General features: G+C 59.0%; 41 protein-coding genes, 1 tRNA gene and 1 pseudogene. 21 read left to right on the forward strand and 22 right to left on the reverse strand.

Annotated features, from left to right (window positions below):
* Positions 1–385 precede the first annotated feature (385 nt).
* From OHL21_RS05320 to OHL21_RS05330, 3 genes are read right to left on the reverse strand one after another with little or no spacing between them, the layout of a single operon-like run.
* On the reverse strand, positions 386–865 hold the full coding sequence (locus OHL21_RS05320) for a DUF488 domain-containing protein (protein ID WP_263416211.1): 480 nt from the start codon (positions 863–865) through the stop codon (positions 386–388).
* A 12-nt stretch (positions 866–877) separates the two neighbouring features.
* The gene (locus OHL21_RS05325) at positions 878–1,357 is read right to left on the reverse strand and encodes a group II truncated hemoglobin (protein ID WP_263416212.1); all 480 of its coding nucleotides are present in this window, start codon (positions 1,355–1,357) and stop codon (positions 878–880) included.
* A 19-nt stretch (positions 1,358–1,376) separates the two neighbouring features.
* Complete coding sequence (locus tag OHL21_RS05330; RefSeq protein WP_263416213.1) at positions 1,377–2,156, reverse strand: SDR family NAD(P)-dependent oxidoreductase; 780 nt, start codon at positions 2,154–2,156, stop codon at positions 1,377–1,379.
* Between the two features lie 132 nt (positions 2,157–2,288).
* Between OHL21_RS05330 and OHL21_RS05335 the strand changes: the two genes are divergently transcribed.
* Together OHL21_RS05335 and OHL21_RS05340 are read left to right on the forward strand one after the other, a co-directional pair.
* Positions 2,289–2,516, forward strand: coding sequence for an AbrB/MazE/SpoVT family DNA-binding domain-containing protein (locus tag OHL21_RS05335; protein ID WP_263416214.1), 228 nt, complete (start codon positions 2,289–2,291; stop codon positions 2,514–2,516).
* A complete protein-coding gene (locus tag OHL21_RS05340) occupies positions 2,516–2,911 on the forward strand; it encodes a type II toxin-antitoxin system death-on-curing family toxin (RefSeq protein WP_263416215.1) in 396 nt (131 codons plus the stop codon). The genes OHL21_RS05335 and OHL21_RS05340 overlap by 1 nt, the downstream gene beginning before the upstream one ends.
* A gap of 21 nt (positions 2,912–2,932) precedes the next feature.
* Here the strand turns inward: OHL21_RS05340 and OHL21_RS05345 are convergent, their stop codons facing one another.
* Complete coding sequence (locus OHL21_RS05345; RefSeq protein ID WP_263416216.1) at positions 2,933–3,439, reverse strand: GNAT family N-acetyltransferase; 507 nt, start codon at positions 3,437–3,439, stop codon at positions 2,933–2,935.
* Between the two features lie 47 nt (positions 3,440–3,486).
* Between OHL21_RS05345 and OHL21_RS05350 the strand changes: the two genes are divergently transcribed.
* Positions 3,487–4,197 (forward strand): methyltransferase domain-containing protein, encoded by a 711-nt coding sequence (locus OHL21_RS05350; protein ID WP_263416217.1) that lies wholly within the window; start codon positions 3,487–3,489, stop codon positions 4,195–4,197.
* A gap of 146 nt (positions 4,198–4,343) precedes the next feature.
* Complete coding sequence (locus tag OHL21_RS05355) at positions 4,344–5,117, forward strand: CHAD domain-containing protein (RefSeq protein ID WP_263416218.1); 774 nt, start codon at positions 4,344–4,346, stop codon at positions 5,115–5,117.
* Between the two features lie 159 nt (positions 5,118–5,276).
* Here the strand turns inward: OHL21_RS05355 and OHL21_RS05360 are convergent, their stop codons facing one another.
* Positions 5,277–6,170, reverse strand: a complete 894-nt coding sequence (locus OHL21_RS05360; protein ID WP_263416219.1) for a LysR family transcriptional regulator — start codon at positions 6,168–6,170, stop codon at positions 5,277–5,279.
* A gap of 138 nt (positions 6,171–6,308) precedes the next feature.
* On the opposite strand from OHL21_RS05360, the gene OHL21_RS05365 reads away from it, so the two are divergent.
* The 4 genes from OHL21_RS05365 to OHL21_RS05380 all read left to right on the forward strand — a co-directional run bounded on the left by OHL21_RS05365 (position 6,309) and on the right by OHL21_RS05380 (position 13,974).
* Complete coding sequence (locus tag OHL21_RS05365; protein ID WP_263416220.1) at positions 6,309–9,506, forward strand: efflux RND transporter permease subunit; 3,198 nt, start codon at positions 6,309–6,311, stop codon at positions 9,504–9,506.
* Between the two features lie 14 nt (positions 9,507–9,520).
* Entirely contained in the window at positions 9,521–10,723 is a 1,203-nt protein-coding gene (locus tag OHL21_RS05370) for an efflux RND transporter periplasmic adaptor subunit (RefSeq protein ID WP_263416221.1), read from the forward strand.
* Entirely contained in the window at positions 10,720–12,156 is a 1,437-nt protein-coding gene (locus OHL21_RS05375) for an efflux transporter outer membrane subunit (protein WP_263416222.1), read from the forward strand. The genes OHL21_RS05370 and OHL21_RS05375 overlap by 4 nt, the downstream gene beginning before the upstream one ends.
* Before the next feature lie 117 nt (positions 12,157–12,273).
* Entirely contained in the window at positions 12,274–13,974 is a 1,701-nt protein-coding gene (locus tag OHL21_RS05380) for an alpha,alpha-trehalase (RefSeq protein WP_263416223.1), read from the forward strand.
* 481 nt (positions 13,975–14,455) lie between these two features.
* Here OHL21_RS05380 and OHL21_RS05385 read toward each other — a convergent pair whose 3' ends face one another.
* From OHL21_RS05385 to OHL21_RS05410, 6 genes are all read right to left on the reverse strand, one after another.
* Complete coding sequence (locus OHL21_RS05385) at positions 14,456–15,244, reverse strand: NIPSNAP family protein (protein WP_263416224.1); 789 nt, start codon at positions 15,242–15,244, stop codon at positions 14,456–14,458.
* 17 nt (positions 15,245–15,261) lie between these two features.
* Positions 15,262–17,520 (reverse strand): xanthine dehydrogenase family protein molybdopterin-binding subunit, encoded by a 2,259-nt coding sequence (locus tag OHL21_RS05390; protein WP_263416225.1) that lies wholly within the window; start codon positions 17,518–17,520, stop codon positions 15,262–15,264.
* Positions 17,521–17,532: 12 nt separating this feature from the next.
* A complete protein-coding gene (locus OHL21_RS05395) occupies positions 17,533–18,537 on the reverse strand; it encodes an FAD binding domain-containing protein (RefSeq protein WP_263416226.1) in 1,005 nt (334 codons plus the stop codon).
* Positions 18,534–19,217: a 2Fe-2S iron-sulfur cluster-binding protein gene (locus OHL21_RS05400; protein WP_263416227.1), complete on the reverse strand. Its 684-nt coding sequence runs from the start codon at positions 19,215–19,217 to the stop codon at positions 18,534–18,536. Before OHL21_RS05400 ends, OHL21_RS05395 begins: the two co-directional genes overlap by 4 nt.
* Positions 19,218–19,416: 199 nt before the next feature.
* Entirely contained in the window at positions 19,417–20,931 is a 1,515-nt protein-coding gene (locus OHL21_RS05405; protein ID WP_263416228.1) for a PQQ-like beta-propeller repeat protein, read from the reverse strand.
* The gene (locus tag OHL21_RS05410) at positions 20,928–22,526 is read right to left on the reverse strand and encodes a PQQ-binding-like beta-propeller repeat protein (RefSeq protein WP_263416229.1); all 1,599 of its coding nucleotides are present in this window, start codon (positions 22,524–22,526) and stop codon (positions 20,928–20,930) included. Before OHL21_RS05410 ends, OHL21_RS05405 begins: the two co-directional genes overlap by 4 nt.
* A 342-nt stretch (positions 22,527–22,868) precedes the next feature.
* Between OHL21_RS05410 and OHL21_RS05415 the strand changes: the two genes are divergently transcribed.
* Positions 22,869–23,351: a helix-hairpin-helix domain-containing protein gene (locus tag OHL21_RS05415; RefSeq protein ID WP_263416230.1), complete on the forward strand. Its 483-nt coding sequence runs from the start codon at positions 22,869–22,871 to the stop codon at positions 23,349–23,351.
* A gap of 129 nt (positions 23,352–23,480) precedes the next feature.
* Here the strand turns inward: OHL21_RS05415 and OHL21_RS05420 are convergent, their stop codons facing one another.
* Entirely contained in the window at positions 23,481–24,167 is a 687-nt protein-coding gene (locus OHL21_RS05420) for a phosphoribosylanthranilate isomerase (protein WP_263416231.1), read from the reverse strand.
* 5 nt (positions 24,168–24,172) lie between these two features.
* Complete coding sequence (gene trpC / locus OHL21_RS05425; RefSeq protein ID WP_263416232.1) at positions 24,173–24,955, reverse strand: indole-3-glycerol phosphate synthase TrpC; 783 nt, start codon at positions 24,953–24,955, stop codon at positions 24,173–24,175.
* A 33-nt stretch (positions 24,956–24,988) separates the two neighbouring features.
* Here trpC and OHL21_RS05430 point away from each other — a divergent pair, with 33 nt between their 5' ends.
* Positions 24,989–25,612 carry a hypothetical protein gene (locus OHL21_RS05430; RefSeq protein ID WP_263416233.1) on the forward strand — a complete coding sequence of 208 codons (624 nt, stop codon included), beginning with the start codon at positions 24,989–24,991 and terminating at the stop codon, positions 25,610–25,612.
* A gap of 57 nt (positions 25,613–25,669) precedes the next feature.
* On the opposite strand, the gene OHL21_RS05435 is transcribed toward OHL21_RS05430, so the two are convergent.
* Positions 25,670–25,756: transfer RNA gene (locus OHL21_RS05435), tRNA-Leu, on the reverse strand.
* A gap of 174 nt (positions 25,757–25,930) precedes the next feature.
* On the opposite strand from OHL21_RS05435, the gene OHL21_RS05440 reads away from it, so the two are divergent.
* Complete coding sequence (locus OHL21_RS05440; protein WP_263416234.1) at positions 25,931–26,170, forward strand: hypothetical protein; 240 nt, start codon at positions 25,931–25,933, stop codon at positions 26,168–26,170.
* Positions 26,171–26,181: 11 nt separating this feature from the next.
* Here the strand turns inward: OHL21_RS05440 and OHL21_RS05445 are convergent, their stop codons facing one another.
* On the reverse strand, positions 26,182–27,774 hold the full coding sequence (locus OHL21_RS05445) for a M28 family peptidase (RefSeq protein ID WP_263416235.1): 1,593 nt from the start codon (positions 27,772–27,774) through the stop codon (positions 26,182–26,184).
* Between the two features lie 143 nt (positions 27,775–27,917).
* Here OHL21_RS05445 and OHL21_RS05450 point away from each other — a divergent pair, with 143 nt between their 5' ends.
* Complete coding sequence (locus tag OHL21_RS05450; RefSeq protein ID WP_263416236.1) at positions 27,918–29,057, forward strand: acyltransferase family protein; 1,140 nt, start codon at positions 27,918–27,920, stop codon at positions 29,055–29,057.
* 8 nt (positions 29,058–29,065) lie between these two features.
* Here the strand turns inward: OHL21_RS05450 and OHL21_RS05455 are convergent, their stop codons facing one another.
* Positions 29,066–29,995: a LysR family transcriptional regulator gene (locus OHL21_RS05455; RefSeq protein WP_263416237.1), complete on the reverse strand. Its 930-nt coding sequence runs from the start codon at positions 29,993–29,995 to the stop codon at positions 29,066–29,068.
* An 83-nt stretch (positions 29,996–30,078) separates the two neighbouring features.
* Between OHL21_RS05455 and OHL21_RS05460 the strand changes: the two genes are divergently transcribed.
* The 4 genes from OHL21_RS05460 to aac(3) all read left to right on the forward strand — a co-directional run bounded on the left by OHL21_RS05460 (position 30,079) and on the right by aac(3) (position 36,189).
* The gene (locus tag OHL21_RS05460) at positions 30,079–31,284 is read left to right on the forward strand and encodes an MFS transporter (protein ID WP_263416238.1); all 1,206 of its coding nucleotides are present in this window, start codon (positions 30,079–30,081) and stop codon (positions 31,282–31,284) included.
* 412 nt (positions 31,285–31,696) lie between these two features.
* A complete protein-coding gene (locus OHL21_RS05465; RefSeq protein ID WP_263416239.1) occupies positions 31,697–33,436 on the forward strand; it encodes an ABC transporter ATP-binding protein in 1,740 nt (579 codons plus the stop codon).
* 320 nt (positions 33,437–33,756) lie between these two features.
* Positions 33,757–35,328, forward strand: a complete 1,572-nt coding sequence (locus OHL21_RS05470) for a sulfatase-like hydrolase/transferase (RefSeq protein ID WP_263416240.1) — start codon at positions 33,757–33,759, stop codon at positions 35,326–35,328.
* Positions 35,329–35,367: 39 nt separating this feature from the next.
* Positions 35,368–36,189, forward strand: a complete 822-nt coding sequence (aac(3), locus tag OHL21_RS05475) for an aminoglycoside 3-N-acetyltransferase (protein WP_263416241.1) — start codon at positions 35,368–35,370, stop codon at positions 36,187–36,189.
* 18 nt (positions 36,190–36,207) lie between these two features.
* Here aac(3) and OHL21_RS05480 read toward each other — a convergent pair whose 3' ends face one another.
* From OHL21_RS05480 to OHL21_RS05495, 4 genes are all read right to left on the reverse strand, one after another.
* On the reverse strand, positions 36,208–38,436 hold the full coding sequence (locus tag OHL21_RS05480; RefSeq protein ID WP_263416242.1) for a beta-galactosidase trimerization domain-containing protein: 2,229 nt from the start codon (positions 38,434–38,436) through the stop codon (positions 36,208–36,210).
* Positions 38,433–38,666 carry a hypothetical protein gene (locus tag OHL21_RS05485; RefSeq protein WP_263416243.1) on the reverse strand — a complete coding sequence of 78 codons (234 nt, stop codon included), beginning with the start codon at positions 38,664–38,666 and terminating at the stop codon, positions 38,433–38,435. The genes OHL21_RS05480 and OHL21_RS05485 overlap by 4 nt, the downstream gene beginning before the upstream one ends.
* Positions 38,667–38,692: 26 nt before the next feature.
* Positions 38,693–42,118: a TonB-dependent receptor domain-containing protein gene (locus OHL21_RS05490; protein WP_263416244.1), complete on the reverse strand. Its 3,426-nt coding sequence runs from the start codon at positions 42,116–42,118 to the stop codon at positions 38,693–38,695.
* Between the two features lie 406 nt (positions 42,119–42,524).
* Positions 42,525–43,514: a substrate-binding domain-containing protein gene (locus tag OHL21_RS05495; RefSeq protein ID WP_263416245.1), complete on the reverse strand. Its 990-nt coding sequence runs from the start codon at positions 43,512–43,514 to the stop codon at positions 42,525–42,527.
* 1,008 nt (positions 43,515–44,522) lie between these two features.
* On the opposite strand from OHL21_RS05495, the gene OHL21_RS05500 reads away from it, so the two are divergent.
* Positions 44,523–47,477, forward strand: coding sequence for a transglycosylase domain-containing protein (locus tag OHL21_RS05500; protein ID WP_263416246.1), 2,955 nt, complete (start codon positions 44,523–44,525; stop codon positions 47,475–47,477).
* On the opposite strand, the gene OHL21_RS05505 is transcribed toward OHL21_RS05500, so the two are convergent.
* Complete coding sequence (locus OHL21_RS05505; protein ID WP_263416247.1) at positions 47,440–49,131, reverse strand: AMP-binding protein; 1,692 nt, start codon at positions 49,129–49,131, stop codon at positions 47,440–47,442. The two genes, OHL21_RS05500 and OHL21_RS05505, sit on opposite strands and share 38 nt — an antisense overlap.
* A gap of 215 nt (positions 49,132–49,346) precedes the next feature.
* On the opposite strand from OHL21_RS05505, the gene OHL21_RS05510 reads away from it, so the two are divergent.
* The 4 genes from OHL21_RS05510 to OHL21_RS05525 are packed head-to-tail and all read left to right on the forward strand — an operon-like array spanning position 49,347 to position 55,561.
* Positions 49,347–50,027, forward strand: coding sequence for a TetR/AcrR family transcriptional regulator (locus OHL21_RS05510; protein WP_263416248.1), 681 nt, complete (start codon positions 49,347–49,349; stop codon positions 50,025–50,027).
* 33 nt (positions 50,028–50,060) lie between these two features.
* Positions 50,061–52,532 carry a 3-hydroxyacyl-CoA dehydrogenase/enoyl-CoA hydratase family protein gene (locus tag OHL21_RS05515; protein ID WP_263416249.1) on the forward strand — a complete coding sequence of 824 codons (2,472 nt, stop codon included), beginning with the start codon at positions 50,061–50,063 and terminating at the stop codon, positions 52,530–52,532.
* 2 nt (positions 52,533–52,534) lie between these two features.
* Positions 52,535–53,719 carry an acetyl-CoA C-acyltransferase gene (locus OHL21_RS05520; protein ID WP_263416250.1) on the forward strand — a complete coding sequence of 395 codons (1,185 nt, stop codon included), beginning with the start codon at positions 52,535–52,537 and terminating at the stop codon, positions 53,717–53,719.
* Between the two features lie 24 nt (positions 53,720–53,743).
* On the forward strand, positions 53,744–55,561 hold the full coding sequence (locus tag OHL21_RS05525; protein WP_263416251.1) for an acyl-CoA dehydrogenase family protein: 1,818 nt from the start codon (positions 53,744–53,746) through the stop codon (positions 55,559–55,561).
* A 342-nt stretch (positions 55,562–55,903) separates the two neighbouring features.
* Here the strand turns inward: OHL21_RS05525 and OHL21_RS05530 are convergent.
* Positions 55,904–56,025 (reverse strand): annotated as a pseudogene (locus tag OHL21_RS05530) (IS630 family transposase); the annotation flags it as partial.

The following is a 56,025-nucleotide window of genomic DNA, read 5'->3' on the forward strand; positions in this document are numbered from 1 at the left end:
AGCCAAGCTTCCACAACGAACCAAACATCGATCTTACCCTCGCGAAATCTGGGGAAAAGGAAAATCCTTCCCCTCAAAACATCACTTCGGTCCTCTCCCAAAATCAAAAAGTAAGTGACATTAGGCTTTTAGCCCACGGTTTACAGAGCCACAAAAGATGGGCTTTAGCCTTGAGCCTCCTCTGTACGCGAGGAAAAAGCCCATTTCATATCGAGCCGATATACCGTGGGCTGAAAGCCCACGCCTTTACCCCAACCAGCAACGCTGGCCGGGGACCCCGATGCTCCCACCGAATCGAGCTTCGCTCGAACATTCCGCCCATCGCGTTGCGATGGATGGGAACCCAGTGTATGGGATAAGCAAATTCAACGACACACATGACTTTTTAGAAGAGCCGGTTCTGCACCGGCGCCATCGCTTCGACAGAACCATCGCCACGAATATGGAGAACCTCCATCTGGCGTTCATCCATTGCCGGACCGAGAAGAAGCCAGCGGTGGCAGTGCATGGGATCTTCCTCGGCGCACATGATGGCCGTGCTGCTTGCAGCGGCTGTCTTCTCCAGAAGCTCCATGCCGGTCTGGAAACGCGGTGTCGCGCGGACTGCCGCATAGTCAACGGCGCCGCCGGAGCCGTGCACTGCCGGATCGCGCGGTTTGCCGCCGAGCCGGTCTCCCATCCAGACGTAGCGGATGCCGGCTTCCGTCAGTGCAGCAGCCAGAGGTTGCCGCGAAAACCACGGCATGCGTCGCGAGGCGGGAATGGAACGGACATCCGCGAGCGTCCGGATGCCGTGCTGCCTTAGGAGATCAATAAAGATAGCTAGTGGATGACGCGAGTGGCCGATGGTGTAAATCCGTGTCAATTCGTTTGCTACTCAACCCTGATACGGTCCACCCACTGCACCCCAGCTCCATTGCGGCATCGGTGCAGTTGTATCTTCAGTCGCCGCGGGATCAAGTTTCGAGTTGATCACAGCCAACCGCGAACCCCACTCCAGATAGCCGACAAAGGCAGATCGGAATTCCGGATCGTCCGGCAGACCTACTTCATCCGCGGTCTCCAGCAACAAGCTCATCCAGCGGCGGCGCTGCTCGTCTGTAAGATTACGGCCCATGTGTTTGCGGATCATGTGCGCATGGCCGCCATGCTCTTCGCTATAGACCTTTGGGCCGCCAAGCACCTCGCCAACAAAGACTGCAACATGCTGAGCATGATGCGGATCCATCTGCGCGAAGACATCGCGCAGCAATGGCTCCGCTGGCACACGCTGGTAAAAGCGCACGAAGAGACGCTCAAGGGCCGGTGAACCTCCGGCCCACTCATAGAGCGTTGGAACTGTTTTCTGCTCGCTCATGCCAGCAGCATACTCTCCCTTAGTAAATAGAGCGCAGCAGGCCACCCTCGGCACGGACCGCGGCTCCCGTCGTTGCCGCGCTCAATGGGCTGGCGAGATAAACCACCAGGTTGGCCACCTCGGTATCGTCGATCAACCGCTGCAGCAAGGAGCTCTGGCGATGCTTTTCGAAGAACTCCTTCTCCGCCTCCTCGGGCGTGGCGTTGGGCGTCGCGGCCATCTTCTGCAGGAACTCCACAATGCCCTCGCTGCGTGTCGGCCCGGGCATTACCGTATTGACCGTCACATTGGTTCCACGTGTGGCCTCAGCCATGCCGCGGCTGATGGCGAGCTGCGCCGACTTGGTCATGCCGTAGTGCACCATCTCGCCCGGCGTCATGATGCCGCTCTCGCTGGAGATGAAAATGACGCGGCCCTCGTTCTTCTTCAACATCTGCGGGAAGTAGTGCCGCGCCAGGCGCACGCCGCTCATCACGTTCACCTCGAAGAGCCGGAGCCAGTCGGCGTCCGTAATGTCTTCAAACTTCTTCGGTTCGTAGATCCCGAGGTTATTCACCAGGATGTCGGTCGACGGGACCGCCTTGATGATGGCCTCGGCGCCTTCAGCCGTTCCGGCATCCGCAACCAGCGTCGTCACTGCCGACCCCAGCTCACCGAGCGCCGCCTTCAGCTTTTTCTCATCCCGGCCAGGAACCGTAACCCGTACCCCTTCGGCGACCAGCCCCTTTACGATGGCCAAGCCAATGCCGGCACTGCCTCCGGTGACGAGCGCGTGTTTGCCTTTGAGCTTGAGATCCATGAACTTCCTCCACAGCATCCGATGCAACGACCTTGAAGCTCGTCGCAACTTGGCCCAAAACCAGAAACTCCAAGCTCTCTCTCGCAGGGAGGAGGTTATAATCAAAGTTATAATTCCGAAGGAGGTCAAGTCATGGAAATCGAGCTCAAAGTAACGACAATTGGAAACTCCGCAGGCATCATTCTCCCCAAGGAACTGCTTGCCGAGCTCTCCCTCGAAAAAGGTGACACGCTTTATGCCACCTCCACACCGGATGGCATTCACCTCACGCCCTACAACGCAGAGTTTGCCGAGCAGATTCGGATCGCACAACAGATCATGCGGAAGAACCGCAACGCACTGCGCAAATTGGCGGAGTAATGGAGCCGGTCTGGATCAGCCGCCACATCGCACTGGTATTGCATGGCATGCAGTTGAAAGCCTTCGGCGGATCTGACGGAGTACGCGATATCACGCTGCTCGAATCGGCTCTGGCAAAACCGCAGAACCTGCTTGCCTATGGTGATCCCCCGCCGGATATCTTCGATCTGGCGGCCGCATACGCCTATGGAATAGCTCGCAACCACCCGTTTGTCGATGGCAATAAGCGCACGGCTCTCGTCGTTTCAGAGACATTCCTCGTACGCAACGGCCATGAACCGGCCATGACCGAAGAAGAAAACTACCTGACCTTCTACGCGCTCGCAGCCGGTGAAATTACAGAAAAAGAACTCGCAGCCTGGTTCCGCACCCACAGTCTTCCCCTCGAAGACTGACGGGACCGGGCGCAAGCCTTCTCACAACGCACGCTGCATCAGAAGGCTGTCCAGCGCGCGGTTGAACTTCCATCCCACGCCCTGCAATACGCCCACCCGCACAAAACCGAGCCGCTCATGGAGCCGCGCGGAGGCGGCATTTTCGTCGCCTCCGCCAATCACCGCGACCATCTGCCGTGCACCCCGCTCGGTGCATCGCTCCAGCAACTGCTCCATCAGAAGACGACCGATTCCCTGCCCTGCGGCCTCATGGTGGATATAAACCGAGTTCTCCAGGGTGAATCGATATGCCGCCCTGGGGCGATATGGTCCGGCGTAGGCATAGCCGAGCACGCGTCCAGCCTGCTCTGCCACCAGCCACGGCAAGCCCTTCTCCGCAACCGCCGCCATCCGCCCGCGAATCTCATCCACCGTGGGCGGCTCCAGCTCAAAGGTTGCCGTGCTGGACCGGACGTAATGCCCGTAGATCTCCGCGATCGTCTCTGCGTCCGCCGCCTCTACCGGACGCACTTGTATCTCTGTCGCCATTTCTTCATCTTGCACCGAAGCAGCCTTAGCCTGCACCCTTGATATACGTGGCACGTAAGCAGACAGCTCCGGTCGTTCATCCCTTCGACGCAAAGTACGGTACCGAGACCGGCGGTCTTATCCCCGGACCGAAGCTCAAGACCGGCCACATGCACGACCGCCATAACACCGCCTACCACGGCACCGCACCCTCGCTCTTCGCGCAACTGATGGAGCGCTGGCAGAACACCTGGACTCCCGTTCCCCCTAGCGACTACGCCTTCGTCGATATCGGCGCCGGCAAAGGCCGTTCCTCCCTGCTGGCGGCGCGTATGCACTTCCGCAGCGTGACCGGCGTTGAATTGAACCCGCTGCTCACCAGGATCGCGCAGGAGAACATCGCCCGCTTCGCGCCCTACGCCGTTTCTCCGGTCAGCATCGTGGAGGGAGACATCATGACCCTGCCGCTCCCTGCCGGTCCGCTGCTGCTCTACCTGTTCAATCCCTTCAGCGCCACTGTACTTCGCCGCCTGTTCAAACGGCTGGACGTGCGCCAGGCCACCACTCCTACGCCGCTGGACGTTCTCTACGTAAACGACGAGCAGCGGGCCGTCCTGGTAAAACATGGCAACCTGCGCGAGCTGTGGGCCGGCGACCTGCACCTCTCCGAAGAGGATGACGAGGCCGATCGCGCCACCATCCGCCGCGACGCGCACGGTCTCTATGCCGTGGAAGGCTACGAGCGCTGCAGTATCTGGAGATGGCAGATCGACGAGTAGAGCATTTTCCCTGTTGCTGGGTATCCCGGAAGAGGAGTGCCGCGGCGTTTTCATTGCGGAAAACGCCCATAAGTGCGGAAGCCCTACTCTACACTTACAGGGAAAATGCTGTAGCCGTCCTGGCCCTTCCCGACATCTAATCCGAGATGGCACGACCGATCCAGACACTTCGTGAGCAGGCCACCGCGCTGGAAGCCGCTTTAGCTGTGTGCGTGGCGCGCCCACGGAAGAAAGCCGTGCACAATCTCCGCACCTCTACCCGGCGCATTGAAGCGCAACTCGAACTGCTGATGCAGTTGAGAGATCTACCCGCGTACCGCACAGAGGCCGCGACATTCCGGCGTACCCTGAAATCTATCCGCAAAGAGGCTGGGCAGGTGCGTGATCTGGACGTGCTGCAACAAATACTGAAGGGGCTGCATCTGCCACAGCACAACCATCGCCCGAAGCTACTCAAGGCTCTTGATAAGAGCCGTCAGAAGAGGGCCGATGATCTGAAGAAGGATCTGGAGCAACACATTCCAAAGGTTGCAAAAGCAATCGAAAAGCTCTTCACTGCACTTAAGCCCGCCGAAGAGCTCTCCCTCCCGCTCAGGCAACTTCTTCCCCTGGCCGATACCTGGTACGAGCGGCACACACGCGGCATGAAAACCGTTCGTGAAGACGATCTGCATACCATTCGCAAGATGGCCAAGGTCGCACGCTACATCGCCGAAACCGGTCTGCCGGCCAAGCAGGCTACCGCCGTGGCCGCGCGCTACAACCGCCTGCAACAGAGCGGCGGAGACTGGCACGATGCGCTGCTGCTGGCGCAAGAGGCACAGAAGAAACTCGGCAAGAAGGACCCCCTCACAAAACTGACATGTGATCGCGTAAAGGCCCATCACAACAGCTTCGTTCGCCTGCTGCGCGCGGCGTGAGTGCAGCATCGCATCTCAGGAATTGTCTCTTCTTTGTTGAAGTTTTTGAGGCTCCCTTACCCACCAGGGAAAATGCTCTGGCGTTGCGAGGGTGGGGCGCCCAACTATGAGTTATCGAACCTGTTGATGCACTAGCAACCAGGAACTAGCAACCAGCAACTAGACTTTCCCATCCGCCTCACGGATGAGCTGTTGCAGATGATGCAGTACCGTAGATTCGCGATCCGGCGACCATGCCATGACCAGGTCGATCCACGCGTTCTTCTGTTTCAGCGGACAGAAGACAAGTCCGGTCTTCGGCAGCTCCTGCAGTGTATTTGCCGGAAGAATCGCAATGCCCTCGCCGGCCTGCACCAGAAGCACGATAGAGCTCCACACATTCGCCGTATTCACAATCTCAGGCGAGAAGCCCGCTTCGGAGCAGAGCTCGATCATCTTGTCGAACAGTGACGGGGAAGTCTCACGTGCACACATGACAAAACGCTCATGTGAGAGCGCGCGGATGTCGACGATATCTCGCGCCAGAGGATGATTCTTCGGCAGCACGGCATAGAGAGGGTCCTTACGCAGTACCTCGGACTTCAGGAAGTTGGAGTAGGGAACCTCCAGGCGCCGCGTAAAGGCGATATCGATCGTGCCTTCGGCTAATGCTTTCCATTGCAGCGCCGGAATCATCTCATGCAGCGCAATATGCACCCGCGGGTGCGACTGCCGGAAGCGCTGGATCAGCTTCGGGAAGTTCGGCCCTACCCCGCCGGTAAAGAAGCCGATGCGGATCTCACCCAGATCACCCGAGGCTGACAGCCGTGCCACCTTGATGGCTGCATCTGCACCGGAGAGCAGCTTGCGCGCCTCCTTCAGAAACAATTCTCCAGGGGCGGTGAGTACCGTCCGCAGCCGCGAACGGTCAAATAGTTGTACTCCCAGCTCCGACTCAAGATCGGCAATCTGTTCGCTGAGCGCCGACTGCGAAACATACAGACGGCGGGCGGCGCGGGAAAAACCGCCGTAATCCGCGACAGCTACGAAGTAGCGCAGATGACGCAGTTCCATAGCATCATCTTATCGGTTTTTCCGATCAAACCCTTCGGAACAAAACGTGCGACCCTTAAGGGTGAAGACCAATCATTATTAGTAAGCCGTTTCCTTGCCGCGTAATCGGCCTGAGACTCTCCTTGAAGGAAGACGCCGATGTGGATCGTCAAGCTTGCTCTGAATCGTCCTTATACCTTCATCGTGCTGGCGCTGCTGATTCTGCTGCTCAGCCCGGTAATGATCCTGCGCACGCCGACGGACATCTTCCCGAATATTAATATCCCGGTCGTCTCGGTGGGCTGGACGTACACCGGCCTGAATCCCGAAGAAGTAGAAGGCCGCCTCACCACGCCCTACGAAAAGGCGTTGACCACCCTGGTCGACAACATTCAGCACATCGAGTCCACGACCTACAACGGCGGCGCGGTCGTGAAGATCTTCCTGCAGCCAGGTGCGAGTCTCGATACCGCCAACGCGCAGGTTACAGCCGCTTCACAGTATCTGTTGCGTCAGCTCCCAGCCGGTATCCTGCCCCCGGAGATTATCAACTTCTCCGCCTCCAGCGTGCCGATTCTGCAGCTAGGCATCAGCGGTGAGGGCCTTAGCGAACAGGTTCTCAACGACAACTCCACCAACGTCATCCGTACTCAGCTCGTCACCACGCCCGGCGCCGTGATTCCCTTGCCGTTCGGCGGAAAGCAGCGCCAGATCAACATCGCCATGGACCAGGCAGCGATGCAATCCAAGGGTATTGCGCCGGGTGAGATGCTTGCGGCTCTGGCCCAGCAGAATGTCGTCACGCCGGCGGGCACCATCAAGATCGGCACCAAAGAATATGATGTCGTTCCCAATGGGGCTCCCCGCACGGTGGAAGAACTAGGTGCGCTGCCCATCAAGCAGATCAATGGAAGCACCGTCTACCTGCGCGACATCGCGACAGTCAGTGACGGCTTCCAGGTGCAGAGCAACGTCGTTCGTCAGGACGGACATCGCGGCGTTCTGATCAGCATTCTGAAGAGCGGTGACGCTTCCACGCTCGACGTCGTGAGCGGCACCAAGAAGCTGCTGCCGCGCGTGCAGACCCTGGTTCCACCGGAGCTGAAGATCACGCCGCTGAGCGATCAGTCGATCTTCGTACGTGGCGCCGTCCAGGGTGTGATTCGTGAGGCGGTGATCGCCGCGGCTCTCACCGGCCTGATGATCCTGCTCTTCCTTGGAAGCTGGCGTTCGACGCTGATCATCGCCGTCTCGATCCCCCTGTCGATTCTGACCAGCGTCATCATTCTTGGCCTGCTGGGCGAAACCATCAACACCATGACGTTGGGCGGCCTGGCGCTCGCTGTCGGCATCCTGGTCGACGACGCCACCGTCACTATCGAAAACATCGAACGCTTCCTCGAAGAGGGGCAAGGGCTGCACGAGTCGATCCTTGAGGGCGCAGCGCAGATCAGTGTTCCGGCGCTGGTCTCTACCCTTTGCATCTGCATTGTGTTTCTGCCGATGTTCTTCCTCAGCGGCGTCTCGCGCTTCCTCTTCGTTCCTCTCGCTGAGGCAGTGGTCTTCGCCATGCTGGCCTCCTACGTTCTGTCGAGAACGCTGGTGCCGACCCTGGCGATGTACCTGCTGAAAGCAAAGAGCCATCACGGACCGGCGGCGACACGCAATCCCCTGGTCCTGTTCCAGCGCGCCTTTGAACGTGGCTTTGAATGGGTACGGAACGCTTATCACGGCCTGCTGGAGACCTTTGTCGCTCACCGCAAGCTGTTTATCCCCAGCTTTCTGGGAGCATGCCTGTTGATGTTCCTGCTGATTCCTTTCCTCGGCCAGGACTTCTTCCCCTCGACCGACAGCGGACAGTTCATCCTGCACGTACGCGCCGCCACCGGAACCCGCATTGAAGACATGGCGCGGTTGACCGATCAGGTCGAGGACCATATCCGTCAGGAGATTCCCGCCAACGAGGTTGCCAACATTCTCGACAACATCGGCATGCCGTACAGCCAGATGAACACGCAGCATCAGACCAACGGCACCATCGGGCCCTATGATGGCGACGTGATGGTCTCGCTCAAGGAAGACCACCACTCGACGGACCGTTATATCGCGCATCTGCGCCGCGATCTTCCGAAGCTCTTCCCAGGCACCACTTTCTACTTCCTGCCCGCCGACATCACGACGCAGATCCTGAACTTTGGTCTGCCTGCACCCATCGATATCCAGTTCGAAGGCACCGACGTAAGGACGAGCCACGAGCTTGCTTCACAGCTAATGGATGAGCTCCGTAAAGATGTTCCCGGCCTGACGGACCTGCGTATCCAGCAGCCTTTCGACTATCCCACGCTGAAGGTGAACGTCGACCGCACCAAGGCGCTGCAGGGCGGCTATACCTCCACCGACGTCGCCACCAGTCTGCGTAATACGCTGAGCGGCAGCTTCCAGGTGAATCCGCTCTTCTTCCTGAACTGGAAGACCGGCAACCAGTATCCGCTGGTGGCGCAGACGCCGCAATACAACATGGACACCCTCGCGGCGATGCAGAACATCCCGCTCAACCGCGGCTCGCTTGGCAACGCAGCCGGACGTCAACAGGAGACTCTGAATAACGTCGCCTCCATCGAGCGCGGTACCGAGATGGGAACCATGAACCACTACAACATCAGGCGCGTGATCGATATCTACGGCTCGGTGCAGGGCCGCGATCTCGGCTCGGTAAGCCGCGATATCGAACGCATCCTGGACCGCCAGCGCAAGACGCTGCCGCGCGGTACCTATGTCACCCTGCGCGGACAGGTGGAGACGATGAAGAGCAGTTACATCGGCCTTCTGGGCGGTCTGGCCTTCTCCATCGTGCTGGTCTATCTGCTGATCGTGGTGAACTTCCAGAGCTGGGTCGATCCGTTCATCATCATTACGGCGCTGCCCGCGGCACTGGCCGGCATTGTTCTGTTCCTCTTCCTTACGGCGACACGCCTCAGCGTTCCAGCATTGATGGGCGCCATCATGTGCATGGGCGTGGCCACCGCGAACAGTATTCTTGTGGTCAGCTTTGCCAAGCTGCGCTATGAAGATCACGGCGACGCCATCCGCGCCGCGGTAGAAGCAGGCTTCACCCGCTTCCGTCCTGTCATGATGACCGCATTGGCCATGATTATAGGCATGGTGCCTATGGCGCTTGGGCTGGGAGACGGCGGTGAGCAGAATGCGCCGCTGGGCCGCGCCGTCATTGGCGGCCTGATGTGCGCCACGGTCGCCACCCTGGTCTTTGTTCCCACCGTCTTCGCGCTGATTCACGGACGCAAGCCGAGACCGACGAACGTTCCTATGACTGAGAGCGCTGAAGCGCTGCCGGCGTAACGGAGAAAGAGATTATGAGCGAGCCAACACAGCAGACCGAAACCACACAAACGACGACCAATCGCAAGCCCATGTACATTGCCGTGGGCGTGGCCGCTGTTGCGCTGGTGGCCGCGGTCGCATGGGGTATCCACGATCGCGTTCATGCCGAAAGCGAGCTGAAGGAGGAGACCCGTATCTCCTCCTTCCAGACCGTACATGTTGTGCATCCCAATGGAGCGGGCAGCAAAGACGGCCAGGAGCTGGTGCTGCCCGGCAACGCCCAGGCGTATACCGATACGCCTATCTATGCCCGTACCGGCGGTTATCTGCGCAAGTGGTACGCCGACATCGGCCAGCATGTAAAGCAGGGACAGTTGCTGGCGCAGATTGAGACGCCGGAGCTGGACCAGCAGCTCCAGGCCGCTGAAGCCGACCTGAAGCAGGCTCAGGCCAATCTTGATCTGGCTAAAACAACGAACGACCGCTGGCAGGCTCTGGTCTCCAAGCGCGCCGTCTCCAAGCAGGAGGCCGATCAGGCGCAGTCCACCCTGGAAGCGCGTCAGTCGTTGATGGCTGCTGCGGAAGCGAACGTTCGCCGCCTGCAACAGTTGCAGAGCTTTGAGCGTGTCGTTGCACCCTTCGACGGCACCATCACCGCACGCAATACCGATGTCGGAGCCCTGATCACCGCCGCCGGCGGCGGCTCCGGAGCCACCGGAAGTGCTCAGGAGCTCTTCCACCTTGCTGCTGTGGGGAAGCTGCGCGTCTATGTAGCTGTGCCTGAGATCTACTCCAATGAGATTCAGGACGGCATGAAGGTCGAGCTGACCCAGGATGCAACGCCCGACCAGAAGTTCACCGGCACGGTCGTCCGCAACTCCAACGCCATCGACCAGAGCTCCCGCACCTTGAACGTCGAGGTGGACGTTGATAACCCGAAGGGCAAGCTGCTGCCCGGAGCCTACGTCTTCGCTCACTTCCGTCTTGCAGGTAAAGCACAGGCAGTGACCCTGCCCTCGAATGCGCTGCTCTTCCGCTCGGAGGGTCTGCGCGTCGGCATCGTGCGGGACAACCACGTCCAGTTGGTCCCTATCCGCATTGGCCGCGACTTCGGATCTACCGTTGAGGTCATCAGCGGCCTTAGCGGTGATGATGCTGTGATCCTGGATCCTTCCGATTCTCTTGAGAACGGTATGGAGGTAAAGGTCGCCCAGGCGAAGGGAGCGCAGAAGTGAGGACGAAGAACCTTCTCGCTCTTACCACCATTGCCGTATCGCTTGCAGGCTGCCGTGTTGGTCCGAACTACGTCAAGCCTGATGTTCCGACGGCGCCGACCTTCAAGGAAGGTGACACCTGGAAGACCGCTACCCCCAATGACGCCATGGCCCATGGCAAGTGGTGGGAGATGTACGGCGATCCCCAGTTGAATGCTCTGGAAGAGCAGATCGACCCAGCCAACCAGACACTGAAGCAGGCTGAGGCCAACTTCCGCGCGTCACGTGCGGTCATCAAGCTAAACCGCGCCGACATGTCGCCGACGCTGAGCGTCGATCCCACGCTGGGCGCGACTCGCATCACTCCGAATGGCGCCTATCGCGGCAACCTGACACCCGACAATGGGCAGGGTAATTTCATCCTGCCGCTGGACCTGAACTACGAAGTCGATCTGTGGGGACGCATCCGCCGCAGCATCACCGCGGCACAAGAGACCACGCAGGCCTTCGCCGCTGATCTCGAGACGGCCCGCCTGAGCCTGCATGCCGAACTGGCGATGGACTACTTCAACCTGCGCAGTGCGGACGCCCAGAAGAAGCTGCTGGACGAGACGGTCGCCGCCTATCGAGATGCGCTGCAGCTAACGATCGATCGTGCCGACGGCGGAGTCGCTCCGCAGTCTGACGTCGCCCAGGCACGGACGCAGTTACAACAAGCGCTGGTGCAGTCGACTGAGATCGTGATCGCCCGCGCGCAGTTCGAACATGCGATCGCAGTGTTGACCGGCAAGCCGCCGGCGCAGCTCACGCTGACCGCCAATCCGCTCACCGAACAGACACCCGCACTGCCCGGTATTCCCGCCGTGCTACCGTCAGAGCTTCTGGAACGCCGTCCGGATATAGCCACGGAAGAGCGCCTGATGGCCGCAGCCAACGAACAGATCGGCATCGCCAAATCAGCCTTCTATCCGCGGCTGAACCTCGCAGCCAGTGCCGGTTTCCAGGGCAGCTCCGTGCTCAACTGGTTCACCTGGCCGAGCCGTGTGTGGGCGGTCAGCCCGTTGATCTCGCAGACCGTCTTTGACGCAGGCCGCCGGCGCGCGCGCACCGACATTGCCATCGCGCAGTATGATGCTCATGTCGCCAGCTATCGCCAGTCAGCACTCGATGCCTTCCAGCAGGTGGAAGACAATCTCGTAGCGCTGAAGCAGCTTCAGACGGAAGCACAACAGCAGCGTGATGCTACCGCCTCCGCAGAAGAAGCCCTGGGACTTTTCCGGACCCGCTACGAGGGCGGTGTGGATACCTATCTCCAGGTCATCACTTCGCAGACCATCGCACTGCAGAACCAGCGCAACGAGATCGACATCCTGCGCCGCCGCCTCGATGCCAGCGTTCTGCTGGTGAAGGCCGTCGGCGGTGGATGGAACGTTTCGCAGCTTCCCAAGGTATAAAGCTGGGTGCCCCATATCTCGGCCCGCCGAGATGTGGGCATTCGAGCGAAAGCTCGAACCTTTTTTTTGTGCGCTCGAAACCCATCCGTCAATGGATGGGTTTCTTTTTCGGGAAACGTGCAGCTCGGAATCATCATCGAACCACCTATGCGTTCGTATGCCCTGCTCCTGCTTCTTTGCCTTCCGTGCGCCGTTGCGCAACAGCAGGAGGTAGCGCAGCCCCCAGTTCCCAGCGCCCCATCCACACAAGGGGACGTCCCGGTCGAGCAGTACATCCGCAATGGATGGGCGTCGCTGACGCGATCGATGACGGACTGCGCCACCGTGCACGACCCCAAGCTTGCCGGAGCCTCAGTTGTCTATCTTCCCCATGGATATCCCATTCCTTCCACCGTTGCTGCCTTGCGTACCAAGTGCAATGTCCGTGTCGAACATTTGCCGCGCGCCATCGGCAAAGAAGGCGACCTGATGCCGTCGGAGCTGAAGACACCAGGGCTCCTCTACCTGCCACATCGTTATGTCGTGCCCGGAGGCCGTTTCAATGAGATGTATGGATGGGATAGCTACTTCATCCTGCTGGGCCTCTTGAGCGAAGGCAACGAGCTCCTGGCGCGTGGAATCGTGGAGAACTTCTTCTTCGAGATCGAAAACTACGGCGCCATCCTCAATGCCAACCGTACCTACTACCTCACCCGCTCCCAGCCTCCCTTCCTTGCGCGGATGGTTGATGAGGTCTATCGCACCATGAATCGACGCGATCCTGACGCGGCAAAAGCATGGCTCGAAAAAGCGATGCCGTACCTCGAACGTGACCATGCGTTGTGGTTAAGCGACGCACACAAAGCCGGAGACACCGGACTCGCACGGTACTTCGACCTGGGCAGCGGGCCCGTACCGGAGATGGAAGACGACAGCACCTACTACGTCGATGTGATCAAGTGGCTGCTGGCCCATCCCGAGGTGAAGACCAATTATCTGACGAAGGCTGCCGATGGCCAGGCATGCTCCTCTGGGGCAAGCGCCGTTTGTGCTCACACCGAGTATCAGGGGTGGCGGCTGACGCCCGCCTTCTATCGCAGCGATCGCGCCATGCGCGAGTCAGGCTTCGACGTCAGCTTCCGCTTCGGTCCCTTTAGCGGATCGACCGAGAACTATGCGCCTGTCTGCCTGAATGCCCTGCTCTATCGTTATGAGCTCGATGTCGCCGGCCTCTATACCAAGCTTGGCGACGATGCCAAGGCAAAGCAATGGACCGATGCCGCCGAAGCGCGTAAGACGGCGATGAACCGTTATCTCTGGGATGCACGCACCGGCGCCTTTGCCGACTATGACTTTGTGCACCATCGCCGCTCGACCTACCTCTATGCCACCGCAGCCTATCCACTCTGGGCAGGGCTTGCTACACGCACTCAGGCAGCCTCCACCATGCGCCAGCTTCGCACGCTTACGCATGAAGGAGGCCTGGCGATGAGCAATACCATCAGTGGCATGCAGTGGGATGCCCCCTTCGGCTGGGCGCCCGTGAACTGGATCGCAGTCGACGGCATGAGCTGCTACGGCTATGGCACAACCATGGGACGCATTGCCCACGGCTTCATGCACTCCGTCCGCGATAACTACGAGCGCGACGGAACCATCCGCGAGAAGTACAACGTTGTCGATCCCCGGAAGGATGTCGAAGTGGCCGCGGGCTACAAGAGCAATGTCGTCGGCTTCGGCTGGACCAATGCAGTGTACTTAAAGATGAACGGCCTGCTCTTCACAGGCCGTTCCAGTGATTGCGCGTCAACGATTCCAGCGCGTGGGACACAACAGTAGCTATGGTGTGCGGTAATTGGGTGGGGAGCATCGGGGTCCCCGACCTACGGAAAGTCAAGCGCTGAAGGCGCGTTCTATACCAGCCTGGGGCAACGCCCCAGGTTTTGGCGCCCACAAGACGGAGGAGGGCTGAAGGCCCGCCCTATATAAGTGCCTTCAATCCGACCGTATCGTTTCGATAGGTACAACGGCTTCACGAACCGCTTCGTTTATGAAGACTGGGGATTATAGATCGGGCCTTCAGCCCTCTTACCGTTTTCCTATCTCAGTACCTGGGGCGTTGCCCCAGGCTGGTATAGGTCGCGCCTTCAGCGCTCAAACATCTTTCTTTCGCATAAGGAATGGGCTTTTAAAGCCCAACTTCTCGTGTATCCGGCAACCGTGGGCTGAAGCATGGCTTTAGCCCACGGCTCCCACCTGATTCAAGCCATGCCTCATGCAGTGGATATTTCACACCCTCTTAGAGCGGATTGGATGACACCTACACCTGCGAGAAGGGCAGCGGATTCAGGATCAGGCTGTCAATGTTGGTCACGATCGGTTCGAACGCATATCGCGGATCGGCAGCCAGCTTCTTCCACTCCGGGTGGGACTGAAAACCCGCCCATCCCTTTTCCAATGCTGCCAGATCCGGAAAGGTGAGCATGTAGGTCAGCGATGGCAGTTGCCGGCCGATGAGAAGGTCGCCGTAGAAGACCTGTCCGCAACCGGACTCCTGGAAGATCTTGAACTCACCGTGATGGAACATCTCCACCTTGCGGACGTGATCACCATACGTGGAACTGACATACGTGCGCAGATGGAAGATGCGCTTCTGCTTTGTATCGGGAGCAGTGAGGTGCGGCCAGCCCTCGAATGCAGCCAGCAGCGAGCTCTCTGCATCGACAAATGGCGCAGCATCTTTTCCAGGTGAGGACCAGAACGGCTCCGCCGCTTTCAAGAAGGTCTCATCTTTGGCCAATAAAAGATCGAGATTGGTCAGTGTGAAGAGGTCCGAGCTGGGGATCAGCAGATAATACGTCGGTGTCTCCGGACCGTAGTTCACCGAAAACGCGCCGATAGTCTTCATACCCATACGGTTCAGCGTAGGAATCAAGGCATCGCGGAAGTACTTCTCCGTCATTGCCGAGCCGGTGCCGCGGCTGAGGTGGTACTTGCGCAGTTGATAGTACTCGCGTCCGCCCGAAGGCTGAGCAAGCGCTGTGCCGGCGGATGCAGCCGAAGCAACCGAAGCGGTAAGGGCGGATTTCAAAAACGTGCGGCGTTGCATGAGAAGGGACTTGCTCCTTAGGGTTGAAATAAAGCTCGATGGTTTTTGGTGATGGGCTGCAGGAGGTCTTCGATGCGCACAGGCAGCTCGCGCACACGGACCCCGCTTGCATGATAGACCGCCGCGGTAATGGCTGGCGCGACCCCGGCGAGACCGATCTCACCGATGCCGCGCGCGCCGATCTCGCTCATTGCCTTGTCGGGATAGTCGAGGAAGGTGACATCGATCGCCGGAGGGCAGTCGGCATGGGTTGGGACCAGATAGTCGGCATAGTTGGCATTCACCGGATGCCCATAGCGCTGATCGTAGATGGTCTCCTCCAGCAGCCCCATCCCAACCCCCATCACAATAGCGCCCTCTACCTGATTGGTTGCTGCCTTCAGGTTGATGATCTGCCCGCCATCGATAACAGTAACCACCCGCGAAACGCGCAGACGCGCGATACCTGGATCCCATTCCACCTCGACAAACTGCGCGCCGAAGCTATGCAAGGAGAGCCCCTTTGCTTTCGGATCCTGTTGCGATGCAACCGAGGAGCCTTCCCCAATCGCAGACCGGAGATTGGCTGAACGCAGTATCTCTTCAAAGCTCACACCGGAAGCGCTGCTATCCGCTTTGCGATAAACTCGCCCCTCAGAAAACGCGAGCTCATCAACCTTCGCTCCCTTGAACGGAGAATGAACTCCGTTTACCGCGATCTGCAATAACTGCTTTGTCGCTGCATTCACGGCCTCCTGAATCGCGGGAAACAACGATCCGGTCACGCGCGATCCGCCGGAGAGCGGCCCCGGTGGAAGGGAGGTATCTCCCAGTGCTACCTCAATGCGTCCCATGGAGATGCCAGTGATGTGGTGCACCATCTGCGAGAAGACCGTGTAGGTGCCTGTGCCGATATCCTGCGTGGCACAACCGATGCGCACCGATCCGTCATCGCGGAACGCAAAATTCGCAGAGGTGGGCATGCGTCCCGCGCCCCAGGAGGCTCCGGCCATACCCCAGCCCAGAATCGTTCCATCAGGCTTCTTCATCGACCCGACAACAGGATTACGTTTCGCCCAACCGAACTTCTCAGCACCAAGCGTCAGGCACTCCTTCATATGCCGCGACGAAAATGGAAGCCCGTTCGATTCATCCTTCTCCGGCTCATTCAGCAGACGAAGCTGTACGGGATCCATCTTCAGCCGGATAGCCAGCTCATCCATTGCGGACTCAAGAGCGAAGAGTCCCGGCACCGCTCCGGGACCGCGCATGGCCGTTGGCGTACCGACGTTACGGTGCGACATTGAGGAGCGGACACGCAGGTTCGGCGTGCTCCACAGGAACGGCGTCGACTCGCCGCAGTTTTCTCCAACGTTATCGAGGATCGATGTCTCCGACGAATAGTCATGCTGAATGCAGGTCAGCTTGCCCTCGACAGTCGCAGCCAGCCGCAGGCGCTGCTGGGTGCGCGGACGATGCCCCACATTCGTGAACTGCGAATGACGATCGGTGACCAGCTTAACCGGACGCCGCAGATCCCTCGCCGCCGAAGCCGCAAGCAATGAGTGCTGCCAGACCCAGAGCTTGCCGCCGAACCCTGACCCCAGGAACTTCATGATGATCTGCACGTTCTCAACCGGAACGCCGAGCATCTGCGCCATCGCTGTTCGATGGTTCACGATCGACTGCGTTGTCTCGTACAGTACGAACTTTCCGTTGTCGTATGTCGCGACCGAGGCATGCAGCTCCATCGGATTATGTGTCTCGACCGGCGTGACATAGGTCGCATCGATCTTGACAGCCCCTGTGGAGAATGCCGCATCGACATCGCCGCGCTTGCTGGCTTCGTGCAATGCATCTTCCTGAAGTCCATCGGAGAGGTCCAGGTGATTGTCCGGCTTTTCCGCCGCATAGCTCACCTTCACCGCACGCGCTGCGGCACGTGCCTGCTCGATCGTCTCAGCGACGACCACCGCGACATACTGGCCGGAGTAGTAGACGTTCTCATCCTCAAAGGCCGGACGCGCCTCATCGACACGCGCATCGCGCGGTATGGGCCGGTAGAGATGCGGGGCATTGCCATAGTGATAGATCTTCACCACACCGCGCATCGCCTCAGCAGCCGCCGTATCGATGCCCGTGATCTTTCCTTTCGCAATGGTTGCGCAGACCGGCACCGCATGCAGCAGGCCGGGGAAGTTGTGATCAGAGGCGTACTTCGCTGTCCCCGTCGTCTTGTAGGGGCCGTCGATACGCGGCACCGGAGTGCCGATGGTGGTTGCATTTTCTTTCAACATCGAGCTTCCTCCTTATGCGTTAGTAACCGTCGTCAAAGCGCGGATCATGCAGAGCTTTGCCAGTGGGATCTTGAATGCATTGTCTGTGTGCGGCCTGGCCGTCTTCAGCGCCGCATCCGCCGCTGCACGAAAGACCCCTTCCCCGGGGGCCTGGCCTTCGAGCGCATGTTCGGCCTCCGGCATACGCCACGGCCGTGTCCCCACCCCGCCCATCGCGACGCGAACGTGACGCAGCCTGCCACCCTGCACCTGCATCACGATGGCGGCAGAAGCCAGCGCAAACTCATACGAGGCCCGGTCGCGCAGCTTGAGGTAAATCTGCTTTGTCTCTGGAAGAGCAGGAAGTGTGACATGCGTGATCAGATCGCCGGGCTCAAGTGCATTTTCGATATGCGGCGTTGTGCCGGGAAGCTTGTAGAACTCACCGATCGGGATTGTCCGGTTTCCTTTGATGCCCTGCACGTGAATCACAGCGTCAAGCACCATGAGGGCTACATCCATATCCGAAGCATGGGTGGCAATACACTGATCGCTCACACCCAGAATGGCGTGGTTGCGGTGATATCCGCCGATAGCGGCACAACCAGAACCCGGGGTGCGCTTGTTACACTCCGCGTACGCCAGGTCACGGAAGTAAGGGCACCGCGTGCGCTGCAGCAGATTGCCCGAAGTAGTAGCTTTGTTGCGTAGCTGCGCTGAAGCGCCTGAGAGCAGCGCCTGCGAGAGCACCGGATATTCCGCCAGCACCTCCGGCGCCTGCGCCAGATCGGAGTTCCGCACCAGGGCGCCGATCTTCAGCGATCCATCGGGCTGCTTCTCGACCTTCGCCAGGTCGGGAATGCGGTTGATATCGACCAGATGCTGCGGCGTCTCCACATCGAGCTTCATGTAGTCGATCAGGTTGGTTCCACCGGCGATGAATCGTACGGTCGCGCCCTGCTGTGCTGTCGGTGTTGCAGCAGCGATCTGAACAGCGGCATCGGGAGTGCCGACGCGTGTCAGCTCAAAGTCGATCATGCGTTTACCCCCTGCTGGCTGACGCGGCTGCGCACCATCTGTATCGCCCGCACGATGTTCGGGTAAGCGCCGCAGCGGCAGATGTTGCCGGACATCGCCTCGCGTACATCCTTGTCGGCCGGCCCCCAAGACTCCTTCAACATACCCACCGCCGAAACGATCTGCCCGCTGGTGCAGTAGCCGCACTGATAGCCGTCATGCTCCACAAACGCCGCCTGCATGGGATGCATCGCTTCCGGCGTGCCCAGTCCCTCAATCGTCGTGATCTCATCGCCCTCATGCATCACCGCGAAACTCAGACAGCTATTAATGCGGCGGCCGTTCACCAGCACCGTGCAGGCCCCGCACTGTCCGTGATCGCACCCCTTCTTCGTGCCGGTAAGCTGCACCACCTCCCGCAGGCAGTCGAGCAGTGTGACGCGGGGCTCAAGCTGCACCGTCTGGCGCTTGCCGTTGATGTTGAAATGAACCGTCTGAGCGCCGCGCCCGGTTGGGGTGGCGGGGGCATCCGCGACACTTGCAATCGCAACCGCCGGTGATGCGGTTGCAATTCCTGTGGCTCCCAACCCCGTCAGGAACGAACGGCGGCTGAGGCTGCTATATGTACCAAACGCCGGAGGCTTCTTTTCCGAGGCTGTCTCCGGCTTTGCGATTTCGGACTCCTGCGTTTTCGGATTCATGACAAACCTCATTCCTGTACAGGTTGCCGTACAGACGAGACGGATACGCTGACGATGTTGCAAAAACAAATGCCAGTACACGATACGTCGGTACATCAGAGACGCCTCACCCGGGGCCTTGGTTTGCTGCGATGCCCCCATAAAGAAAAAAAGGCCGGCCCATTCGGGGGCCGGCGCAAGGAGTCGAGTATTTACGACCTCACTGGCGTTCCTGGGGAAAGCCGAAGGCGTAAATCGTGTTGTCGGCGGTGGCGAGATAAATCATGCCGCTGCCGGTGGCAATTCCGCTGGTCGTCACAGGTGAGGCGATCGCTGTGCCACTGTTCCAGAGAGCTTTGCCGGATTTGGCGTCATACGCATAGAGCACTGCCGGTTTGCCCTTGGCGCGAGCTGCAGGGTCGGCGCTGCCGCGCTGCTCGCCGGTAGCCAGAACAAAGAGCACACCATTCAGGATCAACGGGCTTCCTGGCGCTTCCAGATCTGTAGAGGTCCATGCCATCTGCAGCTTGCCATCGGAAAGTTTGTAGGCCACCACTGGAGCCTTCTGCTTCGTCTTGTCTGCCACGATGACATAGCGCGTGCTTCCGTCCTCCCAGGTGGCCAGAGCCGTCGGGGTGAACTGCAGCTTCTGTTCCTCGCCTGCGGTCGCTACTGTCGCTCCGGTTCCCGCATCCATCAGCATCAACTTGCCATCGGTCGTTCCGGCAGAGACATACTCTTTCTTGTCCGCAGCGGTAAAGATCATTGGCGTGGAGGCGAAGCCGGCCTGGCTGGTCGCCAGCACCTTGGAGCTAAGAGACTTCGGATCGAGAGCAATCAACTGCTTCGTCGTCGTGACGTAAAGATTGCCTTCGGTCGAAAACGCCGGCGCTCCGAGGATGTCACCGCTCTCGGGCTTCCATTGCTTGATGGTGGGATTCGCCGGATCATTACGATCCATTGCAAAGAGCGTATTCGGGCTGGCTCCGCAGCCCGGCAATGTAGCCACATACACGATCTTGTCGACTGAGGAGATATCGGAGATCTGGCTTCCGGCGGGCACGAATGGCGTAGGCTTCTCGTACTCATTGCCCGTCCCGTGCGCCATGATGTGCAGTGTGCCGTCTGCCGTGATGGTGTATATCGGTGTCGCCGCGCGGCCGCCCTGGTTCAACCCGGGAACCGCAGTTTGCTGCTGGCCGAAGCCAAAACCAGTGCGCGGCGGATTCATGCCTCCGGGAATGCCCTCTCCCGGTTTGCCAATCACGCTGTGATACGGTGCCGCAAGCGGCCGCATCATCCCTGCCGCGGGCTTCAGCGGCGAAGGTCTTCCCGGAGCGCCAATGCTGGAGATTGGGCAGGCCTTAGGAGCCGTCGCGTTGAACCGCTTGTCGAAGTAGGGCACGCCAAGGTCGCTGTCGTAGACATAGAGATCGCCATCGCCACCCTGGAAGAGCACCAGGTCTTTGAAGCCCTTCCAGCCGATGAAGGTGCCCACCATGATGGGCTCGCTCAGGCCGACCTTCACGCCGTCAACCTTCTGCTTCCAGACGAGCTGGTATCCCGGTTTGGACATCGATGTCACGTTCACGTCTTTGTCCGCCTTCATCCAGTGCGAACGCTGCACATCGAAACCCGCAGTGTTCCAATCGGGCCCGTTACGTTGCGCAAAGATCACTGGTGTCAGCGTCAGTGCCGCGATGAGAGTGAGAGTACCGCGTTGCGCTGTCTTCATTTGGCAACTCCGAAGCAATACATCATGCCGTCATAGCTGGGAATGTACACACGGCCGTTCGCCGCGGTGATGCCGGCAAAGTGATTCCAGCTTGCAATCTGGTTGCCGCTTGACCACAGCATCTTGCCGGTAGCCGCGTCCAGCGCTACCAATACCGCGTGCCGCGAGTAGTGGATACGCGTATTCGACTGCTGCGACCACGGCCCTTTGGGCAACCCCTCCGGAGTCTTGTCCCAGTAGTTGTCGTCCCACTGCTGACGCGCATCTTCTCCCGTACCGTTGACAAAGATCACACCATTCACGATCACGGCCTCATCGGGATGATCGATGTCTTCGCTCGTCCATACCGGAGTAAAGCCCAGCTTGCCGCCGGTCTCCGTTACCTTCAACGTTGTCACGCCGCCACCGCCCATCTTCGGTGCGGGTGCGTAGTGAGTAGCGCCGATGTACTTCGGATTGGCAGGCCCGAAGAACGGCACCACCACGTACAGGTCGCCCTTTGCATCCAGGTAGGTGCTGATCGCTCCCCATACGCCCTCTTCCGCGAAGTTTGCGTTGAGGTTGCAGAGCAGCGGCGTCTGGGCCAACGGGGTGCGATGGTCGTCACCGCCGAAGTTGTCGCGATCCAGAAGCCAGAGACGGCACTCTTTCGATGTGCCGATCAGCAGCTTGTGCCCCTTCCAGTCCACGGAAACTGGGGTCACATTCACATCCAGGTCGCGTTTGAACATGTACTCGGCATTCTTCGGTCCGAAGAAATCGTTCAACTGCAGCTCGCCCGACTTGTCGAGTTTCACGCCAATGATGCCGTTCCCGAGATGGCCGTTCTCCACATCCCACACTCCATCACCGGTTCCCATGTAGCTCTCGCCATCGGGGCTGAGGCCGACTCCTCGCCGTCCCCATAATCCGCCGCCTGAAGGGATGAACGCCGTCGCGATACGCGTCTTGGTGTCGTAGGCAAAGGTCGAGTTGGTCAAACCGCCGCAACCCTGCGCCGTGCTGGTGTAGATCACACCATTCAGATAGTTCAGCGCGTATGGCTTGCCGTTCGCCGGAATGAACTTCTCCGGCGCCTGCAGTTCTTTTCCATCGGCAACGTTCATCTTGCGCAGATAGCCATCCCAGCCGATCGCCCAGACGGCCCAGTCACCAGACTTCTCACCGGGAACAATCACCGGCACCGCCGTCTGACCGCCGGGGCAGAGCGTAGCGCTTGTCTTGGGCGGCTGATAGTCGGTCTTGTAGGTCATATGCCAGATCGTGTTGCCGGTATTCGCATCCAGGCCATAGAGCTCATCCAGCACACCGGCCACAACGGCGATGTTCTTTTTTCCGGCCGGGGTTTCAACATTCTCGACCAGCAGCGGCGGGAAGAGATTGTGCATCTCGCGCGGTTTGGAGTCGAGCTGTACCTTCCACAGCAGCTTCATGTTCTTCACGTTCTGTACCGTTAAGGACTTGTCTCCCTGAACCCAGCCGGTGCGGCCGGCATCGACGCCCTCGGTCAGGATGTTCACCGCCCAAGCGGCCGCGCCACCACTCAGCAGCAGAGCGGCAGGTAACAGCAGTTTCTTCCAGCAAAATCGACGCATATGCCAGCCTCGGACCCAATCGCTTTTAGGAGGGAATACCCCGCCGACGCATTGAGACGTTTCAATTCAGGACCGGAGATTTTCCCGCCAGAGAGTGCTTCCTACCTGCGGCCTATCTCTTATCCGATTTCGGGGGCAAGAGTACGCGCAGAAGAAAGCGCTCGTCAACCGCGAAAATTCCGGGATTTTCGCGGAACTTCGAACAAAAAATCGCGTGCGACCACAGCCTCGGCTGAGGGATCAAGGTTTGAATTTGCTTGTTCCCGGAGGGCTAAGAAAAATATGAGACGTTTCAATTTTTCTCTTGAGTACGGCCTTCTCCCTCTGCTAGCTTGATCGATCATGCGTGGTCTTCGCCTCCCTCTCGCCGCTGTCGCCGCTGCCGCGGCAGCTCTCCTCTGCCCTGCCCGCGGGGCCCAGGCGCAGCAACTTCCGGAAGGCCCCACCCGCGACCTGGTCACCAGCACCTGCTCGCGCTGCCATGAATTCGACCGCGTGCTCTCGCAGCATCAAGACAAAGAAGGCTGGAGCGCCATCGTCAACAAGATGGCAGGACTTGGCCTGCAGGCAAGCGACGACGACATCGCGAAGATCGTGGATTACCTGGCCACGAACCTGTCGGCGGAGAAGATCGAAAAGCTGAACATCAACAAGATGACCGCAGTGCAGTTTGAAACCACACTCGGCATTCCTCGCCCCCTCTCCCGGGCCATCATCGAGTACCGCGATAAGAACGGTGACTTCAAAACCCTTGACGACCTCAAGAAAGTTCCGGGCGTAGACCCGGCCAAGGTCGAAGCAAAGAAAGACCGGCTGACAGTCTAAACTCGCTTCTCTGTCCGCAGCATTTTCCCTGGAGGTGTAGTCCAGAGCATCCGCCCCTGATGGGCGTTTTCCTCAATGAAAACGCCGCTGCACGCCCCTTCCGGGATATCCAGCAACAGGGAAATGCTCTTATGCCCCGTTTCTCTCAGCTTGCCTGGCGTTCGTGATGAACGCCTTCAACTTCTCAGGATCCTTCTTCCCGGGCGAGCTCTCAACGCCGCTGGCGACGTCCACGCCCCATGGGCGCAACGTCCGGATAGCCTCGGCCACATTCTGCGGTCTAAGACCGCCGGCCAGCACCACAGGCATACCCCGCCGCGCGATCTCAAAGCTGGCCCGCGCCAGGTTCCAGTCGAAGGCCGTTCCTGTGCCTCCGCTGGCAGAAGCAGTCTTCGCATCGACCAGCAGCCGAGCGGCCAACGCATCCTGCCCGATACGACGCGCGCTCGCCTCAAAGGCCTTCGCCTGTTCCAGCCCGGCGGTCACCTGCCAGTGCAGCGTCTGAAGAATCGTGACCGGCGTGCTCAGTTCTTTACGCAATCCGAGGATCAGTTCCGGGATGTAGTCTCCGTGCAACTGCACTGCTGTCAGTCCGGCATACTCCACCGCGGCGCGAATCGCGGCCAGATCGAGTTCGGCGAAGACACCGACCTTCTCGATCGATTCCGGAAGCTCCTGCACGATGGGCGCCACTTGCTCGGGCGTCACCCGCCGCGAGCTTTCGGCAGCGAAGACAAATCCAAGCGCATCCGCTCCCAGCTCCGCTGCAAGCTTCGCGTCATCAAGGTTCGTATTGGCGCAGATCTTTACCCACATGATGGCTATCCGATCAACTCGCGCAGCATAGCGCCCGGCGAGGGCTGACGCATCAGGGTCTCGCCGATGAGGAAGGCATCGAAGCCTGCCACGCGCAGATTCTCAACATCCTGCCGCGAAGCGATACCGCTCTCCGCAACCCTCACCACGCCTTCCGGAAGCTGCGATGCCAGCTCCACGGCACGTTCGATGGAGACATCGAAGGTCTTCAAATTGCGGCTGTTCACGCCGACGCACTCGCAGTCCAGTTCCATGGCGCGATCCAGCTCCTCCTGGTCATGCACCTCGCACAACACATCCAGACCATAGGTCCGTGCGGTATCGCGCAGCACCCGCAGATCCTCATTACCGAGCGCCGCCATGATCAGCAGAATTGCATCCGCGCCGGCGGCACGGGCTTCCAACACCTGGAAGGGCTCGACCATGAAGTCCTTGCGCAGGCAGGGAATCTTCACTGCACCCGAGACGCGGCGCAGGTTTTCAAGGCCGCCCTGAAAGAAGACCTCGTCTGTCAGCACCGAGAGGCAGGCCGCGCCTGCCGCCTCGAGCTCGGTGCCCAGAGCCACCGGTTCAAACTCAGCGCGGATCAAACCCTTGGAAGGCGACGCCTTCTTTAGCTCCGCAATCACCGCGGGGCCGGTCTTCGCACGCTCACGCAGAGCGCGGGCAAAGCCTCGCGGCGTATGTGCCGCCGCAGCTTCTTCCAGAGCGGCAAACTCCGCCGCCGCCTTGCGGGCAGAAACTTCTACGCGGGTATTGGCCAGAATACGTTCCAGATGAGTCGACATGCCTGTCCCCATTGTAGATACACTGGTGCCAGCATGAATTTTCGTCGCCTTTCGCTGTTGCTCGCCCTTACTGTTGGTGTCTTTACCGTTTCTGCCCGTGCCCAGTTGGGCGTCTATGGCACTGTGAATGTGCAGCAGGTGGCTGTGAACGGAAAGAATGTAGCCCCGGTGGGTGGAGGCGGTGGTGTTTACTACGATTTCAAGAAGATCGGCCGCATCAAGCTGGGCGCTGATGTTCGCGCCGGTACAGCAAGCAGCAGGCAGGGCAACTTCGTCGTTGCCCACGACGCAAATGGCAATCCTGTGAGCTTCAACTCGGTGGGAACCCGCGTCCACACGGCATTGGGCGGCATTCGTGCAAGCACCACCCTCCCGGTAACCTGGATCAAACCTTATGTACAGGGATCAGTCGGCTGGGGTGGAAGCACCTTCGATCCGGAAACAGTAGTTGACATCAATAACCTCGAGGCGGCAGTCAAGAAGTCGCAAAGCATCAAGGGCGGTCTCGCGTATGAGGGCTTTGTCGGTGTCGATCTGAAGGTGGCCCCCATCATGGATATCCGCCTGGCTGAGTTCGGCATCGGCGCCATTCACGCTCAGGACAAAAATCATGAGCTGAAGTCGATCAGCTTCGGCGTCGTCTTCCACCTGCCGTGAGGACAGATCTGGCATGAAAACAGAAAACCCGGCCATCTGGCCGGGTTTCAATCTTTATGGTGCCGAAGAGAGGACTCGAACCTCCACACCCTTGCGAGTACATGGACCTGAACCATGCGCGTCTGCCAATTCCGCCACTTCGGCACGGGATAACCACAACAGCGCGTCGTGGCCTTGCAGAAATACTAGTGTTTCAAACCTTTGCGGGCCTGTCAAACCAGGTAAGGAGCTTCCTGGAAGGAACATCTGCTTGCCCTTCGTTCCCCCGGCCTGTATCTTTTGTGAAACATCGCGGCCCCCGGAGCGTCTGAAGGAAGCATGAACGACCCGAAACAGGAACAGGTCATCCCCGAGGATCTCGCTCTGGAGATCCGTAAACTCGCCCACGATCTCTCCAATGCACTCGAGATCATCGTGCAGACCAGCTATCTGCTCTCCACCGCCGAGCTGAAACCGCCTGCCTCGGACTGGCTGGGCATGATGGACTCCGGTGTGCAGAAGGCGCTCGATCTGAACCTGCAACTCCGCAATTACATCAAGGCCCATAGCCCGAAATAACACGGACCAACTTACTTCGCCGCCGCCTTCGTCGCTGCGAACGAGCTCTCCGGGTACCACTCCGGCCTGCTCTTGGCGTCAGCAATGCGCGTCGCCAGTTGTGCCAACAGGCTGGTGAACTGGGCTGCTCCTACCTTATCCACCGGCTGATTCAGATCGTCCGATGGACGGTGATAGCGCCCCGCGACCCATGTATTGAAGGTCTTCTCCTCCGGTGAGCCCGGGGTCCAGCCGAACTTGAAGGCCAGGGCGGGAATCCCCTGTTTCACGAAGTTCACCTGGTCGGAGCGGATAAACCGGTTCTCGTCCGGCTGCTTGTCGAACTGCGGCTCAACATCGTTCAACTGGCATACGGCACGGGCGTCATTCCCCAGGGTCGACTCACCCAGGCCCTGAATCTCCAGGTAGCGCAGTGGGAACAATGGCAGATACATGTCCATGTTCAGGTCGGCGATGATCGCCGACTTCGGCACAGTCGGTTTGGTCGCGAAATACTGCGATCCCAGCTCGCCCATCTCCTCGGCGGCGAGCGCCACAAACAGGATCGACCGCTTTGGGCGAGGTCCTGAGGCCAGCAGCTTCGCCGCCTCGATCAACGAAGCCACACCGGAGGCGTTATCCATCGCTCCGTTGTAGAGGTTGTCTCCGTCCACGGGCCGGCCAATGCCCAGGTGGTCCAGATGAGCGCTGATGATCAGGTACTCCTTCTTCAGCTTCGGATCGGAACCCTCCAGCAAGCCAATCACATTCGGTGCATGAAGATGTTCCGCCGTCTTGATAGCAGTCGTTGCATGCAGCGTTCCTGGAAAGACGAAGTGCGCCAGCGGCTTGCCTGCGTCACCCGCGGCCTTGATCTCAGCAAAGCTGTGCCCGGCGGAGGCGAAGAGCTTCTCCGCCCCCTTCTCCGTAAGTGCGGCGTAGACCTTCAGGCCCGGCAGGTTCTCCAGTGCCGGATCGGCGTAGAGCATCACCGGCGGCGGTGCATTGCGGTTTCCCGCTGCGGGGTTCGGCGGAGTTCCCGGCCGCGGCGGTGTAAACAGCACCATGCCGATTGCCCCTGCGGCATGCAATGCCTTCCAGCGCTCCCCGGCGATGCGGGAATAGGCACGCTGCGGCCCCAGCAGGTTCACCGGAGCACTGCCGTAGATCACCACCACCTTGCCCTTCAGATCTTCCCCGGTGATGTCATCCATATGCTTCTTCGGTAACGACAAGCCATAGCCGAGAAAAACCATCCCCGCATCCACCGTTCCCGCCCCATCGACATGGGCGTTCAACTGCAGCTCAGCGGGCAGCTCGTACCGGACGTTATCCACAGCAAAGCTCGATTTTTCCACGTCGATGGATGTGGGTACGAATTCAATATCCTGCCCGTATCCATTGGTTCCCGCGGCCTTCAGGCCAATCTGCTTAAACTGGCTTTCCACATATTCCACAGCCTTGAAATATCCCGGCGAACCGGAGCGGCGGCCCTCCAGCTTGTCGTCGGCCAGGTACTGCACGTGCGACCACCAGGCGTTTGCAGCCGAGGTCCAGTCTTTTGTCTGGGCATGAAGAACTGAGGTGAGAATAAGCGCAGAAGCAAGCAGCGGGATACGCGGCACGGCGACTCCGGAATAAGGGATATGGGGAGTATGTCACGACGGAATCTAAAGAGTAATGACCGCGTAACGAGAATCCTCATCAAGTTCGAGTAGAGTGGCTCTACTCGGGCTCGCTATATCGCTCTCATTACCGCGAGATCATTGTGAACAATCAAATATCTACCAGGCTTCATGGCCTGGACACCCTTCGTGCGCTCGCCGTACTGGTCGTCGTGTTCTATCACCTGACCATCTTCGGCGAGCTGCCCATACGTCTCCTCCCCGTCACCTATCACGGCTGGATGGGCGTTGACCTTTTCTTTGTCTTGAGCGGCTTCCTTATCGGCCGGCAGGTACTGAGACCCTTGCCTGGCGGGCAAAGACTCTCGATCGCGGACTTTTACCGGCGGCGCGCCTACCGCATTCTGCCGGCGTATTTCACGGTCCTGGCGCTCTATGTCTTCGTGCCCGGCTGGCGAGACTTCCCGCGCATCATGCCGGTGTGGCAGTTCCTCACCTTCACCATGAACTTCGGCTTCACCTTCGAGCGCCGCGGCTTCTCGCATGCCTGGTCGCTCTGCGTGGAGGAGCATTTCTACCTGCTGCTGCCGTTGCTGGTGATCTGGCTCATGCGCCGGCCCTCGGCGCGTAAGACCACGGCTGTGATCGCAGGAGTCTTTCTCTTCGGAGTAGCGTTGCGATGGTTCCTGATCAGACGCTTCCCCGATGAGATCTGGACCAGCATCTATTACCCCAGCTATACGCGTCTGGATGGCCTGCTGACAGGTGTCGCTCTCGCGGTCGTGCGCACCTTCCGGCCTGGCTGGTGGCATCGCTGGATGCGGCACGGACATGCACTCTTTCTCACCGGAGCCGCATGTGTCGCCGTGGTGGTATGGATGTTCCGCAACCGGGACCTCGGCAACTCATCCGGACCGGCGATGTGGGGCGTTGTCTTCGGCTTTCCTCTCCTTGCCGCCGGCCTCGGCCTCATTACTGCATCGGCCGTCAGCGAGAATGGCCTACTCTCCCGGATACGCATTCCCGGCGCGGAGACGCTGGCGACCCTGGCCTTCGCCCTCTATCTCACTCACAAACCGATCGGGCACCTGGTCATGGTGCACTTCCCGTCTGTCACCACACCCAAAGGACCGGCCTCATGGCTGCTCTATGCCGTCACCTGTCTAGGTGCTGCCTGGCTGCTGCACGTCGCTGTCGAACAACCATTCATGCGTCTGCGCGACCGGCATCTTCATCGCACGGTGCCCGCGCCAGTAGCAGAAGAAACGACTGTCGCTTCCTGATGAAACTATCAACGGGGCAATGGCTTCAGATCTACCGCTGGAGCCACTCCCCGAGGACGGTATGCCAGACGAATGAAATTGTGAACGAGCGGATCGAAGGAATCAGCTCCGCGTGAATTGGCTTTGCGCCAGGCCAGCCCGATCTTCCATTTCGCTTCTTCCAGCCCGGTATCTACCAGGCGCACATTCGGCACGTGCATCAGATTCGCAGAGCGCGGCACCAGACTTACACCCACACCGCCGCGCACCAGATTGAGAACCGTAAACAGCTCATTAACCTCCTGCACGATGCGGGGACTGAAACCGGCAGCACGGCAGGTCCTCGCCACGTGATCGACAAAGCTGGAAGAGACGCTGCGCGAGATCACGACAAAGGGCTCATTGCGGAGACTGGCCAACCCCTTGCGGTAGGGCATGCCTCGCGGAATGGCCGCGACCAGCCTCTCTTCGAGAACCGGCACTGTCTCCAGATCAGGATGCTCGACGGGCAGGCGTACAAAACCAACATCGATATCGCCCTGTTCCAGAGCGCTAATCTGGTTCGGCGTCGACATATCCGCCATCGACACCTGCACCGCCGGAAAGCGCTGACGGAATCGCGTCAGAATATCGGGCAGGCCCGCAGCCAGCGAGGCGATGCCGAAGCCGATGCGCAACAAACCTGCCTTACCGTGTACAGCGAGACGCGTGATCTCTTCCGCCATCTCCGCCTCACGCAACAAACCCTGTGCACGCTCCCGCAGAATCTCGCCCGCAGGTGTCAGCGAGACCCGGCGATATCCACGCACCAGCAGCGGTCCGCCTACTTTCGATTCCAGCTTCTGGATTTGCTTGGTCAGCGCAGGCTGCGTGACATGCAACGCGCCTGCTGCCTCACCGAAGTGAAGATGTTGAGCAAGCACGAGAAACGAGCGCAATTCAGGGAGCTCGAGTGCCATTCCTGCAGGTTATCAAAATCGCTTCCACGATCTATTGGACAGAATCACAGAAACCTCCGAGCCTAATAACAGAGGTATTTCGCATGGCGCACTCGGTGGCGCATCCTGGCAGGGCGATCAAACGGGCTAAGTGGGCACTCGCCATGCTCTTTGTGGTGGATGGCGTCGGTTTCGGAACATGGGCAGCTCACGTGCCCGTCTTCCAGCAACTCCTTCACCTTGAGAATGGATCGCTCACTTTTGTGCTGGTGAGCCTTATCATCGGCGCCATCCTTACGATGCCCGTTACCGGGCACTTGAGTGAGCGCTACGGCAGCCGTCGAGTTGTACGAGTGGCGACCGTCATCTATGTCCTGATGGTCGCGCTTCTCGCGCAGGCTTCCAACCTGTTCTTCCTGATTCTCTTCGCCGGCCTGTATGGAGCAGCAAAAGGCGCGATCGATGTCGCGGTCAACGCGCAGGCCGTTACCGTAGAGAAACAATATGGCCGGCCGATCATGAGCTTCTTTCAGGGCTGCTGGAGCGCGGGTGGATTGTTCGGTGCAGGCGCCGCAAGTCTGATGCTGCAACGCGGCGGTACTGCGCGAATCGACCTCTCGATCACCGCAGGTGTGCTGGCCCTGTGCGGGCTGTGGGCAATGCCGTTGCTTATCTCAGAGACCGAACACCAAACTGGAAAGCCGCGCAAACCTGCGAAGTTCATGTGGCCCGATGCGCTTCTCTTGCGTCTTGCTGTCCTTGCCTTCTTTGGGCTGATGGCCGAGGGAGCGATCGGAGACTGGGCATCCGTGTATCTGCATTCCAATGTAGGCGTGACCCTCTCGCTTGCGGCTGCAGGTTACGCTGCCTATGCCATTGCGATGGCGGCCGGAAGATTCTCCGGAGACTGGCTGGCACAGCGTGTCAGTGGCAGAAACATCCTGCATGGAAGCGGCTTGCTGATCGCCGTGGGTATGGCCTGTGCTCTCCTCATCCCATCATGGTGGCCGGCGGTCGGTGGCTTGATGCTTACCGGAATCGGAATCGCAAATATTGTGCCCATCATCTGGGGCGCTGCGGGGCGCGATACACGCATGGGCGCCGGTCCAGCGATCTCGACGGTCACAACCATCGGCTATTGCGGCTTTCTCACCGGCCCTCCGGTCATCGGCTCGCTCTCTGTTGCCATTGGCTTACGCGCGGCGATGGCCGTCATTGCAATCGCCGGACTTATTGTTGCCGTTGGTCCAGTTTTGTTTCCAATAGAAGCCACCTCGCGAGAAGAAGAGAGACAAGTCATTAACGCTTGAGCCATTCGATCGGCAAATCAGCACGCCGGCAACGCCGGATATCGTTTTCGACTTCTACCAATCAGGATTCTGGTAAGCTGTTACTACTGATTTTGACGAAAGGAAGGAACCATGGAGACCATTAACATCCCCGGCGATCCCAGGACACCAGTCGAGTTCTTTCCCAACGTCTCGCGCAGCTAGACTCTCCCTTCGATAGATTCAGAGTTCTTAAGCGCAGCCTGCGGGCGGCACTCTCTCTCTATTTCTTTTTCAAACCTGATTGGTCTGCAGATATATCCCGCAGGCCCTGATTCCTCTGGGAGTCCTTATGAACGAACGTTCCAGTAAAAACGCGATACGCGAAGTACTGGCTTTTTTATTCAGTCACTGGCGCCGAGAACGATGGCTCGTGCTGTGGGTGGCGCTCTGTATGATCTCCGCCACCGCCGCGGACCTGCTGGTGCCTATCTATGCAGGCAAACTCGTAGACGCGATTGCGATGCATGGATCGCAGCGCTCCCCTGCCCTGCATAACGCACTGCAGGCAATCGCAATGATGGCAGTGCTGGGAATCGTGCTTACGGTGCTGCGGTACGTGGCGCTGGCGGGTATCATCCGGCTGACACTACGGCTGATGACCCGTTTTGCCAGCGAGACGTTCTGGCGAGTACAACGGTTTTCGACGGACTGGCATGCGAATAACTTCGCGGGTGCGATCGTGCGCCGCATCACGCGCGGCATGTGGGCCGTGGACATGATGGACGACATCCTGCTGCTGGAGATGCTGCCGGCGTTGCTGGTGCTGGTGGGCTCATCGCTGTTGCTCGGGCTCCATTGGCTCACCATGGGCATACTCGTGGCGGTCGGCGCAGTGGCGTACATCGCGATCTCTATCGCGTTGTCGCTGTACTACGTTGCCCCGGCGGCGCGGCTGTCGAATGCGCAGGATACGCGCATCGGCGCGTCGATGGCGGATGCGATCACATGCAACGCAGTCGTGAAGTCATTCGGAGCCGAGAGGCGCGAAGACTATCGGCTGGCGAAGATCGTGGAGAAATGGCGTAGCCGTACCTCGCGAACCTGGATACGGGCGACACTTAACGGAAGCCTGCAGACTCTTCTCTTGCAGGCATTGCGCACCGCGGTGCTTGTCTATGCGGTATGGCTGTGGTGGCACGGAAGAGCGACAGCAGGAGACGCGACTTTTGTGCTGACGAGCTACTTCATCGTGCAGGCCTATCTGCGCGACATTGGACAGCACGTACGCAACCTGCAACGTGCGGCCAACGAGATGGAAGAGATGGTGGATTTCCACTCGCATCCGCTCGGCGTAACCGATCGCGCCGATGCGAAGCCGATCCATGTGCGAGAGGGAGCGATCACCTATGACCGTGTGACATTCCGCTATGGAATGCACACGGAGCCGCTCTTCCAGGACTTCTCCCTCAAGATCCGTGCCGGAGAACGTGTGGGGCTGGTCGGCCACTCCGGATCCGGCAAGACCACCTTCGTGAAGCTGCTGCATCGCTTGTACGACGTGCATAGCGGAAAGATCGTCGTCGATGGCCAGGACACTGCCCGCGTGACACAAGACTCGTTGCGTGCGCAGATGGCACTGGTTCCGCAGGAACCGATTCTCTTTCATCGGACACTGGCGGAGAACATTGCCTATGGGAGACCAGATGCTTCGATGGAGGAGATCGAGCACGCTGCCCGGCTGGCCAACGCGCATGAGTTCATCCTGCGCCAGCCGAAGGGATATCACACTCTGGTCGGCGAACGTGGTGTGAAGCTCTCTGGCGGCGAACGGCAGCGTGTCGCACTGGCGCGTGCATTTGTAGCGAACACTCCGGTGCTGGTGCTGGATGAAGCGACCTCAAGTCTCGATTCGGAATCCGAGGCTCTGATTCAGGAAGCGATGGAACGCCTCATGGCAGGCCGTACCTCCATCGTGATCGCCCATCGGCTTTCAACCGTGCGGATGCTCGACCGCATTCTTGTCTTCGATCGCGGAAGAGTTGTCGAGGAAGGAACACATGAAGAGCTGGTACGACGTGAAGGAGGCACATACAGACGGCTGTTTGAGCGGCAGGCGCTCGGTCTCGTAGTGGACGATGCGGACACCGTAGACGACGAATCCGACTTCTCAGATAGTGTGGTCAATTACTAGGGCTAGCGATAGATTCGCAACCCATGCACCGGTGCCCCATGTCCTCAGGGACATAGGTGGTTCGCGCGAAGCGAATCAGGTGGGAGCCGTGGGCTTTCAGCCTACGATCTATCAACTCAATATAGAAATGGGCTTTTACCCCTGGGCTTTCCTGTCAGACAAAGAAGGCCCAGGGCTAAAGCCCATTATTTTTACTGCTTTATCAGCGGGCTGAAGCCCGCTGCTCCCACCAATCATGCTCTGAATGATGCGTTTGACGCTCGATAGTAAACCACCGACCATCCCATGCTGCCTTGGCAAGCTGATATCGTTCCAGTGTCATGCGAATGGACAGACGGCAGCTCCTTCATTTACTCGCACTCTCCGGAGCAGGTGCGGTGACCGTACATGGCTTCGGCGCTCCCGCCCGTAAGCGTCCGCCGAACATCGTCGTCATCCTGTCAGATGACGTCGGCTATGGAGATGTCGGCTGCTACGGGGCGCAGGATGTAGAGACGCCGCACATTGATGAGTTGGCGAAGGATGGTATCCGTTTCACTAACGCACACTGTGATGCGGCGACCTGCACACCTTCTCGCTACGCATTGCTCACTGGCAGTTATGCCTGGCGACGCGATGGAATCCAGGTTCTTCCAGGCGATGCGAAGCTTCTGATCCAGCCGGGACAGCCCACGATTGCATCGATTCTAAAGAAAGCGGGATACAGAACCGGGCTCGTCGGCAAATGGCACATTGGCCTGGGAAGCGGAGCTATCGACTGGAATGCTGAGATTAAGCCGGGACCGTGCGAGGTTGGCTTCGACGAAGCATTCTTCTTCGCCGCAACCGCCGACCGTGTACCCACTGTCTACATCCACGATCACCATGTCGTTGGACTTGATCCAGCAGACCCCATTCAGGTCTCGTATCGCACGAAGGTCGGAAACGATCCCACGGGACGGGAGAATCCTGACCTTCTCAAGATGAAGCTGAGCGAAGGGCACGACGGAACGATCGTCGACGGCGTCAGCCGGATCGGATTCATGACCGGAGGAAAGTCAGCTCGCTGGACAGACGAGAACATGGCCGCCACATTCACGGATAAGGCCGTCGAATTCATCGAAAACAATCACGACCGGCCCTTCTTCCTATACTTCACATCCAGCGATATCCACGTACCGCGCATGCCGAATGAACAATTCGCTGGGAAGAACGCCTGCGGCATCCGGTGCGATGTGCTGAATGAACTTGACTGGAGTGTTGGACGTATCGTCGAGAAGCTCAGAAGCCTGCGCCTTGAAGAAGATACGATCGTCATCTTCTCTTCCGACAACGGCCCGGTCGTGAATGACGGTTACGATGATGGCGCGGACCACCATACCGACAGCCATCCGCCCGCCGGCCCGTGGCGGGGCGGCAAGTACACCATCACCGAAGGTGGCACACGCATTCCCTTCATCGTGCGTTGGAAAGGAAATGTAAAACCCGGCGTCTCTGATGCGCTGATCAGCCAGTTGGATCTTACCGCGAGCTTGGCCGATGTCGCCGGAACACGAGTTCCTCGGGACGGCGCACCGGACAGCGAGAATGTTCTGCCGGCACTGCTCGGCCGCTCAAAGATTGGCCGTCAATCTCTCGTCGAAGAGGCGCAGTGCCTCGCACTGATCGAAGGAGATTGGAAACTCATCGATCGAGCGCAAACACCTGGAACTCACGCTCAGCCGTCGCGCAAATACATTCCCGATACCATCCTCGGCGATGCCCCGCGAGAAACTCCACCGCAGTCACCGATCGAGCTCTACAATTTGAATGCTGATCCGCACGAGCTGCATAACGTTGCGGCGCAGCATCCGGAGATCGTGAGCAGGATGCAATCGAAGCTTGCAGGTATTCGTTCGCGCCGGCCTCGCTAAGGGCTGGATGTAATCTCCTTGAAATCTGGAACTCCTCCAATGCTTACACTCGCCAATCAGCTCTATTGGACGCGGCAACTTCTCAGATCGCATTTACAGGCCATTGGATTGACTGCAGGCGATGCGGTGATGGTGCATGCTGCACTGCGCTCCGCCGGTCTGATGATCAATGGTCCGGATACTTTAATTGAAGCAATTCTCGATGTTGTTGGTCCGGATGGCACGCTTCTCAGCTATGTCGGTTGGAATCCACTCTACGAAGACGCAGCCGATTCGCATGGACGAGTACCGGAAGAGCTGAAGGCTGACATTCCTCCGTTCGATCCGGAACGCTCTCGGGCAAGCCGAGATCATGGCGCCTTTGCCGAGTTTGTTCGTACCACTCCAGGCGCATTGAGGAGCGGAAATTCGGGCGCATCATTCGCAGCCATCGGCGGCAAGGCCGCCTGGTTCACCGCGAATCATCCACTCCAATATGGCTACGGCGCGGAATCGCCCTTTGCCAGACTGGTTGAGACCAAAGGCAAGGTTCTGATGATAGGAGCCCCGTTCGACACAATGAGCATTCTTCATCACGCCGAGCATTTAGCGCAGATACCCGGTAAGCGCGTACGCCGCATCGAAGTTCCGCTGCTAATCAACGATAAGACTGAATGGCGGATGGTCGAGGAGTTCGATACGACAGATCCTGTCGTCGAAGGGCTGGACGAGAATTACTTTGCCACGATCGTGGAAGAGTTTCTGGCAAAAGGACACGGCACCGCTGGGAAGATCGGTTCCGCATTTTCGATACTGGTCCCAGCCACAGATATCGTTGCCTTCGCCGTTCAATGGCTGGAACAACGATTTCCCCAAATGTAATTTAATCCGGACTGCTTCCTAGACCAGATCGATTGCAACCACCTCGTGCAACGCGATGGATGGTACCTCCAACTGGAGAAATCCTTCCTGGTGGGTATAGTTCGGCTTCGCTCCTGCGACAAGCAATCGCACCTGTTTCGCCCTGCGACCGGCCGGAATTTGCACTCTGACTTTCTGCGCGGAGATCGGGATAATCTCGCGCACTGGACCTTTCATCATCATCGGGTTGGTCAGATTCACCAGGTGTGCAGTAATCGAGCTCTTCTGCGCCCAGATGGAGACATCCAGCACACCCTTGCCCTCGACCGTCAACGGAGCAGGTTCATCCGTTGCCCAGAGCACGGCATTCCGAAGCAGCCTGGCCTGATCGAAGTTCAGCGTCTCCCAGAACGTCCGATCGATATCACCCGGCAGATAGACGATACGTCCCTTACCTACCTGACGAACAATGGCGCCGGGCTGCCCAGGCGGCGCATTCTTGCGTGGAAAGACCTCTTCCATCGGAAGATCCGGATACGTGGGAACCACCTCCAAGGGATATGTTCCTTCGCCCGTAGGAGTAACCGATACCTGATTCACGGCGTTGATGATGCGTACGGCATTTTCGAAATCCTTCACAAGCGGGTGATATTGCCCCGATGAGTCTTTCGTCAGGCTGAGGTAAGAGTTCTTCATGGGGCCTTCCACTTTTCCGGCATAATTGACGCCGAACAGAGAGGCCAAACCAAAGTTCGTCTGCCGAACACCCCATTCGTTATAGAGCGACGTTTCATACGTGGCGATCAAGCTGCCGCCATCGCGCACAAACGCCTCAAGCTGTTTGCACTGCTCTGTGGAGAGCGCCGCGACGTTCGGCAGGATCAGCGTTCGGAATTGGTGAATGTGCTCAGCATCGAGCAGATGGTCATGGACCATCTCAAATGGAATACGCGCCTCGATCAGTGCCTGATAGAAACCCAGACCTGGGTCCTCAACCTTGGTACGCGCTTCATCCCCTCCGTAATACGTTGCGGTCTGTTGCGAATACACCAGACCCACCCGAGCGAGCGGCCGCTCGTTGCGTAAGTAGGCCTCGTTCGCTGCGTGCCACTTATAGATCTCTTCTACGACCGGCATCCAACGTGGATCAATCACCTTGCAGTCGAATTTCGTGAACCACGGCCGGAGATCATGCGCGATGCCATCCGCAACCCACATCCGTATCTCGTCATCACTCTGTACGGAATCCTTCCAGCGATACTTCTCCTCCAGTCCCACGCTGAAGATACCGACGATTGCTTTGCGGCCCAGTGTGGCGCGGTACTCTTTGCCATTCTTGCCGTTGGCCCACAGAGGCATAAGACCTGACCGCCCCTGGCGGTCGGCGAAGAGCGTTGGAGCCAGTTCGCCGACGGTCTTCATATCGAGTTCGCTCAACGCCCCGCCGCCTGCGTTGGCAATGTAGCTCGCGTTCGGATTGATGCGCTGGATTCTTTCGTTCCACAGCCGCCAGAGCTCAAACAGCCGTTGCTGCCGCCAGAGGATGTATTGCCGCCGCGCCGGATCCTGCGGATTATGCGTGCGAGGAAGCGCCATGCCACTGAAAGCCTGGAAGTTCTTCTGGCAATGCTCGCAGTAGCACATGCCCGATCCCGCCCATCGATTGGTGAAGATGCCGCCGGTCATGTACTTCGTCATGATCTCTTCGTGAACTGCGGTCATGAATTCAAAGTTGTATGGACCCAGGGCGCAGGTCAGCCAGAAGTCTTTATCCGATGGATGACGAACTCTATCTCCATTGGCATCCACCATGATCCAGTCCGGGTGCGCGTCATAGACGTCCTGATGACAGGCATGAGCATCCGTGCGTGCAACGACGACCATGCCGAGTTCACGGCAACTCTTCTGCAAATCACCAAACGTATCCATATCGCCGAGCCACTTGCTGCGGTAGTGGAAAGGAACCCGGGTGGGATAGAACGCAACCGCTCCGCCGGCGTTCAGGGTCACCGCATCGATTCGCAAACGCTTGAAGTAGTCCAACCAGAACTGCGGATCGTAGTTGCCAGGGTCGTCCTCGGCGAAAGCGATCTGAGCCCAGCGCATGGGTTTGCCGTACCAGCCGCCGGTCGACTCGCCTGCGGAACCGGTTGCCTGCGTGAATTCGCCGAAAATAGATTGTGCATGTGCAGTAATCGATGATGCCATCATCATCGCGGTGGAAAGAAGGAAGTCTCTCCGGGTGATACCGTTACGATCGTCTCTCACAATCGCTCCAAGGGTGTGATCACGGCCAGCAATGGAGCATTTTCCCTGCAGGTGTAGAGTAGTTCCGCATCTATGGCGTTTTCCGCAATGAAAACGCCGTTGCGCTCCTCTTCCTGAATACCCAGCAACAGGGAAAATGCTCTGGCGGCCCACTGTAGCATCCCCCGGCAGGAAAGAGCTAACTGCGAAAAGGTGAAATAGAAAACCGATGCCCCTCTCACGAGGGGCATCGGTTTTCCAGACGAATCAAAGCTGGTTAGAAGTTGATCTTGAGCGCGAACTGACCGAAGCGGCGTTCGTCGTTCGCTCCACTGTTGTTGCCAATACCGCCTTTGGACGCTGTGACCGGCAAAGGGTCTCCCTCGTTGACATTGGCAGCATCATTCAGTCCTTGCTGGATAAAGAGATTGTGATGGTTGAGAAGGTCGAAGCCTTCCGCGCGGAACTCGATGTTGACCCTCTCATGAATAGGGAAGGTCTTGCTGACAGACGCATCGAAGGTCCATGCGCCAGGTCCGCGGAAGCTGTTCCGGGAGACCATGGTCGCAGGGAACGGGCCCCAATCGGAGATTCCGCCCAGCGCAGGATTTCCGAAGGAGACGGCCGGCGGAAGATTGCCGATGACGTAGCTGTTCAGTCCGCCGCCATTCTGGCCACTCGGAATTGATTTGAAGGTGCGTTGTGGGACCGCGCCACCGCGTGGTGTATAGCGCGCCACCTGATAGCCGCTGTTATTGTTCGTGCTGTCGAAGTAGCTGAACGGCGTACCCGTACGGACAGTATAGATACCCGTTATCTGCCAGCCGCCTACTGTCTGTGCCATGAAGCGATTGCCGTTGGCAAAGGAAGGCGTCCGGAAGATGGGGGCGACCACCAGACGATGACGGATGTCGAGATCTCCGTTGCCCCGGTCGAAACCAGGATTGAATGGCTGCAAGTATCCAAGCGCGAACGCGTTGTTGGTCTCAGAGAACGTCGTGCTTAGATCATCAATCTGGTGCGCAAGCGTGTAATTGGCCACGATGCTCAGCCCGGAATTATGAAGGTTCGTACTTTGGAACTGGATGTTCATTGCTTCGTAGTACGAATCGCCATTTGACCCCCGGTTATTGATATTGGAGTACTGGTTCGTTAGCCTTGTGAGTCCCGTGTTGCCACTCGCATCTGATCTTGGGTCGCCAAGAAGCACATTGCCCGAACCCAGGGCATTGATGTTCTTGATGTCATACAGATGGATCCCGCGAGCGCCGGCATACTGCAGCGAGAGCATCGTATTGCGTGCAAGTTGCTGCTCAAGTGCCGCATCCCAGAACTGCGTCTGCGCCGTGCGGATGTTTTGATCCACATGCCGCAGGCTGGTGGGTGGCAGCGGAACACTTCCCGAGGCTCCCCCAAGTGGACCAGCGTTCGAAGTAGTGATCCTCGTATTGTTGACTACGACGACAGCATAGTTCGGGGGATTCTGAATCACGTTGAAGGTGACATTGCCGAAGTTCCGTTCGTAGCTGATACCAAAGCCGCCACGAATCGCAGTCCTTCCTGTCCCGAATACATCAAACGCGAAACCAACACGCGGCGAAACCGTGCCCCACTGCGGCTTCCATAGTTCGCCGATAGGACTCTTTGGAGTGGTATATACCTGACCGTTGCGAATGCTCTGGAAGAGATTTCCGCCCGAGCCATAGTAGAAGTTCGACTCCAGGTCCTGCTTGTTGTTGTGTTGCACGCCATAGTGCTCATAACGCACACCATAGTTAAAGGTAAACCTCGGCGTCAGCTTGTATGAGTCTTGCGCGTAAACGGCCCAGTCGTGGAAACGATTGCTGCGCGCAAAGACGGGTTGGCTAGCCGGCAGGTTGATGGAGCAGGCCGGGGTCCGCGTCAGCGTGCCTGTATAAGGGTTGCGTACGCAGGGCAATGCACCGTTTGGATTCACTGCGGCCTGGAACTGGAACAGATCGCCGGTGATCAGATTCTGCAGTCCGGCCGTCCGATTGACACCAACCTGCTCTGTGGCCTGCGCATATGCACCATAGGCGTTATTGGCCTGCAGGTAGATATACTGTCCACCAAACTGCATGGAATGCTTCCCCTTCTGGGCGTGTAAATCCTGATTGATCTGGATTGTGTTTTGCGGTCCGCCGAACGGAAGGCCGCCATTCGCTGGGTTGAAATCATAAAATCCCGGCAGTTGGATAAACGTGCTCGTCTTTGGCAGCTGCGCATTCACGGAAACGATCAGCGTTGGCACATTCTGTAACTTCGCATCGTAGGTAACGGGAGCGTTGAACCTGCTGAAGCTGAGCTTTGTGGTCGAAGCCACGAAGGGATTGAACTCGTGAAATGCGCTCAGGAGATAGGCCCGAGCCCGGGTGGCCGCGCCTACGTTGTATTGCGAGTAAGGTGACGCGAACGCTGTACCGTTTGCATCTGTCTCCTCATAGTCCGCATAGCGGAAGAACATTCGAGTGCGGTCGGTTGGGTTAAAGTCAGCCCGCCCCACGATGTTATAGGTGTTTTGCGGAACACTACCGCCGGCGTTGATTGGCGCGGTATACGCCACGACACCAAAAGCCGGGGTGGCGGCCGGAATCCCGGTTATTCCCAGCTGGCTGGCAGTGTAAGTGTTCGTGAAGTTGAAGCTCTTGCCGCCGCCGTAAGCCGTAAAGAAGGCTTGCGTGTTTGCTGCCGAAAGGGCAAGAAACTGAGGCGTGGGAACGGCCGCAAAGGCGATTCCGGAGCTGCGTACCCGGATCCACTCCGTGCTGCCGAAGAAGAACAGCTTATCTTTAACAACGGGTCCACCCACCGCAAAGCCAAACTGATTACGGGTGTACTTTCCCCTGGGCTGACCTGCCTGCGCATTCAACACCGTATTCGCTGTGTAAGCGGAAAGACGGTTGAACTCCCATAGAGAGCCGTGGAGTGCATTGGTTCCGCTCTTCGTCGTGACGTTGACGATTCCACCCGAAGCTCGACCATACTGGGGCTCAAAATTGCTGGTCTGTACACGAAACTCCTGCGTTGCATCGATCGGCACATACACTCCTATGCCATCCGTGAAGACGCTGATGTTTTCAACGCCATCCAGAAGAATTTCAGTACCGCTGGATCGCTGTCCGTTCACGTTAAATCCGACGCCGCGTGTGGTCGCATTCTGCGAGTTTCCACTCGACCCGCCTGAAACGCCTCTCGAATCGCCACTGTTTGTGCTGTCGCCGGCGGACACATTGCCTGCGAGCGCCACAAAGTCATAGGGGTTGCGCGTAAGGCTAGGCATTTGCGCGACCTGGGTTCCGTTTACGATCTGCGACAACTCTTGTGACTGCGTGTTTACCTGTGCGCCCCCCTCAGCGGTCACCTCTACGGTGCTGATGGCTTGCGTCACCGATAGCTTGGCATCCACCGTTACTTTGGCTGCCACCGTAACCTCAACACGCGTCGTGTACGCCTGGAAGCCACTGGCTTTTATAGCGACCTCATAGGTAGCAGGCTGCAGGCCCGTGACCACATAAGTACCGTCACTATTGGTCGTTGCGGAACGAATCGCATTTGTCCCCAGGTTCGTGATGGTGACGGCGGCATTGGGAACAACCGCACCGGTAGGGTCATTCACTGTTCCTGAGATCTGTCCGGTCTCCTGAGCGAATGCGCTTTGATTTGGGGAAGCAAGAATGAACATTGCTACGCCAAACAGAAGAGTTATCTTGCTGAGTAGGTTAAATAGACTGACTGTATTTTTCATTGGCACTCCCTCGACGCTTCGGCAAGCGTTCGTACGGAGCGCGCGCAGCCCTGTTGCTGTTGGCCGGGCAGTAACCGGGGAGTCTGCAAAAGCACCCCGTGCGCCAGTTTGTCCACGCAGCCTTGCACTGACGAGCAAAAGACCAAGGCCGCGATAAATTATTATTGCATATTTTAATAAAATGTGGTAGGCAATGTCATCAAGCTGACAAACCCCTGAAAACAGGGATCTTCTCGCCGACCATCAATTCGGACACGATTGCGACCATTGATTGATTACTCAGACAACAATCCTGGGTAGGAGGCGCCATGCGGCCCACCAGGAGCCGGCATCGTTCCACCGCCTACTGGTTCGCTATTCGTCTCCTCAAAATGGGATCCAGGTTTGTCTTATCGATCAGCGCTTCCCCTGTATCGACAAACACCGGAAATGGCGAGTCTGGATCCAGGAAATAGTCTCCACTCATTGGCTTAATGGGATAGTGATGGACTTGGTCCAATGCCTTCAGCCCCAGAAAAGCCATCGTGTAGGGCTTTTGGGCGATCGTTGAATCGATCGTTCCATCCCCCACCAGCTGCAACGTATCGGTATCGGTATCCATCGCTATCAGCACCCGATCGGCGGCATTCCTCCGCTTGAAGGCTTCGGCAACGTTTGCACCTGACCTTGATTCCAGGCAAATGAATGCGTCAACCTTCGCAGGGCCAGTCCGCGCCAGGTACTCCATCGCCTGATCCAACGCCTTACCTGGATCTGCCTTGATGTCGTACACCTCTACTGTCTTGATCCCTGGGAAATCCTTCAGGATGTCCTGATAGCCCTTGAGCCGCTCCTCCAGGTTCGGCTGCCCCGGATTGGTGAAAAACACGACATTTCCTTTCCCGTTCAGTCGCGCCGTCAGACGCCTCCCCCCCAGCTTGCCCGCCTCGAGGTTATTGGTTCCGATGAAGTACAGCCGCTTACTCTCCGGCGAATCCGAGTCAATCGTAATTACCGGAATGCCTGCCGCAATGGCAGCATCGATCTCCGGCGCCATCAGGCTTGAGTTCGCCACCGAGACCAGAATTCCGGCGGGTTTCCTTGCCACCACCGCTTTGAACTCATCCACCTCGGCCTGAGGATTGTGGCCCGCCGGCCCACGCGTATCCACCGTGACCCCGTATTGCGCTGCAGCCGCCGCAAATCCTGCAGCCGCCGACTTCCAGTACGGCACTTCCGTGTTGGTGGCGATCAGATAATACCGCTCGCTCTTGCTATGCCGGGTACAGCCCGTAATCAAGGCAAGCACCGCCGTTAAAAGCCCTAAAGAAATCCGTTTGCTCAACGTCATCATCGTCAACCTCCGGAACTTCTCTTGTGAAGCACAGCATATCCTCCGCAGTAGGTGGACACCCATGGGTCATCGCCGCATGGGAGCCAGATATTACTCCACTTGGATGAGAAAAGGCTAAGTAGCCTGAAGTCAGCATGAGTGCAATGCCTTGATTACCGATGTCGTGATACTACGATCGTGCTGTGCCCTGTTCAGGCCATTGCAGTCAAGTAAGAGATGACGCTAGAACAACTCTCCTGGAGATGTAGAGCGAAGCCTTGGCACTTTGCGCCGTTTTCCTGCGATGAAAACGGCCTTAGCAGATTTAGAGCATTTTCCCTGTTGCTGGGTATCCCGGAAGAGGAGTGCAGCGGCGTTTTCATTGCGGAAACGCCCATAGATGCGGAGGCTCTGGACTACGCCTACAGGGAAAATGCTCTTTCCAGAGCTTCGGCAGGCGGCTTCCAGTGTGCAAAAGTCCTCTCACCACGTCTATCAATGCGAATAAAGCGGCCGGCCGGAACTCTGTGGATATGCTGGAAGGCGCTCCACCCGGTGGCTTCAAACGGGGCACGAGGAGTGATCTCCAGAATCTGTAACAAGCCTTCCTCGTTCACTTCGGCCGGACCTCATCTAGAGTGAGGAGTCACTCCGGCTCGATCAACGCGATTGTTAACCGAGCTTGCAAGCCCATAAAGCAGCGGGACGTTCGGACCGAGATGGGTGGACGGGATCGGTATCAGGAGAATTGCTCTAGTGTGATCGGAATCACAGCCTCCCCGACGGCTCAGCATCAACCTGTAGATGCTGCACGATGGGGTCCATATGGGGTCGTCTCCTGCTGATCACTCGTTGTCCCAGAATTTTGCGATCCTGAAGCCAAGAGCCGAAGCGCCAAACCAGAAATCCTTCCACTGGGCCCGAATGGGTGCGGCGGCAATTCTCTTGTTGGGGACCGGGTTGCTGGTTGAGATGGAGCTGAGGTTCTCATGGATCGAGTCGCGCTTGTTTGCGGCGGAAGCTTCCAAAATGGGTTACAAGCTCGCGGCGGGGCCGAGTGGAAGCATTCGCTTCCCGGATGCCGGGCCGTATGACCTGAAGTACGGCTACTCGAATCTGCCGGCGTACCTGAACCGCCTGCACGGAGAGCATTTCAATATCGAGGAACAGGCCCGGGTTTCCAGCAGCTTCCTCCTTTGGACGCACCTCGGTGCGTATCCTATCTACCACGAGAAGAGTCAGGCGGGATTGGACATCGTCGACGAACGGGGCGAGAGCCTCTATTCATTTCGAGATCCACGGCGAGCCTATGGGGATTTCACTTCCATTCCGCCGCTGGTTGTTCAGACACTGCTGTTTATCGAAAACCGGCACATGCTCACTGACAAAGAACCGGATCGAAATCCGGCCATCGAATGGGATCGTCTGGCTCACGCGACGTTCGACTTCGGGCTGCATAAGATGGATCGTCATCATTCCGTGATCGGCGGCAGCACGCTGGCTACGCAGCTTGAAAAGCTTCGCCATTCGCCGGCGGGAAGAACCCATTCGCCCGCCGAAAAACTCCGCCAGATCACTTCGGCAACGTTGCGCAGCTACCAGGACGGACGTCAGACACTCGGAGCTCAGCGCACAGTCATCCGCGATTACATCAACTCGATTCCTCTCTCTTCCACGCCAGAACACGGCGAGGTGACCGGCCTGGCAGACGGTTTGGCGGTTTGGTATGGCGCGAATTTTGACGCAGTCAATCGGCTGCTTGCAGCCAGTGAGGACGCGTCGGCCCCGCAGCAAATGCAGGAGCGGGCACGCGCCTATCGACAAGTGCTCTCGCTTTTTCTTGCCCTGCGGAAGCCCTCCATCTACTTGGCAGGGAATCCGGACGCGCTTGCCGCGCAGACCGACCGGTATTTGCGGGCCTTGTGCAAGGCTGGTGTGATCTCAAGCCAGCTTCGCGACGCCTCCCTGCGAGAGCGCGTCTCACTGACACCTCCGATGCACGTCCGCCGGGCTGGCGACTTTGTGGCGAACAAGGCTGCCAACGCGGTTCGGGCACAATTGCTCGGACTGCTGGGCATTGAAAAGAGCTATGAGTTGGATCGGCTTGACCTCAACGTGCAAACCACGATCGATCAGCGGGTGCAGCAATCAGTGACTCGCTTTTTCCAGCAGCTCGCCAACCCCGAAAACGCCCGGCGCGCCGGACTTGACGAGGACCGCTTGCTTTCGGCCGGCGACCCGAGCCAGGTGATCTACAGCTTCACCCTGTACGAGCGCGGCGACGGAGTCAATCTGCTCCGTGCACAGAGCGACAATTTCAACCAGCCGCTGAGCATCGTGGATGGGACCCGGCTGCAATTGGGTTCAACCGCCAAACTGCGCACTCTCATCAGCTACCTTCAGATCATTGAAAGCCTCCATGGCCTATACAGCGCACTGACCCCATCGCAATTGGCCGCAGTATCCGTTCTGCCTGGTGACCGGCTTACTGAGTGGGCGCTCCAATACCTGTCGACGGCGCAGGATCGCACATTGAAAACGATGCTCGAAGCCGCGCTCAACCGCCAATACTCAGGCAACCCAGGCGAGGTTTTCTTTACTGCCGGCGGGCGACATGTTTTTGCTAATTTCGAACGACCTGAGAACAACAGAGCCTTTACCGTACGTGATGCTTTCGAACAGTCTGTCAACCTGGTGTTCATCCGCCTGATGCGGGATATAGAGGGGTACTACAAATGGCGCCTTCCCGGCGTCTCGCCATCTATTCTCAGCGATCCCCAGGATCCGGCGCGCCAGACATATTTGAAGCGCTTCGCTGACCAGGATGGCTCCGTGTTCCTTCGCCGGTTCTACGAAAAATATCGCGGCCTCGATACGGATCAGGCTTTGGAAAAGTTGATCAAAGGAATCAAGCCCACTCCAGTGCGAGTCGCGGTGATCTTCCGTTCTACGCGGCCGCAAGCGGACTTCTTCGCTTTCTCCGCCTTCATGAATCGGCATGTTGCGTCGTCGCTTTTGAGCAATCACAAACTGGAGAAGCTGTATGCCGACCACGCTCGCGGCAAGTTCAATCTCTCCGACTGCGGTTACCTGGCGCACGTTCATCCTCTCGAACTGTGGCTTATGGCCTATTTGCAGCAGCATCCAGGCACAAGCCTGTCGCAGGTGATTGCGCAAAGCGCGCCCGAACGCCAGGAGGTGTATCGCTGGTTGTTCCGCGCCAAGATGCGGCACGGACAAGATGTGCGCATCAGCATTCTGCTCGAACAGGATGCGTTTCACGAGATCTGGAGGGATTGGAAACGTCTGGGCTATCCCTTCGATTCACTCGTGCCTTCGTACGCCACATCGATTGGAGTGTCCGGTGACACCCCGCGAGCGCTTGCAGAGTTGGCCGGCATCATCGCGAACGGTGGTATTCGCTATCCGGAGGAGACCATCCATCAATTAACGTTCGCTCACAATACGCCGATGGAGACCAACCTCGCATTCCGTGCTGCCGGCGGCGAAGCTGTACTTTCTCCCGTAGTGGCAGGCCTGGCGCACGAGGCGATGCTGGGCGTGGTCAGAAACGGGACCGGGCGGCGCGCCCTGCGAGCATTCGCCCTGCCCGACGGCAAATATGTTCCCGTAGCCGGAAAGACCGGCACGGGTGACAATCGGTTCAAGACCTTCGCTAAGGGAAAGGACGTCGTGTCCGAACGGGCGGTGAATCGCACCGCAGCATTCGTGTTTATCATTGGCGATCGTCTGTTCGGAACCGTGATGGCATTCGTGCCCGGCGAGAGCGCGTCCTCGTATAAATTCACCAGCGCCCTGGCGGTTCAGATCCTGAAGGACCTGGCTCCAACCTTACAGCCCTTGATCTCCGATCACCCCGGAGTAAAGCGCCCGGCATTGTCCGAGAAGTCCCTGCCGGTGACGTTGAACAACGCTGGCGACGCGCTTATAGGCCGCGTGCCCAAAAGACCGGTTTCTTCATAGCAATCCAGCCATCCACATGGGGGGCGTACCGCTTCTCGAGTGCATCCCGCTTGAGCTTGAGAGTCGGCGTGATCAAACCGCTCGCGATGTCCCAGGGCCCATCGACGAGCGCCAGAAAGGAGAGCCGCTCGTGGGGGTCGAGCTCCGCGTTGATGTGAGTGAGCAGTTTTTCGAGCTCCTGGCCGAGTTCGCCATTTAGTCCGCCGCTCTCGCACTGCTTACGCGCTTCCGCAGAGAGCACGGAGATCGCAAAGGGATGTGCGCGGCCATCACCCATGACACATGTGGCCTCGAGAGCGGGGTGAAGGGCAAAGCGCTTTTCGATCGGTACGGGTAAGACGTATTTGCCATTATTGGTCTTGAATTGCTCCTTGATGCGGCCAACGATCTTCAGCTGCCCATCGGGAGCTATCTCTCCTTTATCGCCGGTACGGAAGAAGCCATCCGCCGTGAAGCACTCGCGCGTTGCTTCCTCATCGCGGTAGTAGCCAATCATGTTCATCGCACTGCGCATCTGAATCTCTTCGTCAGGACCGATGCGTACTTCGACGCCGGGCAGTGCGGGGCCGACGTATCCCATGCGAAAGTTGGCTGGTCTGGGTGCGTGGGTGATGCCGGTCTCCGTGAGGCCATAGCCTTCGACAAGAGTGAGCCCGACACTGCGATACCAGGCGAGGACCTCGCTCGGCAGCGCAGCCCCACCTGAAGCAGCCAGGCGCACGTGGGCCAGCCCGAGCTGGCGCAGGATCTTCCGCTTCACATAGCTGCTGAGGATAGGGATGCGGAGCAGGCGATTGAGTCTGGGTTGCGGCACTTTCTCCAGTACGCCCTGACGGAGGTGCAGATACAGCAGTGGCACAGAGAAGAAGACCGTAGGGCGGGCGCGTTTGAGAGCTGCGAGGAAGCTATTCCGCCCTGCGGTGAAGTAGACGGTACAACCGATGTGCAGGCTGGTAGCCTCAATGGCGCCGCGCTCGGCGATATGTGCCAGCGGCAGATACGAGATGAACCGCTCATTGCTGTCCATATTGACCAGCGCGGCGATGGTGCTGCCCATCTGCGGGAAGAGGGAGAAGCGATGCATCACACCCTTGGGCTGATCGGTGGTACCGGCGGTGTAGATGATGGTGGCCAGTTCATCGGCCCTGCGGGTGGGCGAGTCCGAGATCGGCGCGCATTCGGTGAGTATCTCGTCCCAGCGGCGGTCACAGCCGCGGAGCACCTCAGGCGCAGCGTTGGGCATAGCGATACGCAGCACTCCTCCTGGAAGGCCCTGCTGCATAGCCTCACGGTCGTCCATGGCGCCGAGGAAACAGGCGCGGACATCGGCGTACTGCAGAAGGGCGTGGATGGACTCCGCGCGGAGCGATGGATAGAGAGGCACGGTGACCATGCCGGCCATCCATGCGCCCAGCTCGGCGATGATCCACCAGGCACTGTTTCGGGCCAGCGTAGCCACGCGTGCGCCAGGCTCCCAGCCTTGCGAGCGCAAGAAGGCTGCGATACGGCGCGCCTCGTCCATGGTCTGCTGCCAGGTCCAGGAGCGGATGCTGCCCTCGCTCATGGGCTGGACGAGATAAACCTCCGCGGCACGGACGTGTTCCCAGTGGTAGGCCCGCCCAAGCGGGAGAAGATCATCGCCGAACTGCGCCATCCAGGTACCCTCCGTGTGCGGTCAGCGCTTTGTTCGTTCGGCTGTAACCTGGCCCGAACCTACAAAGTGAAAGGCCCTCTTACTCCGGTAAATTTGCACCCCAAATTTCGCTTGCGCAATCCAAGCGAGAGCGCGTAGAACGGGTGCTGCAAATCCGACCGGCGAGTAAGATATCAACCGGAAGGGGCAGTGTCAATTGCTGCCGGGGTGAAACGATGCCCAAACAGTCCGCAGCCTTACGGCCGCATCGACAGTTGTTCGCTGACCGCAGACGCAATCCGGACGCGAAGCGGGAGGCCGTGCTCCACACGGCTGTTCGCATATTCCTCGAGCGCTCCTACGCGCGCACGTCGATGAATGACGTAGCGACGCAGTTGAATATCACAAAACCGGCGCTCTACCACTACTTCCGCAACAAGGAAGAGATCCTGGTGGAGATTTACCGGCTGGGGACGGACCTGATCGACGAGATGCTGGATTCGATCGAAGCCGATGAAAAAACCGGACTGGACAAGGTAGCAGACTTTATCGCCGGCTACACCCGGATCATTGCCGGGGACTTTGGCCGGGCGGTTGTCCGGCTGGATGACGGAGAGTTATCGAAGGCTGGCCGCAAGCTGGTGCGCGCCCGCAAGCGCGAGATCGACCATCGATTGCGAGCCCTTATCGAAAGCGGCATTGAGGACGGCTCCATTGCCTCCTGCGATGCAAAGATTGCGGCCTTCATTCTGGCCGGGGCCATTCACGGAATGGCCAGTTGGTATGAGCCTGCCGGGTCAATGGACCTGGCCGATATCACCGCGCAATACGTTCGGATGCTGGCGGCGGGGCTGGCGATGGGAGGCCTGCCGGCGTTGGCCGAGCGCCAGCCAATTGCGCCACGTCGCTTTGAGTAGAGGACTGCACGCATGGAATCAAACGAGGCGAGCATGGGATCTGTTGCTGAGCAGGAAGTGAAGACGACCAAGGTCGAACGGCCACTGCTGTTGCGCAAGGCTGCCGTCCTGGGTGCGGGGACAATGGGATCGAGGATTGCGGCGCAGCTGGCCAATGTAGGTCTGAATGTCCTGCTCCTGGATCTGCCAAGCAGCGATCTGCCAAGCAGCGATCTGCCGAGCAGCGAGGCTGGCCGAAACGCTGTTGCCGACAAGGCACTCGAGGCGCTCAAGAAGAGCAAGCCGGCTGCGTTCTACACACCCAGCGCCGCCATGCGCATCCAGACGGGCAACTTCGAGGATGACCTGGCCCAACTCGCCGAGTACGACTGGATCGTCGAGGCGGTAACGGAGAACCTGGAGATCAAGCAACAACTACTGGCGCGCGTAGCACCGCACGTGCAGCCGCATGCCTTCCTCACCACCAATACCAGCGGCATCCCGGTTGCTTCGATTGCCAGCGTGCTGCCTCCCGAACTAAGCCGCCGGTGGTTTGGCACACACTTCTTCAATCCGCCACGTTATATGCGGCTGGTGGAGGTGGTTCCAGGACCGGCTACCGACCCGGCGGCCATGGCCGCACTCTCCGTCTTCCTCGACCAGAACCTCGGCAAAGAGGTGGTCCGGGCACGGGACACGCCGAACTTCATCGCGAACCGCATCGGCATCTTCTTCATCCTGGAAACGCTGCGCGTGATGCGGGAAGAGGACCTGAACGTTGAGGAGGTAGACGCCCTGACCGGCACCGCCATCGGCCTGCCGCGCACCGGCACCTTCCGGCTGGCAGACATGGTCGGGCTGGACATCCTGGCGCACGTGGCGCGAAACTTCGCGCAAGCCCGCACCGATGCCGGCGGACAGGCGGCGCTGCCACCCTTCCTGGAAACCATGCTTGAGCGCAAGTGGCTGGGCGACAAGACAGGTGGAGGCTTCTACAAGAAAGAGCGAGGCGCGGACGGGAAAGAGGTGCGCTTCGTTCTCGACCTAAAGACGCTGGAATACCAGCCGGCGTCGAAGCCCAGATTTCCGGCGCTGGATATGGCGAAAAACGTGGAGTCGCTGCCGGAGCGGCTGCGGATGCTGTTATCCGGCGACCAGAAGAAGGACAAGGCGGCGCGCTTCCACTGGAAGCTGCTGACGCGGCTTTGGAACTACTCCGCCGATTGCCTGCCTGAGATTGCAGACTCCGCGGCCAACATCGATGCAGCGATGCGCGCCGGCTACAACTGGCAACTTGGCCCGTTCGAGATGTGGGATGCGGCCGGCGTAGCGGAGACAGTCGCCCGCATGCGGGCAGCGGGCGAGCCTATCAGCCCGGTTATCGAGGCGATGCTGGCCAGCGGGGCAAAGACCTGGTATGCCGACAATGGCGCCGCCTGTTATGACCTGGCGACAAGACGTTATCAAACGGTGGCGCGGCCTGCGGGCATTGCCCGCATCGCTAGCTTCCGCGCCAGCAACGGGGTCGTGCGTGCGAACCCGGGCGCATCGCTCATCGACCTCGGCGACGGCGTCGGGTGCATCGAGCTGCACTCGACGAAGAGCACGATGGGTGATGACATCATGCGGCTGATCACAAAAACACTTGAGCCCTCGTCGGAGTTCGTGCGCGACTTCCGCGCCTTTGTGATCTCCAGCGATGCGGAGAATTTCTCGGTTGGTGCAAATCTGATGCAGCTGCTGCTTGCCGCCCAGGAAGGCGAATGGGAGGACATCGACCTGACGGTTCGCGCCTTCCAGCGCATGACACAGTCAATCAAGTTCTGCCCGCGGCCAGTGGTGGTTGCGCCCTACGCATTGTGCCTGGGGGGCGGGACGGAGATCTCGCTGCACGGCGCACGGCGGCAGGCACATGCCGAACTGTATATGGGGCTGGTAGAGACCGGTGTCGGCCTGATTCCCGGTGGCGGAGGCACCAAGGAGTTCGCGCTGAAGGCGACGGATGAGGCAATTCGCGCCTTCGGCGATGCATCCCGCGTCGCGATCTCAACCGAGATCGTAGACACCATGAAGCAGGCCTTCGAGACGATCGCGATGGCAAAGGTCTCCACCTCTGCGGCCGAAGCGCGATCGCTGAACCTGTTGACTGAAGAAGACGGCATCACGCTGAACCGCGAGCGGCTGCTGCTGGAGGCAAAAAACGCCGCTCTTGCCCTGGCGGACGCCGGCCATCTGCCGCCGGTGATGCGCTCCGGGATTCCCGCTGCGGGCGAGAGCGTACGCGCGACGCTCCGGTTGGGGGCATACATCATGCAGCAGTCCGGTTACGCGAGCGAACACGACGTGAAGGTGGCCGGGCACGTTGCGCATATTCTGTGCGGCGGCAGCGTCGCACCCGGAACGCGCGTAAGTGAGCAGTATTACCTGGATCTGGAGCGCGAGGCCTTCCTCTCGCTTTGCGGCGAGCGCAAGACGCAGGAACGCATCGCCTACACGTTGAGCAACGGCAAACCCCTGAGGAACTAGTTATGCAGGAAGCAATGATTGTCAGCAGCGTCCGTACACCGGTCGGCAAGGCAGGGCGAGGCAGCCTGGCTACAACGCGGCCGGATGACCTGGCGGCCACCGCGATTGAGGGCGCATTCGCGCGCGTGCCGCAGCTAGACAAAAGCGAAGTGGATGACGTCGTCCTGGGCTGCGCGCATCCCGAAGCAGAACAGGGCATGAACGTGGCGCGAATCGCGAGCCTGCGTGCTGGTCTGCCGGTGGAGGCCTCGGCGATGACGGTGAACCGCTTCTGCGCATCGGGCCTGCAGGCGATTGCGCAGGCAGCAGATCGTATCCGCGGCGGTGGCGCATCGGTGGTCGTGGCCGGCGGCACGGAGTCGATGAGCATGATCCCTATGGGTGGTCACAAGATCAGCGCCAACCCATGGCTGGTTGACAATATGCCCGCCGCCTATCTCTCGATGGGATTGACAGCGGAGCGGGTGAGCGAGCGATTCCATATCAGCCGCGAGGACGCTGATAGCTTCGCGCTGGCCAGTCATCAGAAGGCCTTGAAGGCGATCGCTGAAGGATGCTTCACCGACGAGATCGTGCCGGTGGAATGGATCGAACGCACACCGAAAGCGGGCTCTGCAAAGCCGGTAGAACAGAAGCGCAGCTTCCAGATCGACGAAGGGCCGCGCGCCGATACCTCCGCTGAGGCGCTGGCCAAACTGAAGCCGGTCTTCCATGTGAAGGGCACGGTGACGGCGGGCAATTCGTCGCAGACCTCCGATGGCGCGGCGGCCACCATTGTGACCAGCGCGGAACGAGCGGCCGCCTTGGGCATGAAGCCGATGGCACGTTTCGTCGCCTTTGCTACCGCGGGTTGCGCTCCGGAGGTGATGGGAATCGGACCGGTACATGCCGTGCCGAAGGCGCTCAAGATCGCTGGCCTGAAACTGGAGGACATTGGCCTGGTGGAGTTGAACGAGGCCTTCGCCGCACAGGCGCTCGCGGTCATTCGGGAACTTGGTCTCGATCCGGCGAAGGTAAACGTGAATGGCGGCGCGATCGCATTGGGACATCCGCTGGGCTGCACCGGTGCGAAGCTGACCGCCACATTGCTGCATGAGATGCAGCGCCGCAAGGTGCGCTATGGCCTGGTGACGATGTGCGTGGGCGGCGGGATGGGTGCAGCAGGCATCTTCGAGAATCTGAACTGATTTGTTAGAGACAGGAGCGGCTTGATGACAACGCCGGCATCACAACCCACTACGACGGTCAAAGCCGCTGCTGGCGGCAGCTTTCTGCTCGAGGAGCGCACACCACAAGAGGTCTTTACACCCGAGGACTTCAACGACGAACAGCGGCTGATCGCCGAGACCGCCTCGAACTTTGCACAGAAGGAGGTTCTCCCGGCAGCCGGCGCGATCGAGGCGAAGGACTATAAGGTGACACGCGGGCTGCTGGCGAAGGCCGGCGAACTGGGACTGATGGCCACCGACACGCCGGAGGAGTATGGCGGCCTTGCGATGGACAAGGTAACGTCGGCCATTGTGGGGGAGAAGCTCTCTGTGCTGGGCAGTTTTGCCGTTACCTTCAGCGCACACGTGGGCATCGGCATGCTGCCCATCATCTGGTACGGCACTCCGGAGCAAAAGCAGAAGTATCTGCCGAAGCTGGCGACCGGCGAGTGGGTGGGGGCTTACGCCCTCTCTGAGGCATCCTCCGGCTCAGACGCGATGGGCCTGCGTACACGCGCCGTGCTCTCCCCGGATGGGCAACATTACGTCGTGAACGGCGAAAAGATGTGGACCACCAATGCAGGCTTCGCGGATCTCTTCACCGTCTTCGCAAAGGTGGACGGCGAGAAGTTCACTGCCTTTCTGATCGAGCGCAATACGCCCGGCTTTTCCGTCGGCAAAGAGGAGCACAAGCTGGGCATCCGCGGCTCCTCCACCTGTCCACTGATCCTGATCGATTGCAAAGTCCCGGTGGCCAACCTGCTGGGCGAATTGGGTAAGGGACACCACATCGCATTCAACATCCTGAATATCGGCCGTTTCAAGCTGGGCGCAAGCGCGATTGGCGCCGCAAAGAATTCACTTGCAAATGCGGTGCGCTATGCCAAAGAACGCAAGGCCTTCGGCAAGGCCATCGGCGAGTTCGGCTTGATCCAGCAGAAGCTGGCTGAAAGCGCGACCGGCATTTTCGTGGGCGAGAGCATGGCCTATCGCACCATCGGCATGATCGATGCGGCACTGAGCTCGCTCGAAGGCAACAAGGCGCATGACCCGCAGGAGATCCAGAAGAAGGTCGAAGAGTATGTGGTTGAATGCTCCATCCTCAAGGTATGGGGATCCGAGATGCTGGACATGGTGGTGGACCATACGATGCAGATTTACGGTGGCTACGGTTACGTCGAGGAGTATCCGGCAGAGCGTGCGTATCGCGACTCGCGCATCAATCGCATCTTCGAGGGCACGAACGAGATCAACCGGCTGATCATCACCGGATGGCTGATGAAGCGTGCGGCGAGTGGACAGCTGCCGCTGCTGAACGCGATCAAGACGTTGATGGCAGAGGCGATGGAACCGCCCTCCCTCGACGCCAGCGACGATACCGATGACCCATTGAGAACCGAGGCAGCGTTGCTTGCGAATTTGAAGAAGACGGCCCTCTTCTGCTCTGGCTCAGCGACGCAGAAGTACCTGCACGCACTGCAGGATCAGCAGGAGATCATGGGTGATCTGGCGGACATGACGATGCAGGTCTTCGCGCTGGAATCAGCGCTGCTACGAGCACGCAAGCTGGCGTCGCAACCCCAGGCCCAAGAGTCGCAATCCCAGACTGCGCACGCGATGCTGAAGCTCTTCGCAGCCGATGCGCTTGCGGTGGTCGAAAAGGCCGCGCGACGCGTGCTGGCCGCTGTTGCCGAGGGTGACACGTTGCGCACCCAGCTCGCTATCCTGCGACGGCTGCTGAAACATACACCAGAGGACACCATCGCGCTGAGCCGCGCTGTGGCACAGCGGCAGCTCGAGGCGTGTGGCTACAAACTCTGAATGAGAGTATCTTGCCAGGCGATCACATCTGCCCACGGTACTGAAAATTCCGGGAATGTAGTATCCGGCCAACAGTACGGCCCTGGGATAAATCGCGAGTCATGGACTTGCCCGCTAGAGCATTTTCCCTGCAGGTGTAGTCCAGGGCATCCGCATCTATGGGTGTTTTCCGCAATGAAAACGCCGCTCCACTCCCCTTCCGGGATACCCAGCAACGGGGAAAATGCTCTAGAGCATCTTCCCTGCAGGTGTAGTCCAGGGCATCCGCATCTATGGGTGTTTTCCGCAATCAAAACGCCGCTGCACGCCTCTTCCGGGAAACCCGGCAACAGTGAACATGCTCTAGTGTCCTGAGTCATTAATTCGTTGGCAATATTTTGCGAGGGAGTTGAGTATGTCGTCCGCGGTTTTAGTCCAGACGAAGGGTTTTGGGTGTTGGTTGTGGTGCTGGAGGTAGTGTCGAA

The organism is Terriglobus albidus (assembly GCF_025685425.1).
Taxonomy (GTDB): Bacteria; Acidobacteriota; Terriglobia; order Terriglobales; family Acidobacteriaceae; genus Terriglobus; species Terriglobus albidus.

Bases quoted from the DNA above. Each gene is read 5' to 3' on its own strand.
- OHL21_RS05440 (WP_263416234.1), top strand. From the start codon at position 25,931: ATGAACGACCCGAAACAGGAACAGGTCATCCCCGAGGATCTCGCTCTG.
- OHL21_RS05505 (WP_263416247.1), bottom strand. From the start codon at position 49,131: ATGGCGCAGTTCGGCGATGATCTTCTCCCGCTTGGGCGGGCCTACCAC.
- OHL21_RS05365 (WP_263416220.1), top strand. From the start codon at position 6,309: ATGTGGATCGTCAAGCTTGCTCTGAATCGTCCTTATACCTTCATCGTG.
- OHL21_RS05345 (WP_263416216.1), bottom strand. From the start codon at position 3,439: ATGGCGACAGAGATACAAGTGCGTCCGGTAGAGGCGGCGGACGCAGAG.
- trpC (WP_263416232.1), bottom strand. From the start codon at position 24,955: ATGTCGACTCATCTGGAACGTATTCTGGCCAATACCCGCGTAGAAGTT.
- OHL21_RS05325 (WP_263416212.1), bottom strand. From the start codon at position 1,357: ATGAGCGAGCAGAAAACAGTTCCAACGCTCTATGAGTGGGCCGGAGGT.
- OHL21_RS05410 (WP_263416229.1), bottom strand. From the start codon at position 22,526: ATGCGTCGATTTTGCTGGAAGAAACTGCTGTTACCTGCCGCTCTGCTG.
- OHL21_RS05420 (WP_263416231.1), bottom strand. From the start codon at position 24,167: ATGTGGGTAAAGATCTGCGCCAATACGAACCTTGATGACGCGAAGCTT.
- OHL21_RS05390 (WP_263416225.1), bottom strand. From the start codon at position 17,520: ATGTTGAAAGAAAATGCAACCACCATCGGCACTCCGGTGCCGCGTATC.
- OHL21_RS05385 (WP_263416224.1), bottom strand. From the start codon at position 15,244: ATGCAACGCCGCACGTTTTTGAAATCCGCCCTTACCGCTTCGGTTGCT.
- OHL21_RS05520 (WP_263416250.1), top strand. From the start codon at position 52,535: ATGCAGGAAGCAATGATTGTCAGCAGCGTCCGTACACCGGTCGGCAAG.
- OHL21_RS05500 (WP_263416246.1), top strand. From the start codon at position 44,523: ATGGGTTACAAGCTCGCGGCGGGGCCGAGTGGAAGCATTCGCTTCCCG.
- OHL21_RS05470 (WP_263416240.1), top strand. From the start codon at position 33,757: ATGCGAATGGACAGACGGCAGCTCCTTCATTTACTCGCACTCTCCGGA.
- OHL21_RS05415 (WP_263416230.1), top strand. From the start codon at position 22,869: ATGCGTGGTCTTCGCCTCCCTCTCGCCGCTGTCGCCGCTGCCGCGGCA.
- OHL21_RS05460 (WP_263416238.1), top strand. From the start codon at position 30,079: ATGGCGCACTCGGTGGCGCATCCTGGCAGGGCGATCAAACGGGCTAAG.
- OHL21_RS05400 (WP_263416227.1), bottom strand. From the start codon at position 19,217: ATGAATCCGAAAACGCAGGAGTCCGAAATCGCAAAGCCGGAGACAGCC.
- OHL21_RS05515 (WP_263416249.1), top strand. From the start codon at position 50,061: ATGGGATCTGTTGCTGAGCAGGAAGTGAAGACGACCAAGGTCGAACGG.
- OHL21_RS05370 (WP_263416221.1), top strand. From the start codon at position 9,521: ATGAGCGAGCCAACACAGCAGACCGAAACCACACAAACGACGACCAAT.
- OHL21_RS05430 (WP_263416233.1), top strand. From the start codon at position 24,989: ATGAATTTTCGTCGCCTTTCGCTGTTGCTCGCCCTTACTGTTGGTGTC.
- OHL21_RS05510 (WP_263416248.1), top strand. From the start codon at position 49,347: ATGCCCAAACAGTCCGCAGCCTTACGGCCGCATCGACAGTTGTTCGCT.
- OHL21_RS05465 (WP_263416239.1), top strand. From the start codon at position 31,697: ATGATCTCCGCCACCGCCGCGGACCTGCTGGTGCCTATCTATGCAGGC.
- OHL21_RS05525 (WP_263416251.1), top strand. From the start codon at position 53,744: ATGACAACGCCGGCATCACAACCCACTACGACGGTCAAAGCCGCTGCT.
- OHL21_RS05335 (WP_263416214.1), top strand. From the start codon at position 2,289: ATGGAAATCGAGCTCAAAGTAACGACAATTGGAAACTCCGCAGGCATC.
- OHL21_RS05485 (WP_263416243.1), bottom strand. From the start codon at position 38,666: ATGCCCCTCGTGAGAGGGGCATCGGTTTTCTATTTCACCTTTTCGCAG.
- OHL21_RS05455 (WP_263416237.1), bottom strand. From the start codon at position 29,995: ATGGCACTCGAGCTCCCTGAATTGCGCTCGTTTCTCGTGCTTGCTCAA.
- OHL21_RS05395 (WP_263416226.1), bottom strand. From the start codon at position 18,537: ATGATCGACTTTGAGCTGACACGCGTCGGCACTCCCGATGCCGCTGTT.
- OHL21_RS05355 (WP_263416218.1), top strand. From the start codon at position 4,344: ATGGCACGACCGATCCAGACACTTCGTGAGCAGGCCACCGCGCTGGAA.
- OHL21_RS05360 (WP_263416219.1), bottom strand. From the start codon at position 6,170: ATGGAACTGCGTCATCTGCGCTACTTCGTAGCTGTCGCGGATTACGGC.
- OHL21_RS05330 (WP_263416213.1), bottom strand. From the start codon at position 2,156: ATGGATCTCAAGCTCAAAGGCAAACACGCGCTCGTCACCGGAGGCAGT.
- OHL21_RS05405 (WP_263416228.1), bottom strand. From the start codon at position 20,931: ATGAAGACAGCGCAACGCGGTACTCTCACTCTCATCGCGGCACTGACG.
- OHL21_RS05340 (WP_263416215.1), top strand. From the start codon at position 2,516: ATGGAGCCGGTCTGGATCAGCCGCCACATCGCACTGGTATTGCATGGC.
- OHL21_RS05490 (WP_263416244.1), bottom strand. From the start codon at position 42,118: ATGTTCATTCTTGCTTCCCCAAATCAAAGCGCATTCGCTCAGGAGACC.
- OHL21_RS05495 (WP_263416245.1), bottom strand. From the start codon at position 43,514: ATGATGACGTTGAGCAAACGGATTTCTTTAGGGCTTTTAACGGCGGTG.